Source organism: Veillonella rogosae JCM 15642, from assembly GCF_002959775.1.
Taxonomy (GTDB): domain Bacteria; phylum Bacillota; class Negativicutes; order Veillonellales; family Veillonellaceae; genus Veillonella; species Veillonella rogosae.
In genome coordinates, this window is record NZ_PPCX01000006.1 from 1 (window position 1) to 57,671 (window position 57,671).

General features: G+C 38.9%; 48 protein-coding genes, 1 tRNA gene and 2 rRNA genes (1 of these 51 running past the window's edge). 43 read left to right on the forward strand and 8 right to left on the reverse strand.

Features of this window, described 5'->3' with window-relative positions; genetic code table 11:
* Both VRHSUH09_RS02975 and rrf read left to right on the forward strand, forming a co-directional pair.
* A 23S ribosomal RNA gene (locus tag VRHSUH09_RS02975) occupies nucleotides 1–1,412 on the forward strand; the annotation flags it as partial.
* 74 nt (nucleotides 1,413–1,486) lie between these two features.
* Nucleotides 1,487–1,603, forward strand: a 5S ribosomal RNA gene (gene rrf, locus VRHSUH09_RS02980).
* A 610-nt stretch (nucleotides 1,604–2,213) separates the two neighbouring features.
* On the opposite strand, the gene VRHSUH09_RS02985 is transcribed toward rrf, so the two are convergent.
* Nucleotides 2,214–2,423 carry a TOBE domain-containing protein gene (locus VRHSUH09_RS02985; RefSeq protein WP_054747658.1) on the reverse strand — a complete coding sequence of 70 codons (210 nt, stop codon included), beginning with the start codon at nucleotides 2,421–2,423 and terminating at the stop codon, nucleotides 2,214–2,216.
* Between the two features lie 103 nt (nucleotides 2,424–2,526).
* Nucleotides 2,527–2,600 (reverse strand) — tRNA-Gly (locus tag VRHSUH09_RS02990).
* 191 nt (nucleotides 2,601–2,791) lie between these two features.
* Between VRHSUH09_RS02990 and nhaA (VRHSUH09_RS02995) the strand changes: the two genes are divergently transcribed.
* The 19 genes from nhaA (VRHSUH09_RS02995) (at nucleotide 2,792) to VRHSUH09_RS03085 (ending at nucleotide 25,556) form a co-directional block, all read left to right on the forward strand.
* Entirely contained in the window at nucleotides 2,792–3,949 is a 1,158-nt protein-coding gene (gene nhaA / locus VRHSUH09_RS02995) for a Na+/H+ antiporter NhaA (RefSeq protein ID WP_105081333.1), read from the forward strand.
* A gap of 36 nt (nucleotides 3,950–3,985) precedes the next feature.
* Nucleotides 3,986–5,158, forward strand: coding sequence for a Na+/H+ antiporter NhaA (nhaA, locus tag VRHSUH09_RS03000; RefSeq protein WP_105081334.1), 1,173 nt, complete (start codon nucleotides 3,986–3,988; stop codon nucleotides 5,156–5,158).
* Nucleotides 5,159–5,419: 261 nt separating this feature from the next.
* Nucleotides 5,420–6,028 (forward strand): peptidoglycan-binding protein, encoded by a 609-nt coding sequence (locus VRHSUH09_RS03005; RefSeq protein WP_105081335.1) that lies wholly within the window; start codon nucleotides 5,420–5,422, stop codon nucleotides 6,026–6,028.
* A 220-nt stretch (nucleotides 6,029–6,248) separates the two neighbouring features.
* Entirely contained in the window at nucleotides 6,249–7,067 is an 819-nt protein-coding gene (gene purR / locus VRHSUH09_RS03010) for a pur operon repressor (protein ID WP_105081385.1), read from the forward strand.
* Between the two features lie 131 nt (nucleotides 7,068–7,198).
* Nucleotides 7,199–8,572 (forward strand): bifunctional UDP-N-acetylglucosamine diphosphorylase/glucosamine-1-phosphate N-acetyltransferase GlmU, encoded by a 1,374-nt coding sequence (glmU, locus tag VRHSUH09_RS03015; RefSeq protein ID WP_105081336.1) that lies wholly within the window; start codon nucleotides 7,199–7,201, stop codon nucleotides 8,570–8,572.
* 125 nt (nucleotides 8,573–8,697) lie between these two features.
* Nucleotides 8,698–9,651 (forward strand): ribose-phosphate diphosphokinase, encoded by a 954-nt coding sequence (locus VRHSUH09_RS03020; protein WP_054747662.1) that lies wholly within the window; start codon nucleotides 8,698–8,700, stop codon nucleotides 9,649–9,651.
* 10 nt (nucleotides 9,652–9,661) lie between these two features.
* Nucleotides 9,662–10,240 (forward strand): aminoacyl-tRNA hydrolase, encoded by a 579-nt coding sequence (pth, locus tag VRHSUH09_RS03025; protein WP_105081337.1) that lies wholly within the window; start codon nucleotides 9,662–9,664, stop codon nucleotides 10,238–10,240.
* 57 nt (nucleotides 10,241–10,297) lie between these two features.
* Entirely contained in the window at nucleotides 10,298–11,779 is a 1,482-nt protein-coding gene (locus VRHSUH09_RS03030; protein WP_105081338.1) for an aminotransferase class I/II-fold pyridoxal phosphate-dependent enzyme, read from the forward strand.
* A gap of 2 nt (nucleotides 11,780–11,781) precedes the next feature.
* A complete protein-coding gene (locus tag VRHSUH09_RS03035) occupies nucleotides 11,782–12,468 on the forward strand; it encodes a dTMP kinase (RefSeq protein ID WP_105081339.1) in 687 nt (228 codons plus the stop codon).
* A 75-nt stretch (nucleotides 12,469–12,543) separates the two neighbouring features.
* The gene (locus VRHSUH09_RS03040) at nucleotides 12,544–13,584 is read left to right on the forward strand and encodes a DNA polymerase III subunit (protein WP_105081340.1); all 1,041 of its coding nucleotides are present in this window, start codon (nucleotides 12,544–12,546) and stop codon (nucleotides 13,582–13,584) included.
* A complete protein-coding gene (locus tag VRHSUH09_RS03045) occupies nucleotides 13,585–14,430 on the forward strand; it encodes a PSP1 domain-containing protein (protein ID WP_105081341.1) in 846 nt (281 codons plus the stop codon).
* The gene (locus tag VRHSUH09_RS03050; protein ID WP_105081342.1) at nucleotides 14,423–15,148 is read left to right on the forward strand and encodes a tRNA1(Val) (adenine(37)-N6)-methyltransferase; all 726 of its coding nucleotides are present in this window, start codon (nucleotides 14,423–14,425) and stop codon (nucleotides 15,146–15,148) included. The genes VRHSUH09_RS03045 and VRHSUH09_RS03050 overlap by 8 nt, the downstream gene beginning before the upstream one ends.
* Nucleotides 15,138–15,986 (forward strand): 16S rRNA (cytidine(1402)-2'-O)-methyltransferase, encoded by an 849-nt coding sequence (rsmI, locus tag VRHSUH09_RS03055; RefSeq protein WP_105081343.1) that lies wholly within the window; start codon nucleotides 15,138–15,140, stop codon nucleotides 15,984–15,986. The genes VRHSUH09_RS03050 and rsmI overlap by 11 nt, the downstream gene beginning before the upstream one ends.
* Before the next feature lie 34 nt (nucleotides 15,987–16,020).
* Nucleotides 16,021–17,964 carry a methionine--tRNA ligase gene (gene metG, locus VRHSUH09_RS03060; RefSeq protein WP_105081344.1) on the forward strand — a complete coding sequence of 648 codons (1,944 nt, stop codon included), beginning with the start codon at nucleotides 16,021–16,023 and terminating at the stop codon, nucleotides 17,962–17,964.
* Entirely contained in the window at nucleotides 17,964–18,734 is a 771-nt protein-coding gene (locus tag VRHSUH09_RS03065) for a TatD family hydrolase (protein WP_054747670.1), read from the forward strand. The genes metG and VRHSUH09_RS03065 overlap by 1 nt, the downstream gene beginning before the upstream one ends.
* Before the next feature lie 198 nt (nucleotides 18,735–18,932).
* Nucleotides 18,933–20,480: a Ppx/GppA phosphatase family protein gene (locus VRHSUH09_RS03070; protein WP_105081345.1), complete on the forward strand. Its 1,548-nt coding sequence runs from the start codon at nucleotides 18,933–18,935 to the stop codon at nucleotides 20,478–20,480.
* The gene (locus tag VRHSUH09_RS03075; RefSeq protein WP_105081346.1) at nucleotides 20,480–22,045 is read left to right on the forward strand and encodes a Ppx/GppA phosphatase family protein; all 1,566 of its coding nucleotides are present in this window, start codon (nucleotides 20,480–20,482) and stop codon (nucleotides 22,043–22,045) included. The genes VRHSUH09_RS03070 and VRHSUH09_RS03075 overlap by 1 nt, the downstream gene beginning before the upstream one ends.
* Nucleotides 22,035–24,152 (forward strand): polyphosphate kinase 1, encoded by a 2,118-nt coding sequence (gene ppk1, locus VRHSUH09_RS03080; RefSeq protein WP_105081347.1) that lies wholly within the window; start codon nucleotides 22,035–22,037, stop codon nucleotides 24,150–24,152. Before VRHSUH09_RS03075 ends, ppk1 begins: the two co-directional genes overlap by 11 nt.
* Before the next feature lie 426 nt (nucleotides 24,153–24,578).
* Nucleotides 24,579–25,556 carry a resuscitation-promoting factor gene (locus tag VRHSUH09_RS03085; protein ID WP_009351433.1) on the forward strand — a complete coding sequence of 326 codons (978 nt, stop codon included), beginning with the start codon at nucleotides 24,579–24,581 and terminating at the stop codon, nucleotides 25,554–25,556.
* Nucleotides 25,557–25,713: 157 nt separating this feature from the next.
* Here the strand turns inward: VRHSUH09_RS03085 and msrB are convergent, their stop codons facing one another.
* The 3 genes from msrB to VRHSUH09_RS03100 form a co-directional block, all read right to left on the reverse strand.
* Complete coding sequence (msrB, locus tag VRHSUH09_RS03090) at nucleotides 25,714–26,652, reverse strand: peptide-methionine (R)-S-oxide reductase MsrB (protein ID WP_105081348.1); 939 nt, start codon at nucleotides 26,650–26,652, stop codon at nucleotides 25,714–25,716.
* The gene (locus tag VRHSUH09_RS03095) at nucleotides 26,653–27,774 is read right to left on the reverse strand and encodes a 5-methyltetrahydropteroyltriglutamate--homocysteine S-methyltransferase (protein WP_105081349.1); all 1,122 of its coding nucleotides are present in this window, start codon (nucleotides 27,772–27,774) and stop codon (nucleotides 26,653–26,655) included.
* A gap of 316 nt (nucleotides 27,775–28,090) precedes the next feature.
* On the reverse strand, nucleotides 28,091–29,029 hold the full coding sequence (locus VRHSUH09_RS03100) for a LysR family transcriptional regulator (RefSeq protein WP_009351392.1): 939 nt from the start codon (nucleotides 29,027–29,029) through the stop codon (nucleotides 28,091–28,093).
* A gap of 105 nt (nucleotides 29,030–29,134) precedes the next feature.
* On the opposite strand from VRHSUH09_RS03100, the gene rnmV reads away from it, so the two are divergent.
* Entirely contained in the window at nucleotides 29,135–29,668 is a 534-nt protein-coding gene (rnmV, locus tag VRHSUH09_RS03105) for a ribonuclease M5 (protein WP_054747678.1), read from the forward strand.
* Between the two features lie 8 nt (nucleotides 29,669–29,676).
* Complete coding sequence (gene rsmA, locus VRHSUH09_RS03110) at nucleotides 29,677–30,531, forward strand: 16S rRNA (adenine(1518)-N(6)/adenine(1519)-N(6))-dimethyltransferase RsmA (RefSeq protein ID WP_009351415.1); 855 nt, start codon at nucleotides 29,677–29,679, stop codon at nucleotides 30,529–30,531.
* A gap of 105 nt (nucleotides 30,532–30,636) precedes the next feature.
* On the opposite strand, the gene VRHSUH09_RS03115 is transcribed toward rsmA, so the two are convergent.
* Nucleotides 30,637–31,884, reverse strand: coding sequence for a sodium/glutamate symporter (locus tag VRHSUH09_RS03115; protein ID WP_105081350.1), 1,248 nt, complete (start codon nucleotides 31,882–31,884; stop codon nucleotides 30,637–30,639).
* 539 nt (nucleotides 31,885–32,423) lie between these two features.
* Complete coding sequence (locus VRHSUH09_RS03120) at nucleotides 32,424–34,019, reverse strand: peptide chain release factor 3 (protein WP_105081351.1); 1,596 nt, start codon at nucleotides 34,017–34,019, stop codon at nucleotides 32,424–32,426.
* 178 nt (nucleotides 34,020–34,197) lie between these two features.
* On the opposite strand from VRHSUH09_RS03120, the gene VRHSUH09_RS03125 reads away from it, so the two are divergent.
* Nucleotides 34,198–36,507, forward strand: coding sequence for a DNA topoisomerase 3 (locus VRHSUH09_RS03125; RefSeq protein ID WP_105081352.1), 2,310 nt, complete (start codon nucleotides 34,198–34,200; stop codon nucleotides 36,505–36,507).
* A 162-nt stretch (nucleotides 36,508–36,669) separates the two neighbouring features.
* Here VRHSUH09_RS03125 and VRHSUH09_RS03130 read toward each other — a convergent pair whose 3' ends face one another.
* Nucleotides 36,670–37,968, reverse strand: a complete 1,299-nt coding sequence (locus VRHSUH09_RS03130; protein ID WP_054747680.1) for a DEAD/DEAH box helicase — start codon at nucleotides 37,966–37,968, stop codon at nucleotides 36,670–36,672.
* 561 nt (nucleotides 37,969–38,529) lie between these two features.
* On the opposite strand from VRHSUH09_RS03130, the gene VRHSUH09_RS03135 reads away from it, so the two are divergent.
* The 19 genes from VRHSUH09_RS03135 to VRHSUH09_RS03225 all read left to right on the forward strand — a co-directional run.
* Nucleotides 38,530–38,760 (forward strand): FeoA family protein, encoded by a 231-nt coding sequence (locus VRHSUH09_RS03135; RefSeq protein ID WP_009351422.1) that lies wholly within the window; start codon nucleotides 38,530–38,532, stop codon nucleotides 38,758–38,760.
* Nucleotides 38,761–38,772: 12 nt separating this feature from the next.
* Complete coding sequence (feoB, locus tag VRHSUH09_RS03140) at nucleotides 38,773–41,145, forward strand: ferrous iron transport protein B (RefSeq protein WP_105081353.1); 2,373 nt, start codon at nucleotides 38,773–38,775, stop codon at nucleotides 41,143–41,145.
* A gap of 231 nt (nucleotides 41,146–41,376) precedes the next feature.
* Nucleotides 41,377–41,577: a FeoB-associated Cys-rich membrane protein gene (locus VRHSUH09_RS03145; RefSeq protein ID WP_054747687.1), complete on the forward strand. Its 201-nt coding sequence runs from the start codon at nucleotides 41,377–41,379 to the stop codon at nucleotides 41,575–41,577.
* A gap of 110 nt (nucleotides 41,578–41,687) precedes the next feature.
* Nucleotides 41,688–41,948, forward strand: coding sequence for a DUF6110 family protein (locus tag VRHSUH09_RS03150; protein WP_004697111.1), 261 nt, complete (start codon nucleotides 41,688–41,690; stop codon nucleotides 41,946–41,948).
* Between the two features lie 16 nt (nucleotides 41,949–41,964).
* Entirely contained in the window at nucleotides 41,965–44,103 is a 2,139-nt protein-coding gene (locus tag VRHSUH09_RS03155) for a heavy metal translocating P-type ATPase (RefSeq protein ID WP_105081354.1), read from the forward strand.
* Between the two features lie 115 nt (nucleotides 44,104–44,218).
* Complete coding sequence (locus VRHSUH09_RS03160; RefSeq protein WP_009351406.1) at nucleotides 44,219–44,623, forward strand: hypothetical protein; 405 nt, start codon at nucleotides 44,219–44,221, stop codon at nucleotides 44,621–44,623.
* Nucleotides 44,616–45,458, forward strand: a complete 843-nt coding sequence (locus VRHSUH09_RS03165) for a hypothetical protein (protein ID WP_054747689.1) — start codon at nucleotides 44,616–44,618, stop codon at nucleotides 45,456–45,458. The genes VRHSUH09_RS03160 and VRHSUH09_RS03165 overlap by 8 nt, the downstream gene beginning before the upstream one ends.
* Nucleotides 45,459–45,508: 50 nt before the next feature.
* Nucleotides 45,509–46,303 carry an ECF transporter S component gene (locus VRHSUH09_RS03170; RefSeq protein WP_054747691.1) on the forward strand — a complete coding sequence of 265 codons (795 nt, stop codon included), beginning with the start codon at nucleotides 45,509–45,511 and terminating at the stop codon, nucleotides 46,301–46,303.
* 68 nt (nucleotides 46,304–46,371) lie between these two features.
* Complete coding sequence (gene scfA, locus VRHSUH09_RS03175) at nucleotides 46,372–46,515, forward strand: six-cysteine ranthipeptide SCIFF (RefSeq protein WP_004693318.1); 144 nt, start codon at nucleotides 46,372–46,374, stop codon at nucleotides 46,513–46,515.
* Between the two features lie 166 nt (nucleotides 46,516–46,681).
* Nucleotides 46,682–48,091 (forward strand): thioether cross-link-forming SCIFF peptide maturase, encoded by a 1,410-nt coding sequence (gene scfB, locus VRHSUH09_RS03180; RefSeq protein WP_009351413.1) that lies wholly within the window; start codon nucleotides 46,682–46,684, stop codon nucleotides 48,089–48,091.
* 35 nt (nucleotides 48,092–48,126) lie between these two features.
* A complete protein-coding gene (gene hypF / locus VRHSUH09_RS03185) occupies nucleotides 48,127–50,409 on the forward strand; it encodes a carbamoyltransferase HypF (protein ID WP_105081355.1) in 2,283 nt (760 codons plus the stop codon).
* Between the two features lie 170 nt (nucleotides 50,410–50,579).
* A complete protein-coding gene (locus VRHSUH09_RS03190) occupies nucleotides 50,580–50,831 on the forward strand; it encodes a HypC/HybG/HupF family hydrogenase formation chaperone (protein ID WP_009351428.1) in 252 nt (83 codons plus the stop codon).
* Complete coding sequence (gene hypD / locus VRHSUH09_RS03195; RefSeq protein ID WP_105081356.1) at nucleotides 50,791–51,909, forward strand: hydrogenase formation protein HypD; 1,119 nt, start codon at nucleotides 50,791–50,793, stop codon at nucleotides 51,907–51,909. Before VRHSUH09_RS03190 ends, hypD begins: the two co-directional genes overlap by 41 nt.
* A gap of 1 nt (nucleotide 51,910) precedes the next feature.
* Complete coding sequence (hypE, locus tag VRHSUH09_RS03200; protein ID WP_105081357.1) at nucleotides 51,911–52,918, forward strand: hydrogenase expression/formation protein HypE; 1,008 nt, start codon at nucleotides 51,911–51,913, stop codon at nucleotides 52,916–52,918.
* 261 nt (nucleotides 52,919–53,179) lie between these two features.
* Entirely contained in the window at nucleotides 53,180–53,626 is a 447-nt protein-coding gene (locus VRHSUH09_RS03205) for a hypothetical protein (protein ID WP_054747695.1), read from the forward strand.
* A 108-nt stretch (nucleotides 53,627–53,734) separates the two neighbouring features.
* Nucleotides 53,735–54,847 carry a hypothetical protein gene (locus VRHSUH09_RS03210; RefSeq protein WP_054747696.1) on the forward strand — a complete coding sequence of 371 codons (1,113 nt, stop codon included), beginning with the start codon at nucleotides 53,735–53,737 and terminating at the stop codon, nucleotides 54,845–54,847.
* Nucleotides 54,848–54,884: 37 nt separating this feature from the next.
* Nucleotides 54,885–56,438 (forward strand): LptA/OstA family protein, encoded by a 1,554-nt coding sequence (locus VRHSUH09_RS03215; protein ID WP_105081358.1) that lies wholly within the window; start codon nucleotides 54,885–54,887, stop codon nucleotides 56,436–56,438.
* Nucleotides 56,439–56,451: 13 nt separating this feature from the next.
* Complete coding sequence (gene galU / locus VRHSUH09_RS03220) at nucleotides 56,452–57,315, forward strand: UTP--glucose-1-phosphate uridylyltransferase GalU (protein ID WP_105081359.1); 864 nt, start codon at nucleotides 56,452–56,454, stop codon at nucleotides 57,313–57,315.
* 241 nt (nucleotides 57,316–57,556) lie between these two features.
* Nucleotides 57,557–57,671: the start of a hypothetical protein gene (locus VRHSUH09_RS03225; RefSeq protein ID WP_105081360.1), read on the forward strand. The gene runs 452 nt beyond the window's last position; 115 of the gene's 567 nt are visible here — the first part of the coding sequence; the start codon lies at nucleotides 57,557–57,559; its stop codon lies beyond the right edge, outside the window.

Sequence of the window (57,671 nt, forward strand, 5' to 3'; positions counted from 1 at the left end):
AGGCAAATCCGTAGCTCTAAAAGCTGAGATGTGATGACGAGTTACTAGCAATAGTAACGAAGTGATTGATCCTACACTGTCGAGAAAAGCTTCTAGGTAGAGACACATCGCCCGTACCAAAACCGACACAGGTAGGCGGGGAGAGAATCCTAAGGTGCGCGGGAAAACCCTCGTTAAGGAACTCGGCAAAATGCCTCCGTAACTTCGGGAAAAGGAGGACTCATGTAGTGTGAAGAGCAGCAACGCATGGAGCATGAATGAGTGGCACAAGAGAGGCGCAAGCGACTGTTTACCACAAACACAGGTGCCTGCTAAAGCGAAAGCTGACGTATAGGTGCTGACACCTGCCCGGTGCTGGAAGGTTAAGAGGAGGGGTTAGACTTCGGTCGAAGCTCTGAATTGAAGCCCCAGTAAACGGCGGCCGTAACTATAACGGTCCTAAGGTAGCGAAATTCCTTGTCGGGTAAGTTCCGACCCGCACGAAAGGTGTAACGACTTGCGCACTGTCTCAACGAGGGACCCGGTGAAATTGAAGTACCTGTGAAGATGCAGGTTACCCGCGACTGGACAGAAAGACCCCATGGAGCTTTACTGCAACCTAAGATTGAACTTAGTTAATGAATGTACAGGATAGGTGGGAGACGTAGAATCTAGGACGCCAGTTTTAGAGGAGTCACTGTTGGGATACCACCCTTTCATTAATTGATTTCTAACGGGCCGAGTAACGACCGGCCGGACAGTCTTAGGCGGGCAGTTTGACTGGGGCGGTCGCCTCCTAAAGAGTAACGGAGGCGCCCAAAGGTTCCCTCAGAGCGGACGGAAATCGCTCGAAGAGTGTAAAGGCAGAAGGGAGCTTGACTGCGAGACGGACAGGTCGAGCAGGGACGAAAGTCGGGCTTAGTGATCCGGTGGTGCCGAGTGGAAGGGCCATCGCTCAACGGATAAAAGCTACCCTGGGGATAACAGGCTAATCTCTCCCAAGAGTCCATATCGACGGGGAGGTTTGGCACCTCGATGTCGGCTCATCACATCCTGGGGCTGAAGTAGGTCCCAAGGGTTCGGCTGTTCGCCGATTAAAGTGGTACGTGAGCTGGGTTCAGAACGTCGTGAGACAGTTCGGTCCCTATCCATCGCGGGCGCAAGAAACTTGAAGGGGGCTGCTCCTAGTACGAGAGGACCGGAGTGGACGAACCGCTGGTGTACCAATTATCCTGCCAAGGGTACAGTTGGGTAGCTACGTTCGGGACGGATAAACGCTGAAAGCATCTAAGCGTGAAACCAGCCTTGAGATGAGGTTTCTCATAGCATAAGCTAGTAAGATCCCATGTAGACGACATGGTTGATAGGCCAGGTGTGGAAGAGCCGTGAGGTTTGGAGCTGACTGGTACTAATAGATCGAGGGCTTTACTTAAACAAAACATTAAGCAGAAATGTGCAACAAATATATATACTTCTATGTGGTTTTCAGAGTACAAACTCTGACAGATTCAGTGGCGATGGCTATGAGGATCCACCTGTTCCCATCTCGAACACAGTAGTTAAGCTCATAAACGCCGAAAGTACTTGGCTGGAGACGGCCTGGGAGGATAGGAAGCCGCTGATTAACAAAAAGAAAAAGGTCTACCTAAAGGTAGGCCTTTTTCTTTTTGCTAGTCTTCGACTAGCTTACCCTGCTAGAGCCGTCTCCAGCCAAGGTTGTACAAGTATTATCTATGGATAGTAATCTATGGGACGGCGTGGGAAGGGTAGGGTGTGAGGCCACAGAGGAGTAAAACGACGCATGGGGCCCACACATCACCTTCGACGAAGCCCTATGGTTTATTTTGTACATTGGCATAATGCATTATACATCACCATGGGCGAGTGTGATAGGAAGCCGCGTCTAATGGTAGGAGGTCAACTACATCTAAACGATGCCGCGGTGCGTAGCACCTATGGTATCGAACCGTATAGCAGCTGAGAAATTTAGATTTATGTAAATAAACTAGTTTTAAGTGACAACTTAGTTCGTAGCACCTATGGTATCGCATATAAAAAGAAATTTAGTAAGATCATAAACAGATAAATATATCTTCTATTGTAGTAATTATATAAAATATAAAAGCCCTATAAGCTAGTTAATAACAGCTTATAGGGCTCATTTTTATTCCTATCAATTTAATACAAAATTAATTTATATACAAAAAAGAGCCGCCGAAGCGACTCTAGTTTTATTATTCTACACCAACCATTACGCTAGTGGATTTGATAACAGCTACAACTTCTTTGCCAACTGCTAAGTCTAATTCTTTAACGGATTGAACTGTAATATCAGCTGTAAGAATGTTATCGTTACCTACATTAATCTTTACAATTGCGTTTACAGCACCTTCTTGAACTTCAACGATTGTACCTTTTAATTGGTTTCTTGCGCTTAATTTCATGAAATACTCCTTATAAAAAAATATACAATACAAAGCTTTATTATTTTATCATTATACAAAAAAAATAACCATGATATATATCACATCTCGGAAATTTTATGCATGGAGCGGGCGAAGGGAATCGAACCCTCCTCTCAAGCTTGGGAAGCTCGCATTCTACCGATGAACTACGCCCGCATGATGTACATATTGTATCATATAAAAGTTGATATGAATAGATGATAAACTTCATAATATAATATTTATATAGACTATATTCATGTATACATTAAACTGCATTGATTATTTTCGAAATATTGTGTTATCATTAATATATAAAGATTATACGTACTTTTCGTATATTAAATAATAGAATAGAGGGGTGCTTAATGAACTATATAAAAGCATTTTTCCAATCAGAGTCTGCAGGTGGGATATCGCTCCTGTCCGCGGCTATTTTAGGTGTGCTCGTTGCTAATTCACCAATGGCTGATCAGTACTTTGCTACTATGCAAATACATCTTGGTCCTATGACTATATTAGAATGGGTAAATGACGCATTAATGGCGTTATTTTTCCTATATGTTGGTATAGAGATTAAGAAGGAAATGATTTCTGGCGAGCTAGATACTAAGCATAAACGAGTACTTCCTGTATTAGCTGCATTTGCAGGTGTTTTTACTCCAGCTATAGTATATTACTTTGCCGCTGGGTATATGCCAGAGTTTAGACATGGTTGGGGGATTCCAACTGCTACAGATATCGCATTTGCTATAGGCGTTATTACAATGCTTGGTAATATGGTATCTCCAGCGATGAAAGCTTTCTTAGCTGCTTTAGCTGTTATTGATGATTTAATTGCTATAGTAGTTATTGCTCTCTTTTATGGAGCTGGCGTCAATTTTATGGATTTAATAGCTGCAGCTGCGGTAACAGGTTTACTGGTATATACTAATAAACAAGGCTATTTACGACCATTACCGTATTGTGTACTTGGTTTAGTTCTTTGGTATCTTGTTTTAAAATCTGGTGTTCATGCTACTATTGCTGGTGTTGTACTAGCCATGACGATTCCATTTAAAGGTGAAGTTTTGGATAAAGTAGTATATCCAATGGAGGAATGGGCTCATGCCTTAAAAAATTGGGTAAACTTCTTTATTATTCCACTATTTAGTTTCTTGAATGCTGGTGTATCTTTTGCTGATTTCTCTATGGAAAACTTATTCCATCCAGTGATTATAGGTGTTTCATTAGGTTTAATTTTAGGTAAACAATTAGGCATATTCTCTGCCGTGTATATTTTGGTTCAATCTAAAGCGATTAAAATGCCAACTAATACGACATGGCCTGAGATTTATGGCACAGCTATTTTATGTGGTATCGGCTTTACTATGAGTCTTTTTGTTGCGACATTGGCTTTCCCACCGGGTATAACTCAAGAAATGGCTAAGGTAGGTATCTTTATAGGTTCTATTGTAGCTGGTTTACTAGGTGCAGTTGTTCTAACTTTAGCTTACCAAATACGCAAGATGCGTGGTAAAATTTAATAAGGTAATCTTTTTGAAAGTATAGAAAGGATTCAAATGGAACGCATATTTGTACTCTTACGTTCTCCAGGTGCAGCTACGTCTGTATTATTAGGAGCAACAGTACTCGCTTTAATTTTAGCGAACTCTCCATCATCTGAACAATACTTCCAGATTGTTAATCACCATATCGGTAATTTAACAATTCTTGAATGGGTTAATGATGCTTTGATGGCCATATTCTTCTTATTTGTAGGACTCGAAGTTAAGCGTGAGTTTGTAGCCGGTGAGCTTAATACGAATGCCAAGCGCGTAATGCCTGGTATTGCTGCTTTGTTCGGTGTTCTTACACCAGCTTTTATTTATTACTTAATCGCAGGTTTTGATCCCGAATATATTCATGGGTGGGCTATACCGACGGCTACAGATATTGCATTCTCTATCGGTATCATCTCTGCATTAGGTTCTCGAGTGCCGAACTCTATGAAGGTATTTTTAACAGCTCTTGCTGTTATTGATGATTTAATAGCTATTATTGTAATTGCCATTTTCTATGCTGCAAGTATACAAACATTTTATTTAGTAGCTGCAGCGGTAGTTGTAGGTGCGTTAATTTACTGTAACAAACAAGGCTATGTAAGACCATTACCATATATCATTTTAGGTTTTATACTTTGGTATTGTGTATTAAAATCTGGTCTACATGCTACCATGGCGGGTGTAATCTTAGCCATGACAATTCCTGAAAAAGGTAAATGTGGACATAAATACGTTCGTCCAATGCAACATTGGGAACATCTACTATCTAACTGGGTTAGTTTCCTAATCGTACCAATCTTTGCCTTCTTTAATGCAGGTGTAGATTTACGTAATGTAACTATTAATGACTTATCGCATCCGGTAGTACTTGGTGTAGCATTAGGTCTTATCCTTGGTAAACAACTTGGTATCTTCGGAGCCGTATTTGCTATGGTAAAATGTGGTCTTGTGCCAATGCCAACAGAAGCAAATTGGAAACATGTATATGGTACTGCTATTGTATGTGGTATCGGTTTCACAATGAGTATCTTCGTATCTATTTTGGCATTTGCTCCAGGACATGCTCAAGAGATGGCTAAAGGTGGCGTAATTTTAGGCTCCTTAATCTCTGCCGTACTTGGCTATGTATTCTTACGAATTGTTGGTGCAAATCGTAAGGAATGCCATATCGGTGTATATCATAACTGCTAAAATTAAATAAATGTATTAAATCTCCATTGTAGTCTGAACAGTATTTCAAATTTAGAAGAATAATTCTAAATGAAAATTTTATCAGTATGCAGTGGAGATTTTTCATTGTTACCCTATATTCTTATGATATATATGTGATACACCTTTGAGATCTTTATTAATAGCTTAATATATATGAATTTTTGATATTGGTAAAGAATCTATGGTTTATAAATTATTTAAAACTATATAGTATACTACTTGTTGTAAGGTGAGGTGTATATGGTAAAGAAAATAATTATTGCATGTACGCTTGTTTGTATGACTACAATGGTATCTTCTGTATCATTGGCGAAAACGATTGATAAGGGACAACGGGGGCACCATGTAAGTAAGGTCCAAACAATGTTAAAACATCAAGGGTTTTTGCATGATTCTGTAGATGGCATTTATGGTCATAACACAGAACAGGCCGTACGAAAATTTCAAAAGTCTAAGGGGCTTGCCGTAGATGGGCGAGTTGGTCCTGCAACAATGAATGCTTTAGAAAAGATGGAGACTCGATATGGTGGTCATGGTACAGCATTAAGTCATGATGGTGTGCCGAATAAATACTCTCGAGTATTAACTATGCAGGCTAGTGCTTACTCTTCTCAAGATCCTGGCAATGGAAATTATACGGCTACGGGCAGTCGCTTGAAAAAAGGGATTGTATCTGTGGATCCTAGATTGATTCCATTGGGCACAAGGCTATACGTTGAGGGCTATGGCTATGCTGTAGCTGATGATGTAGGTGGTGCTATTAAAGGTCATCGCATTGACTTGGCATATGATTCTCGCTCTGAAGCATTGCAGTTTGGTCGTCAAACTGTAAAGGTATACGTCTTATAATCAAAGCTCTCTAGTATATTATTCTAAGATAGGTTCAATCGACTTATCTCAAGATATATGTACTAGAGAGTTTTTTCTTTTACCGAATTATGATGTTATCGAAAACTCGAATATTCGGAGATTATGGTATAATAAATAATAGATATATGGGAGGATAACTCATCATTTTTAATAAATGGGTGTATTCAATAGTTATATGATAAATGGTAAAGGAAAGTCTATGGATAAAGTACGGCGCGTGGAACGAATGGTGGCAATGACCAAATTGTTAGTTGATTCACCGCAAAAATTGATTCCTTTGAATTATTTTTGTGACTTCTTTGGCATGGCGAAATCTACAGTTAGTGAAGATTTAACCTGTGTAAGACAGTCTATGGAACACTTTCAACTGGGAACATTAGAAACGGTAGCCGGTGTAGCTGGTGGGGTGCGATTTATTCCTCATCGTAAAGGCTCTCAAGCAAATGATATTTTACGAGATGTACAAGCTCGTTTAAAGGAGACGGATCGTATTATTCCTGGCGGTTTTATTTATATGTCTGATATTCTCTACGACTGGCATGTGATGACTCGCCTTGGGGAAATTATTATGACTCGCTTTATGGACCGCAATCCAGATTATATTTTGACTGTAGAAACGAAGGGGATTCCGTTAGCTGTTATGGTAGCTAGAGCGTTTAATAAACCTCTCGTTATTGCTCGTCGTGATAGTAAGGTTACTGAAGGGTCTGCTATTAGTATTAACTATGTAACTGGCTCCTCTGGGCGTATTCAAACTATGACGCTTACTAAACGTGCTATTCCACCGAATGCTAGGGTTTTGATTATCGATGACTTTATGAAAGCTGGAGGTACAGCAAAAGGTCTTAAAGAACTTGTACTTGAAATGAGTGGTATTGTAGTTGGTACGGGTGTTCTTGTAGCAACGGCAGAGCCAAATCCAAAGTTAATCGATGATTATGAATCACTATTTACCTTCTATGGTATCGATGAAAATACAAAGAAAATAAGTATTGAACCAGTATTTGATGAAGAGTAAAGATAAATATTAATATTAAGCACATTATAGGCTAGTATAATATTTTTATATTGACTATTGGTTAATAGGTTAAAAAATGTAATTAATATTAAAATGTCAGACATATAAGAGATAATAGATAGGAGATTACTATGAATATTGCAAGCCTTATTTTAGCTGCTGGTAAGGGTACGCGCATGAAGTCTAAATTGCCAAAGGTATTGCACAAGGTTGGCGGCAAAGCTATGGTAGAGCGCGTTCTTGAAACAGTTCAGTCAATCGGTACAAACCGCGATGTGGTTATCGTAGGTTTTGGTGGTGATGCGGTACAAAATTATTTAGGTGATCGCGCTGAATTCGTTCGCCAAGAAGAGCAAAATGGCACAGGGCATGCCGTAAAAATGGCTCAGCCAGTGCTTGGTGATTATGATGGTACAATCTTATTATTGTGTGGTGATACTCCACTCGTTACAAAGGAAAGCTTAGAAGCTCTTTTAGAGGAGCATAAAAACTCTGGTGCAGCTGCTACGATTTTAACAGCACATATGCCTGACCCAACTGGTTATGGTCGCATTATTCGTAATGAAGTAGGTTCCGTAGTTCGCATTGTAGAACAAAAAGATGGTAAACCAGAGGAATTAGCCGTTCAAGAAGTAAATACTGGTATGTACGCTTTTGATAGCAAAAAATTATGGCCTTGCTTAGATCAACTATCTGACGATAATGCGCAAGGTGAATTGTATATCACAGATGTAGTAGGTATTCTCGTAAATGGTGGCGATACTGTAAGCGCTTATATGACTAAAGACTTTGAAGAGTCTCTAGGCGTAAACTCTCGCTTGCAATTAGCTGAAGCTGAGTCTATTTTAAAACACCGTAAAAATGTTGAATTAATGACAGCCGGTGTAACAATTATTGATCCAGCAAATACTTACGTAGCTCCAGAGGTAACAGTAGGGGCGGATACAATCTTGCATCCTGGTACAATCCTTGAAGGAGATACTGTCATTGGTGAGCGTTGTGAAATTGGTCCACATACTCGTTTGACAAATGTGAAAGTTGGTAACGATACGATTATTCACTTTACCTATGGTCATGACTGTGAAGTAAAAGATGGTGTAGATGTAGGTCCATATGTTCACTTGCGTCCGAATACAGTACTGGGTAATAAGGTTCATGTAGGCAACTTTGTAGAGGTTAAAAACTCCAACGTCGGTGAAGGAACTAAGTTCCCACATCTTTCCTATATCGGCGATAGCGATGTAGGCTCTGGAGTTAACATCGGATGTGGTACGATTACTGTAAACTACGATGGTAAAGTTAAACACCGTACCACAATTGGCAATGGTGCTTTTGTAGGCTGTAATAGTAACTTAGTAGCTCCTGTAACAGTAGGTAATTATAGTTATGTTGGTGCAGGCTCTACTATTACTAAAGACGTGCCAGATAAGGCTTTGGCAGTGGGCCGCAGCAAGCAAATTGTGAAAGAAAATTGGGTAACAGAGGATACTTTCAAAAAGAAATAAAAAATTTTCGTATTTTTTAACACAATTAGAGCAAAATAGTATACAATAAAAAGGCAATAGTGTGTATCTGTAATGGATGATTATGGATAAGTAACCAGTATAGGAACAAATGAAAGGGTATCAAAATGGCATTTGAAGACGGCAAAAAACTTAAGATTTTCACAGGTAATGCAAATCCAGCATTGGCAAAAGAAATTTGTGATTATTTAGGTTTGCCTTTAGGTGAAGCATTTGTAGGTCGCTTCAACAATGGCGAAGTACAAATTATGATTGATGAAAGCGTACGTGGCAAAGATGTATTTATCATTCAACCAACTAGCTATCCTGTAAACGATAATTTAATGGAATTAATGGTTATGGCTGATGCGTTAAAACGTGCTTCTGCACGCCATATTACTGCTGTAGTTCCTTACTACGGTTATGCTCGCCAAGACCGCAAAACTCGTGGTCGTGAGCCTATTACAGCTAAATTAGTAGCTAATTTGATGCAAACATCCGGTATTACACGTCTTGTAACAATTGACTTACATGCAGGTCAAATTCAAGGCTTCTTTGATGTGCCTGTAGATCATTTATATGGTGCATCCATATTGGCTAAATATATTAATGAAAAAAATCTTGAAGATGTTATCGTTGTTTCACCAGACCTTGGTGGCGTAACACGTGCTCGTGACTTGGCTGACCGTATTGGTGCACCAATCGCAATTATCGAGAAAAAACGTCCTGAACCAGGCGTTGCTAAAGTTATGAACCTCATTGGCGACGTAAAAGGTAAAAACTGTATTATCGTTGATGATATCGTAGATACAGCTGGTTCCCTTGTAGAGGGTGCGAAAGCTTTGGAAGAGTTTGGTGCTAAATCTGTAACAGCGGCTGTTACTCATGCCGTATTAACAGATCCTGCTAGCGAACGCATTGCGAACTCTAACATTAAAGAGCTTATCGTTACAAATACAATACCATTACCAGAAAATTGTAAATTGGAAAATGTTACACAATTGTCTGTTGCTCCATTGTTGGGCGAAGCAATTATGCGTATCTTCCATGAAGTATCTGTAAGTAATTTGTTCGACAAATAATAGGTGATTCTTGAAATTAGTAGTAGGCCTTGGTAATCCAGGCAAGCAATATGAAAAGACAAAACATAATATTGGATTTATGGTTGTCGATGCCATCGCGGATAGTGTTCCTCACACTCCTTGGAGAGAGGAACAACGGGCAGAGGTGTGCAGCATTACCGTAAATGGTGAAAAAGTATTGCTTGTAAAGCCTCAAACTTTTATGAATGCAAGTGGTGACTCTGTAGGACCGTTGATGCGGTATTATAAGATTGATCCATCTGATGTGTATTGCATTTATGATGATATGGATTTACCAGTAGGTAAATTGCGTATTCGACCAAATGGAAGTTCTGGCGGTCACAATGGTATTAAGTCTTTAATATCTCATTTGGGAACAGAGAATTTCCCGCGCTTCCGCGTAGGCATAGGTCGTCCGTTACCACAGTGGACTGTCATAGATCATGTGTTAGCACCATTTAGTGAAGAGTCACAAGAGAAGGTACAAAAGGGTATTAAGGATACAGTAAAAGCTGTATTAGGTACCTTAGAAGTGGGTATCGATAAGGGGATGAACCAATTCAATCCTAAACGTCGTCCACATCGATAAATACATGCATAAGGGCATGAGTCTCATAGAGATTCATGCCTTTTTTACGAGGTATATATGAGTAAGCAAGAAAAAATGCCTTTTGTAGAGGCCTTAGAAGCATATAAAGAACAACATTTTGTGCCCTTTCATACACCAGGTCATAAAATTGGTGTTGAAGCGCCTCAACGACTAAAAAATTGGATGGGACCTGCTTTGCCATATGATTTAGGTGTTATGTATGCCTTAGATGACTTACATGAACCAGAAGGGGCATTAAAGGAAGCACAAGACTTAACAGCTGAGTTATATGGTGCTGATCACTGTTGGTTTTCCATCAATGGCACTACGGCCTTGATCGAAGCTATGATTATGGGGACTGTAGGTCCCGATGAAACGATTATCATTCCTCGAGAAGCACATCGTTCCGTTATTAGTGGATTAGTGTTATCTGGTGCGAAGCCTGTCTATATGGATTGCCAATTTGATGATCGGTGGGGTATCCCTCTAGGTGTATCAGTGGAGGATGCTGTTAAAACGATGGATGCTCATCCAGAGGCTAAGGCGATTCTCTTAGTGTATCCAAACTATTATGGTGTAGGTGTAGATATTGTAAAGATTGTAAAAGAAGCGCATAAACGAGAGATGATTGTTCTTGTTGATGAAGCGCACGGACCTCATTTACCATTTTCAGAAAATTTACCTGTTGAAGCCATTGCAGCAGGTGCAGACTTAGTGGCACAAAGTACGCATAAATCGGTAGGTTCTTTGACGCAAACCTCTTGGCTATTAGGCCAAGGCGAAAGAATTAATAAACGTCGTATTACACAAATGCATCAAATGCTACAAAGTACGAGTCCCAATTATATTTTCCTTGCCTCCTTAGATATGGCGCGTTATCAATTAGCCACCGAAGGTAAGGCGCTAATAAGTCGAACCGTAGAATTGAGCCTATATTTACGGAATGAGTTGCATAAGATTTCTGGTGTCACAACTATGGAATATAGGGATATTCAAGAGCGAGTGGCTAACTATGATTGTACTAAGGTCCTTATCGATGTAAAAGGATTAGGTCTTACCGGTGTTGTTTTTGAACGAATGTTGAGAAAACAACGTATTGAGGTAGAACTAGTGCAAGCTCATCATGTACTAGTACTCATTACAATTGGCGATACTAAGGCATCTGTAGATGCTTTAATTAAGGCTGTAAAAACTGTAAGTGATGAAGTACTAAATGGTTCATATACAACTGACCATAGCTTAGACGGTAATTTTAATGTGCTTAGTAAAGATTCAGCTCTATTACCTGAGCCAGTCGTTCGTGTAACACCTCGCAATGCTATGTATGCTCATCGTGAGCAGGTTCCGTTACGTGAAGCATTACATCGTATTGCTGGGGAGACAATAGCTTATTATCCCCCAGGGATTCCTTGTGTAGCCGTAGGTGAAGTGATTAGTGAGTCTGTGTTACAATATATAGAGAATCGAAAGGCTCTAGGTTACGTGCCGAATGGAGCCGATGATATGACATTAGAAACAATCTGGGTGTTACAGGAGTAATTATGGGGACTTTAATCATATTAGAAGGCGGAGATGGTAGTGGCAAAGCTACGCAAACTAAACTATTAGTAGAACGCTTAATCAAGGAAGGACATGCAGTTAAATCTGTAAGCTTCCCAAACTATGATAGCGGCGCTGCTATGCCTATTAAAATGTATTTAGCCGGTGAATTTGGTAAAGATGTACATGATGTAAACCCTTATGTGGCAAGTTCCATGTATGCCATAGATCGCTTTGCATCCTTTAGAACTGATTGGGAAGAGTTCTATAAAAATGGGGGCATTATTATTGCAGATCGCTATACGACGTCTAATATGGTGCACCAAATGGTAAAATACGATGATCAGAAGGAACGTACTGCATTTTTGAATTGGCTTGAAGACTTTGAATTTAAAAAGTTTGGATTGCCTACACCTGATGCGGTATGTCTGTTAGATATGCCTCTTGAAGTGAGTGAAGCCCTTATGGCGGAGCGTACTGGCAAAACGGGAGGCAGTACAGGTGATATTCACGAAGGAAATCATCAATACTTAGTAGCTGTTCACGATGCCTATGAAGAGTTAGTAGAACGCTACCAATGGCACCGCATCCCTTGTGCTAGTAAAGATGAATTTAGTCAGTATACGTTGCGCACCATTGAAGAAATTCATAACGATGTATATCAAGCAGTAGTAAATCTACTGCCTTAGGATAGGGCGGCTCTTTTAAAAGTCGCCTTTTTCTTATATAATATTAATATTGAGCATGTATTGATAGGAGGGGCTATGACATATTTTGATTCTATAATTGGTCAAGATTCGATCAAGGCACACCTATCGGAACTTGTAAATCGCAATGCATTACCACATAGCCTTTTATTTTATGGTGAAGCAGGTCTTGGCAAGCTAGATATGGCCATAGGTCTTGCGTCTCTATTATTGGGGCGCCAAGTATTTTCTCAACCTAAGGGGACAGCTTATTTAGAGGCTGTTAAAGAAGCACGTCTTGCCAATGGTGAGACCGAAAAACGCATCGAAGCAGAAGGTTTGCCTATCTATATGGATAAGGGTGATGCCTTTTGGATTCGTCCTATGAAGACGACCTTAAGGGTGGAACAGTGGTATTCATTATTGCAAGATCATCTGTCAGTAGCAGGTAATGGTAACCGCGTTGTCATTGTGGAGGACTTTCATACGGCAAATGCAGTTATGGCAAATGCCATGCTTAAAACCATTGAAGAGCCGCCTGAACAGGTGTATTTCATCATAATTACGAACAAGATTAACACTGTGTTACCAACTATCATTTCTAGATGTATGGGCGTTGGCTTTAATAGTGTTGATGTAGATACGATTCGAAAGGCTCTTGTAGCTCGTGGAATCACTGGTGATATGGAGCAGGCTTTGTTAGCAGGTCATGGTAATCCACAGTTAGTGGAGAAACTAGCTACTCAAGGTCGCATTGAAATGCTAGAGTTAGCAGTTAAAGTGATGGATATCCTCGCCTTTGAAACGAGATGGTTTTCTATGATTTCGCTAGCTTGTGAAAGCTTACCTCGTGAAAGTCTAACCGAGTTAATGCACTGGCTACGTCTTGTAAGTAGAGATATGATGGCTCTTAAAATGGGGGCCCAAGACGCACAATTACAAGTACCAATGTACAAAACTCAATTATTACGATTATTACCGCGCTGGTCTATGCAAGCACTGTCAGAGGTTATTACCGAAACATTGCAAGCAGAACGGGCTTTGCGCTTACACATAAAAACCGCTCTCGTGGTGGACGGTCTCAGTATCGCCCTTCATGATGCTCGGGAGGAGGATTAAATGCTAACCATAGTTGGCGTACGCTTTAAAAAGGCAGGTAAGATTTATTATTTTCTGCCTGAACAATTAGAATTATCTGTTGGAGATGGGGTTATCGTTGAAACGGCACGTGGCGTTGAATACGGTACGGTTGTGATTGGACCAAAAGAGGTCTTTGAAGATGCTGTTGTAGCCCCTGTTAAGCCTGTTATTAGAAAGGCAACTCCAAAGGATTTGAAACAAATCGAGAAAAATAAAGAGCGCGAAGAAAAAGCCTTTGAAATTTGTCTCGAAAAAATTGGAAAACGTAAGTTACCGATGAAGCTCATCAATGTGGAATACACATTCGATATGAATAAAATTATATTTTTCTTTACTGCGGAGGGTCGTATCGACTTCCGTGAGCTAGTTAAGGATTTAGCAACAGTATTTAGAACTCGCATCGAGTTGCGTCAAGTAGGCGTCCGTGATGAGGCTAAGGTTTTAAATGGTATTGGCGCTTGTGGTCGACCTTTATGTTGCTCTAACTTCTTAGGTGACTTCACACCTGTATCGATTCGAATGGCTAAGGACCAAAATTTGAGTCTGAATCCTACAAAAATTTCAGGTGTATGCGGTCGTTTAATGTGCTGTCTTAACTACGAAGATGACTTATATAAAAAAGGTGGCGACCTATATGTGAAGAAGGAACGCCCTCAAGCTCCTCAAGAGGTTGCACCTCCAGGGATTGGTAAAGAGGTTGTAACTGATGAAGGTATTGGTAAGGTCTTAAAGGTAAATCACCATAAACATACGGTGAAGGTACAGCTAGAAGCTGGCCGTACTATTGATTTGAAATGGTCCGAGGTGGCATTGCCTGATGAATGATCAAGAACGACTTGATGATTTAATTATAGATGGCTTACAGATTTATCAACGTTCTGATATGTTTCGCTTTTCCTTTGATGCTATAGCACTCATTCACTTTTGTCGTTTTAATAGTCGTCATGCTTATGTTGATTTTGGAACGGGAACAGGTGTTATGCCGCTCATAGGGACGTCTTTAGGGGCGAGGCATATAACGGGCATAGATATCAACGAAACTCTTATTGAGTTAGCTCAGCGCAGTGTTGAGCACAATAGTAAACAAGATGTAGTAAAGATGTTGTGCGGCGATTATCGCCATATGTCTTACCGAGATATACAAGATAAGCCCTTTGATGGTGTTATTGTAAATCCCCCTTTTTATGATTCTGAAAGTGGTGCAAAGCCTACGTCTGAAGAGCGGGCTTTGGCACTTCATGATGGACATACAACATTGGATGAGGTTTTGAAAGCTGTACAGTCCTTTATTAAGTGTAAAGGGCGCTTGTGGATGATTTATAGTGCTAGTCGCTTACAATATGTGCTACATGAATTAGAAGTAGCCAACTTTCAAGCTAAGCGAATTCGATTTATTCACGGTATGATAGATAAACCAGCGAAACTTGTGCTAATCGAAGCTATCTATCAAGGTCGGGCTGGACTTGTATTAGAGCCGCCACTTATTGTTTACGAGAATCCTAATGTGTACACGAAGGAGGTGTCCTCTTGGTATGAGCGATAACGAATGGGGCACCTTATATTTGGTGCCTACACCGATAGGTAATTTAGAAGATATGACGTATCGTGCAGTTCGCATCCTAGGTGAAGTCGATGCTATCGCCGCAGAGGATACGCGCCATACAGGCATATTATTAAAACACTTTGATATTAAGAAACCTTTGATTTCTTATCATGAACATAATAAGGAAGAAAAGGGTTCTTATATTATTGAGCTTTTATTAGAGGGACAGTCTATTGCTTGTGTTAGTGATGCGGGTATGCCAGCTATATCTGATCCAGGGGCTGATCTAGTAACAAAAGCGATTGAAGAAGGCATAACGGTAGTGCCATTACCCGGTGCAAATGCGGCGTTAACAGCGCTAATTGCATCCGGATTAGATACGAAATCCTTTACCTTTGCAGGATTTTTACCTAAACGGGGTAAACATCGGATTGAAGAGTTACAACGACTTTCACAGGCGACGGGAACCTTGATGTTTTACGAAGCCCCCCATCGATTGCAGGAGGTCTTACAAGATATGTATGAAGCCTTTGGCAATCGTTCTATTACGGTGGCAAGGGAGTTGACTAAGAAGTTTGAAACCTTTGTGCGCACCGATTTGGAAAGTCTTGTAAATGATTTAGAACAGCTCACCTATAAAGGGGAATTCGTCCTCATCGTAGGTGGTGCTGATACAGTGGAATCTGACGGTAATGAAGTATCAGATGAACCAGTATCTTATGTAGATGCTGTACAAGCCCTTGTAGAAACAGGGGTACCTAAAAAAGAAGCAATTCGCCAGGTGGCAAAGCGATTTAACGTTTCCCGCCGGGATGTATATAATATTGTAGAACGTTAAACCTTCCCATTCGAAGGTTAGAAGGAGACTCATCATGGGAGACACAAAAAAAACGTATTATATTACGACACCTATTTATTATCCAAGTGCTAAGTTGCACATTGGACATACGTACTGTACATCTGTAGCTGATACAATCGCTCGATTCAAGCGTTTGGCTGGTTATGATGTCCGTTTCTTGACTGGTTCTGATGAACATGGTCAAAAAATTCAACGTGCTGCAGAAGCGCAAGGTATTACACCTCTTGAATACACTACGAATATCGTAAATGGCTTTAAAACATTGTGGGAGAAGATGCATATCTCTAACGATGACTTCATTCGTACTACTGATGAACGCCATGAAAAGGTAGTGCAAGAGCTCTTTACAAAAGCTTATGAAAAAGGCGATATTTACAAGGCTGAATATGAAGGTTGGTACTGTACACCATGCGAAACATTCTGGACTGAGCAAAAACTTGGTGAAAACCACACATGCCCAGATTGCGGTCGCCCTGTAGAAAAAGTAAAAGAAGAGAGCTATTTCTTTAAACTCGCTAAATATGCAGATCAATGGTTGAAATTTATCGAAGAAAATCCTGATTTTATCCAACCTGAATCCCGTCGTAACGAGATGATTCAATTCGTAAAACAAGGTTTAGAAGATTTGGCTGTATCTCGTACATCCTTTGACTGGGGTATCAAAGTGCCATTCGACCCTAAACATGTTGTGTATGTTTGGTTCGATGCATTGGTTAACTATATTAGTGCCCTTGCTCCATTTGATGGGGATGGCGAATTATACAAAAAATATTGGCCTGCAGATCTTCATTTAGTAGGTAAGGAAATCGTTCGCTTCCATACTATTATTTGGCCTATGATGCTCATGAGCCTTGAGTTGCCATTACCTAAAAAGGTATTTGGTCACGGCTGGATGATCGTTGATGGTACAAAGATGAGTAAATCTTTGGGCAATGTTATTGACCCAATCCCATTGATTGATACCTACGGTGCAGATTCTTTACGTTATTACTTATTAAGTGAAATCACGCTTGGCAATGATGGTAACTTCACATTGCCTAATTTCGTTACAAAGATCAACGCAGACTTATCTAATGATTTAGGTAACTTATTGAACCGCACTATTGCTATGATTGAAAAATACCATGGTGGTGTAATTACTAAATGCGATGATATGGACGATTTAGATCGCGACGTATCTGCATTAGCAGTTCAAACTGTGAAAGATTTTGAAGCATCTATGGAAAACATGGAACTTAACAAGGGAATTAAAGCTGTATGGGCTCTCATCGGTCGCATGAATAAATACATCGATGAAACAATGCCTTGGGTATTAGCTAAATCTGAAGATGCTAACGATAAAGCTCGTCTTCAATCTGCTATGTATCACTTAGCAGAGGCATTGCGCATCATTGCTATCTTAGTAAGCCCTGTTATCCCTGTAGGTGCTCCAAAAATCTGGGATCAATTAGGTCTTGTAGGTTTTGCTGAGGCTACATTAGAAGACGCTAAAACGTGGGGTGCATTGCCAACAGGTACAAAAGTTGTGAAAGGTGAACCTATTTACCCACGTTTTGAAATCCCTGAAATGATAGAAGCTACTCCAGCAGAAGCTGAAGAGACTGTAGATACATCTAATATTCCACCATTAAAAGAAAATATTACGTACGATGACTTCGAGAAACTCGATCTTCGAGTAGCAAAAGTGGTTAGCTGTGAAAAAGTGCCTAAATCCAAAAAGCTATTGAAATTTGTATTGGATATCGGTATTGAAGAACGCACAGTACTAAGTGGTATTTCACAATATTACGAGCCTGAAGCTATGGTTGGTAAAAAGGTAATTTATTTATCTAACTTGGCTCCTAAGAAGATGATGGGCATCGAGTCTTATGGCATGATTTTGTCCGCATCTGATTGGGAAGAACATTTAGAGGTAACAAATATCGAATCTTTACCAGCAGGAAGTGTGGTTAAATAATGAAACTCTTTGATACACATGCTCATGTGAATGACGGCCGTTTTGATAATGACCGTGATGAGATGTTACAAGCTTGCTTTGATGCTGGCGTAGAATACATTATGATTCCAGGAGTAGATAGAGGTACTGTTGAATCAGGACTAGCTTTAGCAAAACAGTATGATCGTTTATATGCTGCTGTAGGCACACATCCTCATGAGTCTAATGATTTTACAGAAGAAGATTACGAGTTCTATAAGGAGCAAGCACTCAATAACGATAAGGTTCGCGCTATCGGTGAAATTGGTTTAGATTATTACTATGATTTCTCTGATCGTGAAACACAAAGACGCGTATTCATTCGTCAGTTGGAGTTAGCTCGTGAAGTAGAGTTGCCAATTATTATTCATGATCGCGATGCGCATGGTGATATTATGAATATCTTGCGCAATGAAGGGAAGGATAATTGGGGCATTTTCCACTGTTACTCCGGTAGCTGGGAAATGGCTAAGGAAGCTATTAAATTAGGCTTCTATATTTCCTTTGCCGGCCCTGTAGTATTCCCTAAGTCTACTAATATTAAGGAAGTAGCTCGCCAAGTATCCTTAGATAGAATACTTATTGAAACAGATTCACCATATTTGACGCCACCTCCATTTAGAGGACGTCGCAACGATCCTAGCAAAACTCAATTTGTGGCAGAGGAAATTGCACGTTTAAAAGGTATCGATGTAGATGAGTTCTGTGAAATTACTTTCAATAATGGTAAACGAGTGTTTGGCATCGAGTAGCTATAGACTAGTAGACAATATTTCTAACGCACTACATATAAGCTAAATTCTCACGGTCGTAGCTTTGGAATAGAGATTAAAACTATATAGAAATATAAATTATAAAACGCGATTCTCCCTTTGCGGTGAGAATCGCGTTTTTCTATGGTATACTAAAGTATATTCATACTGAACACGTAGTAGGATGAGGGTAGTAGGATGAAACGTATTGCATTTATAGATTTAGGTTCTAACTCTGTTCGATTTGTCATTTATGAGATTTCAAAAACAGGTAGCTATAGACTGATATATCAAGAAAAAAATAGTGTGCGCCTCAGTGAAAATATGTGGGGCACACAGAAACTAACAAATGAGGCAATGGAACGTTCCTTGCGTTCTTTGAAAGCCTTTGTTCATATGGCGGAAGCTATGGATGTTGATACGATTAAAGCTGTTGCTACGGCTGCCGTACGCCTTGCTAAAAATGGCGATATATTTATAAAGACTGTAAAAGAACAAACAGGCCTAGATTTAGAATGCATTGCAGGTGAAGAAGAGGCTCGATTAGGCTTTCTTGGTGTCATCAATACCATTGGACTCAAAGACTTTATTATCTTTGACTTAGGTGGGGCAAGTACGGAGGTAACCCTAGTACGAGATCGTCATATTGCAGAGGTTATAAGTTTGCCAATTGGTGCACTTACCTTGACAGGCACGTATCAAAAGGGGGAGGAGTATACCCCTAAAGAGCTTGAAAAAATGACCAAAGCAGTGAGGAAAGTAATTAAAGAACATACTTGGCTTCGCAATGTAAAATTACCACTCCTTGGCATTGGTGGTACAGCACGTAATATAGCTAAAATGGATCAACGAAAGTTATCGTATCCTATTACAAAACTCCATAACTATGAAATACCATATCATCGATTCCACGAAATTTTCGAAGATGTAAAAGGTAAATCTTTAGAGGAGCGTAAAAAGATAAGTGGCTTGTCTTCAGATCGTGCAGATATCATTATCGCAGGCCTTACCATTGTGGAAGAATTATTTAACTACGTAAATACTAAAACTCTCGTTGTTGGTGGTTGTGGTTTACGTGAAGGTTTATTCTATGACTACTATGGAACACATTATTTAGGTGGAAATCCTATTATCGATGATATATTAGTTCATTCTGCTGAAAATGTACTGTTAGGCATGACTAAACATGAGCTAGTACACGCCAAATATATTACTGGTTTAGCTACAACCTTATTTGATGAATTAGAGTCACTTCATAAAGCAGATAAGAACGCAAGAAGATGCTTAATTACGGCTGGCCTACTTCATGATATAGGTAAACGGGTTAATTACTATAGCCACGCACGTCATGGTTGTTACATGCTCGTAAATAGTAATTTATATGGCATTTCTCACGTAGAACAAGCTTTTAGTGCTTTCTTAGTTATGAACTCCCATGGATTGACACCTAAAGAGTATAAAAACTTCTTATATGGTAAATTATTAGATCAAGATCAACGCTCATTAGGTCAAAAATTATCTATTATCTTAGCCTTGGCTGAGGCTCTCGATGAAAGTCATGAACAATTTATTCGACGATTAGAGATAGCTATTAAATATACTAGTGTGGCCTTAAAGGTACACTATTTAGAAGGCCACGATGTGAGCGTTACGAAAGCGGCTGTTGAAAAATTAGCAAAATCTTTCAAAAAAGAATTCAAAAAAGAGTTAGAAATAGAGTGGATGGAGGCTCGTAAGGAGGCATAATGGCATTACCAAAAGCATTACGATATGCAGTATTACATGTGGGCTCCAGTAGTATGAGCATTACTATTGTAGAATATAGGGACATCGATGATGTACGTATTATCGATCATGCGGCGCGAGAAGTAACCTTTGGAGAGGAATTATTTCAAACGTCTCGCTTAAGCTTTAAAACGATAGAAGAAATCTGTCATATTTTAAAAGGTTACAAGCAATTAATGGCAGATTATGGTGTAACTCGTTCTAGATTATATGGGACAACCGTAATTCGTGAGGCTGCTAATCGTCGTAGTATTCTAGATCAAATCTACATCCAAACAGGTATGCGTGTTGACGTTATCGACATGCCAAAAGAGGTATATTACAAATATGCCCTGTTATACTATAAGATGACGAATCAGTATCGATTGACAGATCCTACCAAGGCGACATTATTCCTTGATATTACATCTGGTGGTGTAGGTTTAACAGTATGGCGTGGTGAAAGTTTATTATTCCAACGCAATATGCATAGTGGTTCCTTGCGCGTTATGGAATCTTTTAACCGTAACCAACGTTCTTCTACGTCGTTTCCTATGGCGATTACCGAATACTTGCATCGCATGATTGGCCCATTGCGTGAGGAACTTCAAACTTTCAATATTAATAGTGTCATTTTATCTGGTGATGAAGCTCAATATATGGCACGTCTCATGGGGGATGAAAGTAATAAGGACGATATTATTACTATTGAACCTGAACGATTTAAAGGCCTCATTAACTCCTTTGATGGTGTAACGGCTACCAAGTTGATAAACCGCTATAAATTGCCTGAGTATAAGGCTAATATTTTGATGCCTACCATGATTTTGTTTAATGAAATCATAACTGCTATAGAGCCAAAATCGTTAATTTTTAGTAGTTTTTCTTTCTCTCAAGGGATTAGTTGGTTCTACGGAGTTGAAGCGGAAAATAACCCATTTATGTATCAACTGCGAGAGCAAAACGCTCAATTAGCTCGCGCTGTTGCAGAGAGATATCATACCGATAGCATTCACGATGCTGAGGTAGAACGATTTAGTTCATTATTCTGTAAAACATTACGGCATAAAGGTTTACCAGAGCGGTGGGGCTATTTATGTCGTATAGCCGCTATCCTTTGCTCTGTAGGTAAATTTGTAAATTTGCGGAATCATGGGGAGCATGCCTATCATATCGTGATGGGTACAGATATTTTTGGACTTTCAGAAGAAGAAAAACAAGTAGTGGCCAATGTTGTATATTATCACTACAAAGGCACACCATCTGATGACGATGCTTACTTTAATGCACTAACTGAATTGCAAAAGATTCAAGTGACAAAGTTAGTAGCTGTCATTCGCGTAGCTTGTGCCCTTGATGCGGGCAGTAATCAAAAGATTTCAGATGTTACCTTAGAGGAGCGGGATAATGTATTATATGTATTCTGCCGGACTAATGAAGATATCTCTTTAGAATGGTGGACATTTATAGGTGACTCTGAATATTTTACAGAAGTCTTTGGTATGGAAATAAAGTTAGTAAGAGGAGGTGACCGCCATGTTCAGTAATGCAAAATACTATTTTAACCGTGAACTATCTTGGTTAAAGTTTAATCAGCGTGTACTATTAGAATCGATAGATAGCAATACGCCTTTATTAGAACGGTTACGCTTTATTGCTATCGCTAGCTCAAATTTAGACGAGTTCTTTATGATTCGAGTGGCTGGTCTACGACATCAAGTGGTGAATGGCATCATTAAATATGATGCTGCGCATATGGATGCAAAGGCACAATTAAAGGCCATTGATGAGTCTGTACAACGACTCGTTTCTATGCAAAGTACATATTTAAACAATGTGCTCACTGAACTTGAAAACCACGGTTTCTTCTTTACTAAACCGGATCAGCTCGATGTAAAATCAAAAGTTTGGTTACGTCATTACTTTGAGGAACATATCTATCCTGTTGTAACGCCATTAGCCGTTGACTCTGGACATCCGTTTCCGTTTTTAACAAATCATACTATCAATGCTATTGTGCGTATCTTTCAAATACTACCGGATGGAACAAAGGATTATAAGATTGCTATCTTGCCTATTCCATCTGTACTAGATCGTATTATTGAAATCCCAAGTAGAGGTAATAAAGAACATCGGTTTGTTTACTTAGAGGATGTTATTACCTACTATGCAAACCAATTCTTCCAAGGTTACGGCATTGAAGATTATATGGTATTCCGTATCACTCGTGATGCGGACTTAGAAATCGATGAAGAAGAGGCAACGGATTTACTATCGGAGGTAGAGGAATCCTTGCGTCGTCGTCGTCGTGGTGATGCGGTGCGCTTAGAAGTATGTGGGGATGTGAAAGACCACTTGCTTGACTTTGTCCTTACAAGTGTTGAGCTTGAACAAAAGGATGTATATCGTATTGATGGTCACTTGGACTGTCGTATGTACTTTGATTTTTGCAACTATCCTGGATTAGATGAACTGCGGTACGAGCCTTTTGACTCCAAGATTCCTAGTGAATTAGTTGATCATGAAGGTGAAAGTCTGTTCTCTATAATTGGTAAACAAGATCTTTTTGTTCATCATCCTTTTGAATCTTTTACTGTAGTTGAACAGTTTATTGCTCAAGCTGCAGTTGATCCTGATGTGCTTGCCATTAAACAAACCTTGTATCGCGTAAGTGGTGATTCTCCAATTATTGCATCCTTAATTAAGGCTGCAGATAATGGAAAACAAGTTACCGTTCTTATGGAGGTTAAGGCTCGTTTTGATGAAGAAAATAACATTCAAATGGCCCGTCGCCTTGAAAAAGCCGGCTGTCATGTAATTTATGGGTTGAAAGGTCTTAAAACACACTCTAAAATCACTATGGTGGTCCGTAGAGAAAATGATGGCATAAGGCGTTATGTTCATCTTGCTACAGGTAACTATAATGGCAAAACTGCTCGTGTCTATACGGACTGTGGTATATTTACGTGTAATGATGAATATGGTGACGATGCATCTCGCTTCTTCAATTTGATTTCTGGCTATTCTGATCCACCAATTTGGAATAAATTTATCGTAGCGCCCTTAAATTTACGGGAAAAAATTATAGAATTGATTGATCGTGAAATTGAATTGGCTAAAAAAGGGGAGGATGCTTATATCATCGCTAAGATGAACTCCTTACTTGATAAAAACGTTATTGCCAAGCTATATGAAGCGTCTACTGCAGGTGTTCGTATCGAGCTCATCGTTCGTGGTATTTGTACACTTCGTCCTGGTATTGCCGGTGTAAGTGATAATATTACGGTTCGCTCCATAGTAGGTCGTTTCTTAGAACATCATCGTTTATTTTATTTCCGTAATGGTGGTAATGAAAGTCTGTATTTATCTAGCGCAGACTGGATGCCTCGTAATTTAAATGAACGTGTAGAGCTCATGGTTCCGATTGAAGATAAGCGTCATAAAGAACGTGTGAAGGGCATATTGGATCTTTATTTGGAAGATACCTTAAAAGCTCATATTATGAGAGCTGATGGTTCCTATCGCAAGATTAATGATCGAGAGTATCCAATTTCTGCTCAAGAAGAGCTTATGAAAGCAGCTATTGAGAATGAACGTAAGGAGTCGATGACCGTCATCGAACGTCTACAACCAATGCTGAAAATGAATAAGTAATGAAATTTGACTTATAGATGGTATTATGAATTTTAATACAACTATGTAGTACGAAAAAAGCCTGTTTATACAGGCTTTTTTCTATGTATATCTATTTGAAAATGAGATAAAAATGAAGTTTTAGAAAATGTTGAAAATCTTGGTAACAATTTAAAAACACATAAAAATACAATTTTGGTAATAAAAAAACTGTGTATACTATATATGGTATGAGTGTCGTATATATGTACACAATTCGGAATATATTGTATGGTACTTAAAAATATCGATATGTTCGCATGTAGTGGACTTTTTGTGTAAAACCCCAAAAAATATAATATGAAAATTCAGTAATTATATATGTTTAAGCTCTATTGTTAACCTAATGCGTTTGACAGGTTATATCTATCTGTAGTAGAATAATACCATTACAGGAGGGATTACAACATGAGAATTCATAAGACACACAAACGATATATTTCGTCTGTTGTTGCCGGATTGATTGTAACAGCTGTAACTATGACAGGTTTTTCTTATAATGATAAAACCGTTACCGTTATGGTAGATGGTGCAGCACACACTGTTAGAACGCATTTAAATTCTAATGAAGGCATCGTACGCGACGCTGGGGTTAAATTAAATCCAAATGATAAAGTTATTTCCAGCTCTACATCAGTTCAAAATGGTACAACACTAACTGTTGTTCGCGCTATTCCAGTTTATGTAACTGTGAATGGTAGAACAAGAGCTGTTTTCACTACAGAAACAACGGCTCAAGGCGTTGCTAATGAGCTCGGCTTTAAAACACCTAACTATGTAGTTGTAGGTGATGCAAATGGTTCTGTATTAAGTGGTACACATATTACAATTGCTCAAGTAACAAGTCGTTCTTTATCTACAGTAGATCAAGAAGTTGCTATTGAGGTTATCCGTCAAAAAGATGATACAATGGCTAAAGGCGAAGAAGAGGTTGTTCAAGTTGGTCAACCTGGGTTAGAACGAGTACAACGTGAAACATTATATAGCAATGGTACAGTTATTAAAACAAATGACGTATCTAAAGTAACACAACGCGCAATGGTTCCTACCATTATTAAAGAAGGTACCCGTGAAGTGACTACTTCTCGTAATGTAGCGGGTCGTGCATCTCGGGCTATCGTAATGGAAGCATCTGCTTACCTAGCAGGCGATGGAGATGGTTTGGGTATTACGGCTACAGGTGTTCCTGCAGTTCGTGGTATTGCTGCTGTTGACCCTGATGTTATTCCATTAGGTACACGCTTGTTTATTCCAGGCTACGGTGAAGCTATTGCAGCTGATACAGGTGGTGCTATTATAGGCAATAAAATTGACCTTGTAATGGACTCCTACGGCGAGGCTATGGAATTTGGGCGTCAAGACGTAACAGTGTACGTTTTAGACTAAATAAAACGATTTGAGGATATATCAATAGATATATCCTCTTTTTTATTGGCGATCATATTTTATTTATAGCTATATTATATAACTATTTTATACATTCTGAATGTTACGAAAAAAATGCTAAAAAAACGACTTACATTTGTAAGTCGTCTTTTGTTATTTAATCTTCGATATACGGTAAAAGATATTCGTATTTTGTACCTTTTAACTCTTCTTTAGGAATAAAGGTTAAGGCAGATCCATTGATGCAGTAGCGAAGGGAGCCATTAGGCCCATCTTCGAATACATGGCCTAAGTGAGCATTACCGATGCGGCTTCGCACTTCAATACGATTCATACCATGAGAGTCGTCTTGATAGTATTTAATAACATCCTTAGCGATTGGCTTTGTAAAGCTTGGCCAACCGCAATGGGAATTAAATTTATGTGATGATACGAAGAGGGGCTCTCCAGTAGTAATATCTACGTAGAGACCTGCTTTAAATTCATCTGTTAATTCGTGACTAAAAGGAGCATCAGTAGCAGAATTTTGGGTAACTTCATACTCTTGTGGTGATAGTGCATCTAAAGATTCTTTAGATGGTTTATTATACGCATTATCATCGATAAGTGGCTCATCGGATAGGTCTAATGGAATATGACAATAACCGTTAGGGTTTTTATCTAAGTAATCTTGATGATACTCCTCCGCAGAGTAGTAGTTCTCTAAAGGTAACACCTCGATAGCAAAGGGTTTGCCTTCAAAGGCTTGCGCACGAGCTAAGGTGCTTTCAATAATAGATTTATCTGCTGTATCCGTATAGTAAATACCAGTACGGTATTGAATACCTACGTCACCGCCTTGTTTATTAACACTAAATGGATCGATAGCACGTAGGAAATATTGAATCAAATGGTCCAAGGAAAGTGTGTCTGCATCGTAGGTCACCTTGAGGGCTTCAACGTGGCCACTATTGTGACATACATCTTCATAGCTTGGATTTTCAGTAGGGCCATTGGCATAGCCTACTTCAGTCGAAAGGACACCTTCGATTTTTTTGATGTATCCTTGCAGGCCCCAGAAACAACCGCCTCCTAAATATATAGTATGTTCATTCATTTAATCACCCCATACTTCTTGAGCTATTTCTTTAACTAATGCTAGTTTAGCCCATTGTTCCTCTTCGGTCAATTGGTTACCAATCTCACAAGACGCAAAGCCGCATTGAGGAGATAAGCAAAGTCTTTCGAGAGGAATATATTGTGTAGCCTCTTGAATGCGTTTTTTAATAACTTCTTTGTCTTCTAATTCTGGACGTTTAGATGTAATTAGACCTAATACGACCTTCTTGTTAGGAGATACTTCGCGCAATGGCTCAAAGCCACCGGAACGATCATCGTCAAATTCTAGGTAATAAGCATCTACATTTTCTTTGGCAAATAGAATAGGGGCAATTGGTTCATAACCGCCGCTAGCAGCCCAAGTAGAGTTGTAATTACCACGACATACATGGGTAGTGAAGGCTAAATCTTGAGGGCGACCTTCTAGGGCCAAATTGTTTAAGCGCAAATATTTAGCTGTTTCGCCCTCAATGGTTACGCTTTTGTCTTTTTGACGACCTGTCCAGTAAGCGTGGTCACAGCACATACCCCAAGTACAATCATCAAACTGGATGTTGCGGCAACCAGCGTCATACAAATCTTTGATAACTTGACGATACGCAGCGGCAATGTCTTGAATGAGTTCTTCTAAATCAGGGTAGAAGGAGCGTGTGGTAATGCCGTTATCCTCACGGAATAATTCCGCTAAGAATTGAGATGGGGCTGGGATTGTTTGACGTGCCGTAGTATTTTCGTCTTCAAATTGTTTTACAAATTTGAAATGTTCAACGAATGGGTGGTTTGTCCCCGTAATTTTGCCAGTAAGGGCGAGGGAACCTGGCGCTGTTTCTTGACCGACGAATTTGTAACCGTGTTCCAGTTCAATTTCTTTTACGCCGTTAAATCCCCACATGAAATCTAGATGCCAATAGGCACGACGAAACTCGCCATCTGTAATAACTGGTAGGCCAGCAGCCTTTTGTTTTTGAATGAGGTCTGTAATGAGACGATCTTCAACGGCTGTTAATTCTTCTCTAGAAATATTTCCATTATTGAAAGCTTCGCGAGCTTCTTTTAATTCTTCAGGACGTAGGAAAGAACCTACAATATCAAAGTGGAATGGTGCTAATTGTTTGGACATAATAGTAATCCTCCTTATATAAACGGTAAAACCGATAATTTCGATAGGTTTATTATAACGAAGTATGAGTATATGTAAAAATATCTATATCTTAGAGTTGGGTATAACCTAAAGCTATATAGGCGTATAAATTTGTTTATTAAGTTATATCTAGGTATAAAAAAGCACTCTCCTGAAATGAGCTGAATCTCAAAATTGTGTCCAATTTTGGGGCAGTTCATAAAAGAGAGTGCTTTCAATATACTATTTAATACAATTATTTAATTCGCCTAGAGTTATTAAAATGTACAACTCTATTAATACTATAATTTTGTAATTATTTTTTATCGTCTGGTAGTTGAATATGTCTGCCATAGTTGCCAACGTATTGTTCTAAGGCTTGAATATATTCTTGGCCTAAACGACTGCGTTGCATTTTGTTGTTAGTAATATAGCCAATGTGCATCAAGCCTTCTTCTGCGAGCGGCACAGAGATGATATTTTCACCATTAACCTCTTTGTCGATTACACCACTAGATACAGTGTACCCATCCAGTCCAAGTAAAAGACTAAATAAAGATGCTCTATCGCGAACGCGGATGTGTTTTGGACGTACAACGGTACTGAAAATTTCTTCAGAGAAATAGAAGGAGTTATGATCCCCTTGTTCAAAAGAGATATATGGATATTCTTCTAATTCATCCATAGAAACTACATCTTTATTGGCTAACGGATGTGTTTTACCGATAAAGATATGAGGGTGAGCCGTAAATAATTCTGTAAAAGTTAATTCGTTGGTATGAATTAATTTTTCCAATACAGGACGATTGAAATCATTATAATAGAGCAAACCGATTTCACTCTTCATATGGGCTACGTCGTCGATGATTTCATAGGTTTGTGTTTCGCGCAAGGATACATCGTATTGATCGATACCTGCACCTTTTAAAAGCTCTACAAAGGCATTAACTGCAAAGGAGTAATGTTGAGTAGAAACGGAAAATTGTTTTTTCCCGCCACTTTGGCTCTTGTATTGCTCCTCTAAAAGGGCCGCTTGCTCAAGGACTTGGCGTGCATAGCCGAGGAAACGTTCTCCTTCTTTAGAAACAGTAATACCTTTATTGGTGCGATCGAAAATGGTAATGCCCATTTCCTTTTCTAATTCTTTAATGGCCTTTGTAAGGCTAGGTTGAGATACAAATAATCTCTTGGCAGCTTCACTAATACTACCTATATTGGCAATTGTTGTGACATACTTTAATTGTTGTAAGGTCATAATTGGCCTCCTTTTATATATTACACTACTTATACTACTCGATTATAAGTATTTAAGCAATGTTATATATGTGTTACAATGTACTAATAGAATAAAGGAGGAACTATGCTTAAACAAGTCATCGTCGTAGAAGGAAAATCTGATATCCAACGTATTGCCCAAGCTGTAGAGGCTGACTGCATAGCAACTGAAGGTTTTACCCTTCGAAAAGGCGTTATTGATATGATTCGCGTAGCCTATGAAAAGCGTGGCATCATTATATTAACTGATCCAGATACGGCAGGGGAGCGAATTCGTCGAGTATTGACGAAAAAATTCCCTAATGCACAACATGCCTTTGTCCCTCGTGACGAAGCTTTTGCAAATGATGATATTGGCATAGAACAAGCATCTCCTGAATCCATTAGAAAGGCTTTATCTACATTACATGTAGAGTCTTTAGAATCATCCAATGAATTTTCCATGGTGGATTTAGTGCGGTATGGACTTTCCGGTATGCCAGATAGTGTAGCTCGTCGAGCTGTTATCGGTGCAAAATTAGGGATTGGCTACGGAAATGGTAAGCAGTTTTTATATCGGTTAAATCATTACGGTATAACGCGAGATGCTTATGAAGAGGCAGTAAATAGTTTGAAATAGGAGTTAAGATGTTAGAATCAGTAATTGCAAGCCCTGAGGTAGTACATTATATATGTAAACGCTTCGACATTAAAATGAGCAAAAAGCTAGGGCAAAACTTTCTTATTAAACGAGGTATCGTAGATGAAATCGTTCATGCTGCGGAGTTGACGCCTGGTGAACCTGTATTAGAGGTTGGTCCTGGTATTGGTACCTTAACACAAGGTTTAGCACAAAGCGGTGCAGATGTAACGGCTATTGAGCTTGATCGTCGTCTATTAGAAGTATTAGATACAACATTAGCATCTTATGACAATGTACGCATCGTTCATGGTGATGTATTGAAACTAGATGTACCGACTATCATGAACCATAAACCGTTTAAGGTGGTTGCTAATTTGCCGTACTATATTACAACGCCAATTATCATGTCACTATTGGAAAGTAAATTACCAATTGAGCGCCTCGTTGTAATGGTACAAAAGGAAGTTGCTTTGCGCATGGTAGCAAAGCCTGGTACAAAGGACTATGGTGCTTTATCTGTAGCGGTTCAGTATTATACAGAGCCAGATATTGTTCTTGATGTACCGCCTAAATCCTTCTTACCAGCTCCTGCGGTAACAAGTTCTGTCATTCGCTGCGTATTGCGTGACAAACCACCAGTAGATGTCATTGATGAGAAACTATTCTTCCGCGTTGTGAAAGCTGGTTTTGCGCAACGTCGTAAAACATTTTCCAATACCATGAAAACAACGGGCTTATCCAAAGATAGAATCGAAGAGCTATTAGCAAAAGCAAATATCGACGGTCAACGGAGAGGAGAGACCTTTACTCTTCAAGAATTTGCCGACGTAGCTAATGCATGGGCTTCTTTAATTAAATAGTATAATGCAAAAAGAGCTTATTAGATTGAGAGTGTATCAATCTAATAAGCTCTTTTATGCTAATAAATTTTTTCATAAAAAAAGGACCCAAATGGGTCCTTTTTATTAGTACAAGAAGCCTGCCATTGATGTAATGAGGAAGGCATTTGCAAAGTCGATTAAGAATGCACCTACCAAGGAAACTACGAGCCATGCACGAGGGGATGGACCGTGTTTGCCTGCTAAGGATAACATGTTAACCAACGCATTTGGTGTAGCACCTAGACCGAAGCCGATGGCACCAGCGCCAAGCATAACGGCGTCGTAGTTGCGACCAAAGATGAAGTAGATAAGGTATGCAAATATACAGATAAGTACCATTTGCGCTACTAAGATTGTAATAAGTGGTAATGCAAGATCGATTAATTGAACTAGTTTCAAGCTATTGATAGCCATTGTTACGAATAAGGACAATGCTACGTTAGATACTGCATCAAGTGCAGAATCGTTGATTTTGTAAGCTTTAGTGTAGTCACCAACGTTACGAATTACAGCTGCACAAATCATAGCGCCGATGTATGCAGGTAGTGGAGTAAGAACAGATAAACCAGCACTTACGATAGTACCGATACCTAATGCAAGACCAATCCACATACAAATAGTTAAAAGATCTTGAGAGTTGAATTGTTTGCCGCCGATTTCAACGTGAGCCTCGCTCATGTCGATACCGTCATCTTCAAATAATTCAGGATTTTGGTAAGGTGTTTTTACTTTGTGCATTTTAATAATGCGTTCACCTACAGGAGCACCTAAGACTGTACCAGCAACCATACCGAATGTTGCGGCTGCAACTGCAGCAGATGCTGTACCAGGGATTCCTAACATTTGTTCGTAATATGGACCGAAGGCACCAGCCGTACCTAGACCGCCGATCATAGATACGGAGCCAGCCATAATACCGATGATTGGTTCAATGCCTAAAGCTTTAGCAATCATAATACCTGCAGTATTTTGAACAACAATCCACACTGCACAAGCTAGGAAGAAGAAGATAATGAAAATGCCGCCTTTTTTGAGGACTTTCAAGGAAGCCATCAAACCGATAGTGGTAAAGAAAGCGAGCATTAAGAATGTTTGTAGAGAGCCTTCAAATGTAATGTTTAAAATCTTGTAATAAGAAAGAATAGCAGTTAAAAATGCAAATGGAAGGGCCCCTACAGCAGGTGCAGGCATACACATTCTTTGTAAGAACTGTGAATGTTTGTTAATCCATGTACCTATGAACAAGGTAATAACAGCGAGACCTACGGTTTGGATCATGGACAGTTTTAATGTCCATACATTGTTGACTAAGGCTAAGTCAATTAGTGGCATAAAATCACTCCTTTAAAAAAATAAACCTATATTTTATGGTATCATGAATGGTTGAAAAATACTATAGAATATACACTGTATAAAAATCTTATATATTTTCTTTACAACACTCACAACAACATTAAAACCTATACTTATATGTATATAATATGTATATAACTATTTATAATTATATACATAGCATACTTGATATGTCAAAAAGTAATATCATAAATTACTTACCTACATAATCATATTATATGTATTCGACTTAAATCTGTGATTTTCCTCCTACATATAAAAAAATAAACTGGAATATATTTCTTAAATTCATAATTCTATGAAATATATTCCAGTTTTAAATTTTAAAATTCTTATATAGTCTTATTTTGCTTAGCTTCTTGAATTCATATGGGGCAAATTTAACCCGTATATACATATAAGGGTATAACTAAAATGTATATTCTGATACATAAAATAATTAGAAGTTATAGCGGTTATAGCTGTTATAGATTGTATTAGCATTGTAGAAAATATATGTATTATAGTTAGTTTAAGCGTTATAGCTCATGATGTAGTTTAGGCGTAGTTAGGAAGGTAACATCTGGATTACGTTCTAGAACCCAACCCATTTGCCATTCGTTGGAAATGAGAACTACCGTGCGATCGCGATTATCTTTTACAATCATCGCATTATCAACACCTTTCAAGGATGCAATATCTACTTCCCCGTCAATCCAGCGAGCAACACTATATGGCAATGTATGATTTAGTAAATCTACACCATATTCGTTTTTGAGGCGATATTCTAATACTTCAAATTGAAGCATACCAACGGCGCCAACTACGAAGGAGTCAAGGGCGCCTGGTTGTTCAAAGATTTGAACAGCACCTTCTTGAGCCAATTGAGTCATACCCTTTTGGAATTGTTTACGCTTCATCGTATCTTTTGGAGATACGCGAGCAAAGAATTCCGGTGGGAATACAGGGAAGTCACCGAAGGTTACTTTGTGCTTTGGTGCGCATAATGTGTCGCCTACGCCCATTGTACCAGCATCGAAGACACCGATAATATCGCCAGGGTATGCATCCTCTACGATAGTACGTTCTGTAGCTAAGAATTGTTGAGGTTGAGATAGGCGAATCGTTTTGTTGGATTGTCGATGTAATACGGACATGCCTTTTTCGAATTTACCAGAGCAGATACGCATGAATACGATGCGATCGTGGTGGTTAGGGTCCATATTAGCTTGGATTTTAAATACTAAGGCGGAGAAGTCTTCGCTAGTAGGTTGTACTATTTCTTCTACAGCTTGACGTGGAGCAGGGGATGGCGCCAATTCTAAGAATTTTTCTAAGAATGGTTTTACCCCAAAGTTTGTCATAGCAGAGCCAAAGAACATTGGCGTCAATTCTCCGGCACGAACCTTATCAAAGTCAAACGGATCGCCTGCAACGTCAAGCAATTCAATATCATCAAGCAAAGCTTGATATACATCATCGCCTAATAACTCTTTCATGCGAGGATCAGTTAAAGCGCCTTTTTCAGAGGCTAGTTTTTCTTGACCATGTGTTTCATCTTTTGCAAAGAGCTCGATAGTTTCATGTTCTCTATCGTATACACCTTTGTACTCGCCATTGATACCAATAGGCCAGTTCATAGGGCATGTACGAATGCCAAGAACATTTTCGATTTCTTCCATCAAGTCGAATGGACTACGACCGAAATGGTCAATTTTGTTTACAAACGTAAAGATAGGAATGCCGCGCTCTTTAGATACGGCAAATAGTTTTTTCGTCTGTGCTTCCACGCCTTTTGCTACATCGATAAGCATGACAGCGCTATCAGCAGCCATCAATGTACGGTACGTATCTTCGGAGAAGTCCTGGTGACCAGGCGTGTCGAGGATGTTTACGCGACAACCGTCATAGTCAAATTGCAACACGGAACTCGTTACGGAAATACCACGTTGTTTTTCGATTTCCATCCAGTCAGATACAGCGTGTTTTGCAGTTTTACGAGACTTTACGGAACCCGCCAAGTGGATGGCACCACCGTATAGTAGTAATTTTTCTGTTAATGTTGTTTTACCCGCATCCGGGTGAGATATGATAGCAAACGTACGACGACGTTGTACTTCTTCTAAAAATGTCATGGTTCACCTCTATTAGTATGTTTGTATAAGTAGATATATATTACAGTTCTACTTTTACAGTCTATATCGTAAAAATTATACATGATTTTTCTAGTTATGACCACTAAATTGTAGTATAATGAGATTTCATAGAACGGCTTGGGGATTAGCCGTTATCTTCATGTTAAGGAGGGGGATCATGCGGTTATTTATTGCGGAAAAGCCATCCATGGCTCGCGAAATTAGTAAATGCTTGCCAGAAAATAAAAATATCCAAAAGCGGAATGGCTATTTTATCCAAGGTGATGATGTAGTGACTTGGGTGGTTGGTCACGTGTTACATCAAGCAGAACCAGGCGATTACGACGATAAATATATTCGTTGGCGCCCTCAAGATCTGCCGATTGTGCCAGACGAGTGGAAACTACTCGTTACAGATAGCAGTCGCCAACAGTTTGAGACGGTAAAAGACCTGATTGGTAAAGCGGATATTATCGTAAATGCAGGTGACCCGGACAGGGAAGGGCAACTTTTAGTTGATGAAGTATTGTACTATGTCGGTAATACAAAGCCAGTACAGCGAATTTTACTAAATGCGCTCGATGAAAAATCTATTCGTTCTGCTCTTAATGATTTACGAGATAATAAGGACTTTCATAATTTATATCAATCGGCATTGGCAAGAGCTCGTGCAGATTGGCTTATCGGTATGAATTTATCTCGCGCTTATACTTTAGCTGAACGTTATAAGGGCAATAAGGTGACATTGCCTATAGGGCGAGTTAAGACCCCTACCTTGGCGCTTGTGGTACGTAGAGAACGAGAGTTAGCTGCATTTAAGCCAGTAGACTATTTTACTGTGAAAGTTTTGTATAACCATCCTAATGGTGTATTCTGGGCTACATGGCAACCTACAGATGAGCAAAAAGGCTTAGATCCTGATGGTCGTCTCATTAATAAGGCTATAGCTGATGCATTAGTTGAACAGTTGAAAGATGGTCCAGATGGCATTATTAAGGCTGTTACTAAATCCAAGAAGAAAGATGCACAGCGGCTACCATTATCCTTGTCGTCCTTACAGGTATTGGCCGGTAAAGCCTTTTCCTATGATCCTCAAACTGTACTTGATACGGCACAGAAATTATACGAAAAGAAATTGACCACCTATCCTCGTTCTGATTGTGAATATTTACCACCAAATCAATATGGTGATCGTAATGCGATTCTCAACAATTTACAGAATGCAGGTGATGAGCGGTTAGCACAGTGGGCTAGTGATGCTGACCGCTCTATTAAGAGCCGCGCTTGGAATGAAAAGAAAATTACGGCCCATCATGCTATTATTCCCACTACGGTTGCTTGTAATATAAATAGCTTGACTCGTGAGGAACGAAATATTTACTTCCTTATCAGCCAAGCTTATATTGCTCAGTTTTATGGAGAGCATGTTTATGAGCAAACTAAAATTGTAGTAGAGCAGTGTAAAGAAGAGTTTGTTGCTAATGGTCGTGTGGTTATTGAAGAAGGCTGGAAGATCCTATATAAACGACAAAAGTCTAAGTCTACAACAGATAATGAGGAGCCGGATTTAACCGATGAACGTGGGGCCGAATCAGATCCTAAAAAAGAGGTTCCTGAAGAGGCAGATCACTTGCCGGCCGTTAAAAAGAACGACACTGTTTTATTTACGGACTCCTCTGTAGAGGCGAAGCAAACAAAGCCACCATCTCGCTTTACGCCGTCTACTTTGTTACAAGCAATGAAGGAAATTCACAAGTTTGTAAAAAACGAAGATTTGAAAAAGCAATTAAAAGCGGTGTCTGGTATTGGTACGGAGGCGACTCGTGCTAATATTATTGACGAGCTCATCAGTCGTGGATTTATGAAAACATCGGGAAAGAAGCAAGTTCTATCACCAACTGAAACGGGCTATCTCTTAGTTGATGCATTGCCTGATGAACTGTTATATCCTGATGAAACGGCTGTATGGGAGGAACGATTGGCGCTCATGAGTGAAGGTGAGGATACATTAGATTCTTTCTTGTCTGATCAGATTAAGTTTTTGAAACATTTGATTGATAAACTGGGCTTTGATAAACAAGGTAGTCCTGGTCAGATGATGCCAAATGTGGTTCGCACGATAACGAATCAAAATCGGAAACGCCCTATGGATAATACTGACGTTGATGTATCTTCCTTGCCTGTTTGTCCGAAGTGTAATAAGGGCCATTTGCAACAGCGAAATGGCAAATTTGGCGCCTTTTTAGGCTGTACCAATTATCCTGCATGTAAGCATACGCAACCTGTTGAAGGTGTGAATCCTAATGGTGAAAGTAATATTGAAATATCTGATGACGATAAACAATATAAATGTCCGCGATGTAAACAAGGTTATTTTGTAAAGCAAGAGGTGAGAGGTCGAGTAAACTGGATTTGTAGTAATCGATCTCAATGTAAAACTCAGTGCTCCGATGTAGATGGAGTACCAAGTATTTACGTGAATAAGTAAATATTAATCTATTATAGTTAAATATATACTAATATAGAAACTACTAATGTAGTTTGATAATTAAAAGACGCGTACAGCTATGCTGTGCGCGTCTTTTGGTTGATATATTCTTTGAAGAGAAATAATATCTTCATTTACTAAACAATCAATATATATGCTGTATTATCTACGTTTGCCACGACGTCCTGTTTGAGACGTAGCTGTGCGGCGTTGGCGTGTGTTGGAACCCTTATGACCACGTGCTTTGTGGGCCTTAGCCTTAGTAGCTTGGTAAGAGCTACTTACTTTAGGTTTACTTGTTGCTTTTGAACGTTTTGGTGCAGCACTTGCGTTACCCTTAGTTTTGATTTGACCATCTTTAGTGTATTTTGTAAGCGTTGCTTGAATGGCACGCTCGATGCGTCGCAACCAAGATTCATCTTGTGGTGTTGCAAAGGTTACGGCCACACCAGAATTACCAGCGCGACCAGTACGGCCAATACGATGGATGTAGTAATCTACATCGCGAGGTACATCGTAGTTATATACATGAGTAATACCTTCAATATCGATACCACGAGCTGCAATATCTGTAGCAACTAAGATTTGTGTTTTCGCTTTAGCAAAGTCTCGCAAAATTTGTGTACGACGGCCTTGTGTTAAGTCGCCGTGCATTTCTGCTATGTTAAGACCAGCTGCAGTCAATTCATAGGATAAACGAACGGCACCTTCTCGTTTATTACAGAAAACGATGGCTAAGAATGGATTATCTTCTTCGATCATTTTGATGAGACGTTCTGTTTTCTCTTCAGGGTTCATCATATACACTCGTTGATCAATCGATTCAAGGGTAACATGTTTACCTTCAGCTGTAACAGAAACTGGCTTAGACATATATGCCTTTGCAAGGTTACGAATTTTGTCTGGAATCGTTGCAGAGAATAGTAATAGTTGTCTATTCGCATCTGTTTGACTGATGAGACTTTCAATATCAGGCAAGAAACCCATATGAAGCATTTGGTCTGCTTCGTCTAGTACAACACGGCGAATACAATCTAAATGTAAAGAACCTCGTTTCGCGTGATCTAGTAGGCGACCTGGTGTACCTAAAATCACTTGTGGACGACGACCTAGTTGTTGTAATTGGGCTTCAATTGTTTTACCGCCGATAAGAGGTAGGATATCTACGTTTAGAATAGCTCCAATTTCTTTCGCCTCATCTGCGATTTGTTTTATAAGTTCACGTGTAGGTGCAATGATAAGCACTTGTTCTTGATGTACATCTGTATGTACACGCTGAAGAATAGGCAATAAGAAGGCAAGAGTCTTGCCTGTGCCTGTTTGAGCTTTTGCTATAACATCATTCCCTTTAAATACCACAGGAATGGATTGTTCTTGGATTGGCGTGGGCTCCTTGATACCTTGTTTTTGTAGGGCTTGGATAAGCTCATCGCAAACGCCTAAAGTTTTAAAAGATTTCATGGATAGTCCTTTCTATAATACATATTATATTAATTATACCTTATGCACATAGCAGGGGCAAATAAATTGAATTGTTATCCTTGGTAGTATTATTAGCGGGAAATCATAGATGAATTTTAAATAAAATAGGTGTGAAATTATATTAAAATCACAACTAATTGATAATAAATCGAAAAACAACGATTTAATGAATATTTATGAGAATGAAAAACATTAAAATATAAATATTAAAATAGAGTTTAAAGGGATAAATGAGAATGATTAAGTTATCAGTAATGATAATCTTAGTAATTTTTCTTATTTTATATTTCTACTATGAATTAAGTGTAGAGAGGTAAATACTATATCCAATGGGGGTTATCTTGAATCATAATAAAATAATATTCATAGTTAATATGAGAAAAAAGTATATATATAAGATAGAAAATAACAATAAAATTGATAATAATTGTTGAAATTAATGCTTGATTTGGTATAATAGTTTAAGATATTAATACGCATTCTTATTTGGTGTGGTTAATATGAGGTTGTTAGGTACAAAAAATAAATAGGAGGTGTAATATGGCTATCAAAAAATTGAAAGACATGAAGCCAGGTGAGTCTGGTCTTATTGTTGCTCTACATGGCAGTGGCAATGTTAAACATCGTCTGATTGACATGGGCCTTGTTAAAGGTACAAAAATTCATGTTATGAAGTTTGCCCCTTTGGGTGATCCAGTAGAAGTTAAAGTTAAAAACTTTGAATTAGCACTTCGTACAAGTGAAGCTGGCATGATTGATGTAGAGGTATAATAGGAGGTCTATATGGCAGAAAATAGGCAAATTCGTATTGCCTTAGCAGGTAACCCTAACTGTGGTAAAACTACAATGTTTAACAATATCACAGGGGCGAAGCAACACGTTGGTAACTATGCCGGCGTTACGGTAGAAAAGAAAGAAGGCCATGCTAATTTTAATGGTCGTGATTTATTATTTATTGACTTACCAGGTACGTATAGTTTAACAGCACGTTCATTGGATGAGTTAGTAGCTCGAAATGTAATCGTAAACGATAATCCAGATGTAATCGTAAACGTTCTTGATGCATCTAACTTAGAACGTAACTTGTATTTAGCGGCACAACTGTTGGAACTTGAAAAGCCAATGGTTATTGCTCTAAACATGTCTGACGTTGCTGAAGAAATGGGCATCAAATACGACTTTAAAAAAATGGCTGAATTAACAGGCGCTACAATCGTTAGTACAGTAGGTCGTACAAACATTGGTACAAAAGAGTTGTTAGAAGCAACAATTAGCGTAGCTGCTTCTCAAAAAGCGCCTGGTGTAACAGTTAATTATGGTGATTTATTAGAAGGCAAAATTGCTGAACTAGTAGCAGCACTTGAAGAAGCTGGTACAGTAACGTATCCACTACGTTGGATCGCTATTAAATTATTAGAAAACGATCCAGATGTGGTGGAAAAAGTTAAAGGCTTTGCGAATACAGAGGCAGTTTTACAAAAGGCAGCTGCTATCCGTGAAGAAATCAAAGATCAAGTTGATCTTGATATAGTATTCCAAGAATATCGTCATCGTTATGCTGTTGAAGTATATAACCAATCTTTAACACAAGCTCCAAAAGAAATAGAAACACGCTCCGATCGTTATGATAAAATCTTAACACACCGTATTTGGGGCTTACCAATCTTCATGATTGTTATGTACCTATTGTTTGCGTTCGTAAACATCGTAGGTGGTATTCCTCAAGGTTGGATTGAAGATGGCTTTGCTGCATTACAAGCTTATGCAGTTCAAAATATTCCAGAAGGTCAATTACAGTCCCTTGTATCTGACGGTATTATCGCCGGTGTAGGTGCCGTACTTTCCTTCTTACCATTGATTCTATTGCTATTCCTTGGTATTTCCTTCTTGGAAGATACTGGTTATATGGCCCGTGCAGCCTTCGTTATCGACCGCGTAATGCGCGCTTGTGGTTTGCATGGTAAATCCTTTATTCCTTTATTATTAGGCTTTGGCTGTTCCGTACCATCCGTAATGGGCGCTCGCATCCTTGATAACTATAAGGATCGAATGGTTACAATTTTGATTACACCATTCATGAGCTGTTCTGCTCGTTTACCTGTATACATCTTATTTGCTAATGCGTTCTTCCCAAATGGATGGGATAGTACATTAGTTGTATTCTCTGTATACTTCTTAGGTATTATCTTTGGTGTTATCTTTGCGAAAATCTTCCGTAAATTCATTTTCTCTGGTGAGGCTGAACCATTTGTAATGGAATTACCTCCTTACCACTTGCCTACATTGAAAGCAACTTGGTTACATATGTATGAACGTGCTAAGTTGTATATCATCAAAGCTGGTACATTCATCATGGCCGCATCCATCTTGATTTGGGTCATCACTGCGTACCCAATGGATGTAGAATACTCCAAAGATTACGATGCAATGAAAGAACAAGTTGCTCAAGAGTACGAAGTAAAAGATACAGCTACATTAGCTCAATTCGGTATCACTACAGATGACCAAAAGGATGCAGTTGATAAAATTGTAGAAGACATGAAAGCTACTGTACAAGATGCTACTGATGCTGCTAAGAACGCAGGAGAAGATGAACCTGAAGTAGCTGTAGAAGCTGATTCTGCAGCACCTGAATTATTCAATGATATTAAAGATAAAAATAAAGACTTGTTCCCAGCAGCATGGGCAATGTATAAAAACAGTGCTAACTTAGATGCTGAAAATGACAAACTTGGTAAAGAACAAGCTGCGGAAAAAATTGAACAATCCTATGCAGCATCCTTTGGTAAAGCTATCAACCCAGTGCTAGAACCATTGGGGTTTGATTGGAAAATGGGCCTATCATTAGTAGCTGGTTTAGCGGCTAAAGAGGTTGTTATCTCTACATTAGGTACTGTTTACGCTGTTGGTGGAGATGATCAAAATCCAGCACCGTTGACTGATTACTTACAAAATGACCCTCATTTCACACCGTTAATCGGTTTAACAATGATGCTGTTCATCTTAATCTATCCTCCATGTTTGGCAACATTAGCAGTTATCAAACGTGAAACTGGCTCTTGGAAATGGGTTGCGTTCATGTTCTTCTATGAAAACACATTTGCTTGGATTGCATGTTTCATCTTCTACAATGTAGGCCTTGCATTAGGTTTCTAATTCGTGAGTCATTAAATACAGTATTTTAGCCACTTTATAGGTAGTTGAAAGAACTGCATTGAATAATTGCGATTTAGTTATAGTTAATTTGAAAATAATACTTGCTAATTATCAATATTCGTGGTTAAATGATAATGAGAAAAGGGAAATATCCTTTTGATATTGCTTTTATCTTATTTATCACTAAGACAGATATTGTGATTTAGTTGATATTGAGAAAGAGGCATAATAATGGATAATCTTGTTATAGGACTCATAGTTGTTCTAGCATTAGCTTATATTGGTTTTAAAATGTTTAAACAAGTTGGCGGTAAAGGTGGCTGCGGCTGTGGCGGCGGTGGATCTGACTCCGGCAAATCATCTAGTTGTGGTGGAAGCTGCAGTTGTGATGGTTCCAATAAAGCGTTAGGCATTAAACGAGCTGATAAGTAATCAGAACAACACTCAAGTTATTGGAAGAGAAGCGGAGTCTCTATAATGGCTCCTCTTTTCAAATATAGTAATTAAATTTTTTATCATATTTAGTAGAAAGGAATATTATCATGTTCAACATCGATCAAAAAAATCTTAAAAACGCTAACTTATTCGCAGCAGGTCTTGCATTGGGTACTGTAGGTCTTAAAGTGTTAACTTCTAAAGACGCTAAAAAAGTATATGCTGGTATCGTAGCAGCTGGCCTTCGCGCTAAAGAAACTGTATTAGAAACAGCTGAAAAAGTACAAGCATCCGCATCTGATGTATTGGCAGAAGCTCAAGAAATCAACGAAGCACGCAACGAAGAAATCTTTGAAGAAAACAAATAATTAGAGGATTGCACATATGTTACAATTTTCTGTAGTAAAAAAACTCAGAAATCGCTTGCATGTTAAGGTAACTGGTCATCACTTTACAGAGGCTGAAGCAGCTTATGTAGAGGATACATTACTCCTTAATGATGCAATTGTAGATGTAACCTTCTACACTCGTAGCAGTCAAATCGCCATTAAACATACTGGCGATGTTGATGCTGTGCGTGAAGCAGTGCTAGGTCTACGCGATTTAGATTTGTCTGAAGCTCCTGCTTTGAACGAATATTCTCCTCGCTTGGTAAATAAAAAATACCGTGAAATGATGATCAACCGCACTGCACTTTACTTAGGTAAAAAAGCAGTGCTTCCTGCACCGATCGCGGCTGCATGGGCTTGGTTTGACGGTATTAAATTTATCGGTAAAGCGATTAAAACATTGTGGCAACGTAAGTTAACCGTAGAAGTACTTGATGGCGTAGCTATTGGTGCTGCTTTACTTCAAAAAGACTACCCTACAGCTGGTGCTGTTATGTACCTATTGGGTATTGGTGATATCTTAGAAGAATGGACTCACCGTAAGTCCGTATTGAATCTTGCTCAAAGCATGTCTTTGAATGTAGATAAAGTATGGGTATTAGTTGACGATATCGAAGTGAGCAAACCTGTTAACGAGGTTGTGGCTGGCGATCAAATTATCATTCGTCAAGGCGAAGTGATTCCATTGGATGGCGTCGTTATCGATGGTGTTGTCCTTGTTAATGAAAGCTCTATGACTGGTGAACCAGAAGCAGTTCGTCGCGATAAAGACAGTTCTGTATATGCAGGTACTGTTGTTGAAGACGGTAAAGCTATTGTAGAAGTACGCAGTACATCTAAAACATCTCGTTACGAAAAGATCGTTAACCTTATTGAAGAGTCTGAACAAATGAAATCTGGTATGGAACAACAAGCATACCGCATGGCAGATAAATTAGTTCCAATTAGCTTTATTGGTGCTGGTTTAACATATTTGTTGACTCGAAATGTAATGAAAGCATTGTCTTTCGTTATGGTTGACTTCTCTTGTGCTCTAAAATTATCCATTCCATTGGCAGTACTTTCCGCTATGCAAGAAGCATCTAAACGCGGTATCACTGTTAAAGGTGGTAAGTTCTTAGAACAAATTGCACAAGCAGATATGATTGTGTTCGATAAAACTGGTACTCTTACAAAAGCAGAACCTGAGTTTGAACAAATCATCCCGTTCAACGGTCATGATGCAGATGAAATGTTGAAATTAGCTGCATGTATTGAGGAACATTTCCCTCACTCCATGGCAAAAGCGATTGTACGCGCTGCTAAGGATCATGACTTGCCTCACAAGGAAATGCATTCCGATGTAGAATACGTTGTAGCTCATGGTATTGCATCTAAAGTCGGTCGCTACCGTGTACGCATTGGTAGTGCTCACTACATCTTTGATGATGAAAAGACAAAAATTCCTGCAGATGAACAAGAAAAATTCAACAATTTACCAAATTCATCTTCTCATATTTACCTCGCTATTGGGGGTACATTAGCAGCGGTTATTTGTATTAAAGACCCTGTTCGAGAGGAAGCAAAACAAGTTATAGCTGATTTACACACTTTGGGTATTAAAAAGATTGTCATGATGACTGGTGACTCCAAACGTAATGCACAACGTGTAGCTGACGAACTCGGTATTGATGAATTACATGCTGAAGTATTGCCAGAAGATAAAGCAGCTTATGTAAAGCAAGCTAAAGCTGAAGGCTATACAGTAATGATGGTAGGGGATGGCATCAATGACTCCCCAGCTATTTCTGAAGCTCATGTAGGTATTGCGATGAATGAAGGCGCTCCAATCGCTCAAAAGATTGCGAACGTTACTATTTCTTCCGATAACTTACAAGCTCTTGTAGATTTACGCCGCATTTCTATGGCATTGATGAAACGCATCAAAGTAAATTACAATGGTATCGTTGGTTTCAATGGTGCTCTTGTAGGTGGTGGTGTACTCGGTATTATGCCGCCAAGTCAAACAGCATGGTTGCATAATCTATTCACATTGGGTATCGGCTTAGAAAGCATGACTCCATTGTTGAAGAAAGAAGAACAACAGGAAACTGTTCCTACAATTGATGTAACAGCTGATTCTGTAGTAGCTTAATTAAAGACCTCCATACTTGGTAAGTATTTACCTGTGTGGAGGTTTTTCTTTTTTGATGACATTTATCCTTGATTATTGTAAAATACAAAGAGATTACATATCATAGGAGATCTATATGAACATTTTGATAGATATTTGTAAACGATCTTTTTATTTGAATCTATTTATCGTGGTAATTCCGATTATTGCGTATATGATTCATAATGGATCGAGTGCGACAGTAGCATTAGTATGGTATTTGTTGTTATCCCTATTTATGCCTTGGGCGTATTTATCGTTTAAAGACAGTACCTTTGGTGATGGTAAATCTATAAGCCGTATTGCTTACATAGTGAGTTGGATTGCCATTCATGGCATTGCATACAAAGGCATTTTCCTAGGTGTAGATTTATCTATGTTGTGGGGCTGGCCAACTGTAGGCAGAGATGTGGCTTTTTTAGTGTCTATGTATATTGGTGTCACAATTAGTCTAATTGTTGCTTACGGTTTAACTCGATTAGTGGGAGGCCGTAATGAATAAAAGTTTTTGGCAATTTACCTTTGTTTGCGCGCTCTTTGTTAGTGCCGTTACGACAGTACTTTCATTAAGTGGTGCCTTATCATTGCCAGTATTAGTATTTCCCGTATTATCGCTGGTGATACCCTTTATGGTGCGCCGACTAAAGAATGCTAAATTTAATGATGACTTGCCGTTGCATATGGGCTATCATACATACAGCTGGGCGTGGTGGACTGTATTTTCTTTTCTTCACACGCCGTTTAGCTTTAATGTAGACAATGGTATAACTAAAGCATTACTATTATTTGTAGTGTACTTTATTGTTCAAGTTCTTATTGAACTATGCGGTTTACTAGGAACAAAGTTTTTCAATCGTACCCACCGTTTGGGCATGATCGATGAAGCCCTCGATATAATTGGTTATATTATACCGATTCCGTTCTTGTATATCGGTTCCATTCTACATATTGATTTGCAAGATCCCATGGTATATTTTATGTATGCATCATCAATGAATGTAAATATATTATTTGCTGAGCTTGTTTTGTTGCTAGTATCTTTATTGGTATTTGTATTTTACTTATATCCTCGTGATTTAGCATATAAAGGTGTGCGTTTATTGCGCATTGTTATTACTGCAGCTATGTGGCTTGCTATGAATGCTCATATATTATATGGTGGCTACATTCCTGAATTTATTTTATCTTTAGTTCCCACCGTTTTCCCAACGTACCAAGGTAATCCGCTTATATTTATAACGCCAGCTCTTTTAGAGGCTGGTATGATAGGTGTGGCTGTAATTATTGGTGCATTGGTAGAGCGTGGTATTATTTCACAACGCCGTGAAAGTATTTAATTTCTAGTTTCGACTTATATCCAGAATGGAATGAGAGCGAAGGAGGATTTATGAACAACAATGAACGTCTAGTGGATGATAACTCAACTGTATCAATCCAAGATAATGAAAAGAGAAATCCTATGGAGAGCCCAAAAGCTGAAAAACAAAAGAAAAGTAGTATTACTATTCGTGAACTTACCATTATCGGTTTATTGGCCGGTATTACGATTGCTTTAGGTTTATCTGGCTATGGTATCATCCCATTGGGACCACTCAATGTCACAACACTACATGTACCAACATTGATTGGTGCCATTGTAGAGGGTCCTAAGGTAGGTGGCTTTGTAGGCTTTATTTTTGGTTGCTATAGCTTGTGGCAAAATATTACAGCGCCTAATATCTTATCTCCACTATTTATCAATCCCATAATTTCTGTGTTGCCTCGTGTATTGTTCCCAATCTTAGCATATTTAGTATATCTAGTATTGTGGAAAGTGCCTCAAGGCCCACGTATTATCGTTACCGCATTTATGGGCACAATCTTCCATACAATCATGGTTATGGGCTTAATCTTCTTGCTTTACGCAGATATGTTTGCTCTTAAAATGAACCTTAGCCCAGATCAAGTGTTAGGATCTATTCTTTTCTTATCTGCTACACATGGTATTCCAGAGGCTGTTTTTGCGGCTGTTATCGTTACACCAGTTGCCATGGCATTGCGTAAAGTATTGCGTAAGGATAAGCCTAAGAAAACTAAAGGTGAAGATGTAACTGTAACAGAAGCTAAAGAACCTGAATTAGCTGGAACTACTGTAGTAGAAACTAAAGAAGCTAACGCCGGAGAAGAAAACTTAACGAAATAAGTATTTTACAGGCTTTTTATAAATATGATAAAATAAATATCATTCGATAAGTATTGAGGAGGATAACCATGGCTAAACGCATTCGTACTATCAACACTGAATCCTTACAAAAAACTGCTAAAACTGGCGGTTGTGGGGAATGTCAAACATCTTGCCAATCCGCTTGCAAAACAAGCTGCACAGTTGGTAACCAAGTTTGCAAACAAAAATAATAAAGAGGCTCGCTTAGCGGGCCTTTTTTATTTATGTTTATAATACATACCTTGTATGGTATATCTTTATGACTCTTTTCATAACCTTTACGTTAGAAATGTGGTACAATTATCTAGAAAGTTCTATATACTAGAACTTTTACCATACATATCAATTGGAGGTACCATGTTAGAATTAAAACCAATGATCCATAAGTTTCGGATGAAGGATAACTACTACTGCTTAGATGTAAATAGCGGTATTATTCACGTTATCGACGAACTCATCGATAGAGTTCTTGACATATATGATGGCACCAATCGCGATGCTGTACATGCTGCGTTAGATGCTAAAGAAGATGCAGTAGAACTCGATGAGATTATGGACGAGTTAGATGAGCTCATTAAAGCAGAACAATTATTTGCTCCAATGAGTACAGAATTTAAACTTGTAGTAGGTGAAAAGCCTATCGTTAAGGCTTTATGTCTTAATATTGCTCATGATTGTAACTTAGCATGTAAATATTGCTTTGCTAGTCAAGGTGATTACGGCGGTGTAAAACGTGAGTTAATGAGTTTTGATGTAGCAAAACGGGCGGTAGATTTTCTCATTAAAATGAGTGGTCCTCGTCAACATTGTGAAATAGACTTCTTTGGTGGTGAACCGCTATTGAACTGGGATGTTGTTAAACAAACCGTTGAATACATTGAGTCCATTCAAGAACAGCACAATAAAATCTTTAAGCTTACATTAACTACGAACGGCATGCTTTTAACACAAGATAAAATTGACTATGTAAACGAGCATAAGTTGAGTCTTGTATTATCCTTGGACGGTCGTGAATCCGTGCATAATGCAATGCGACCAGTAGCAGGTAGTGGTGCCGAGTCTTATAAATATATTGCTAAAAACCTTATCAATGCCGTAAAACAACGTCATGGTTTAGAATACTATGTGCGTGGTACATATACGCATAAAAACTTAGACTTTACTAAAGATGTTATGGCTATGTCTGATCTTGGTTTTGAACATTTGTCCATGGAGCCTGTTGTAGGCGAAGAAGGGGACTATGTTCTTCGTGAAGAAGATTGGCCAGCACTTGAAAAAGAATATGAAAAATTGGCAGATATCTATTTGGAACGTCAATTAGAAGGTTGGGGTGAGAAGTTTAACTTCTTCCACTTCCGTATGGATTTGTACCGCGGTCCATGTATGGCAAAACGTCTTCGTGGTTGTGGTGCTGGTCATGAATATATGGCAATTGTTCCAAATGGTGATATTTACCCATGTCATCAATTTGTTGGTAAAGACGGTTTCGTAATTGGTAATGTGTATGAGGGCTTGCAAAATACAGAAATCCCTAAAGATTTCCGTAACACCCATGTATTCTCAAAACCAACATGTGCTGAATGTTGGGCTAAATTCTTCTGTTCTGGTGGTTGTCATGCTAACAATATTACATTAGGTGGCGACTTAGAAACACCGTATGAATTTGGTTGTCGTCTACAAAAGAAACGTATTGAATGTGCCATCATGATCCAAGCTGAGTTGGAACAAGCGGGTATCGATGGTAGTATTCCTGTCGCTTTAGGTTAATTATCAATTATTCTCCGAGTATAGTAGGAGTTCATATGAAAGAAAATAGTAATCAAACTATAGAACGCTGGGGAATTCGCTATACCGGTATAGTTCAAGGGGTCGGATTCCGGCCCCTTGTTTCTATGTGTGCCCATTCTCTAGGATTAACTGGTATTGTATATAATGATAGTCACGGTGTATATGTTGAAATACAAGGTCCTCTAGGAGCATTACAACTATTTTTAGATGCTATTCAAGAAGAGCAACCTCGTTTATGCCGTATCACTAGTCAAACAGTGCAGCCGCTTACTATAAAAGATGAGGAAACTACATTTTCCGTTGAACCATCTCCATTAGGAGAAGATGTTAGTACGTTTATCAGTGCAGACACGGCGCCTTGTGAAGATTGCCTTAAAGAGTTACAACATGATAAGCGAAGACAGGAATATTCTTTTGTCAATTGCACAAATTGTGGACCACGATATACGATAATCAAATCGTTGCCCTATGACCGGGAACGAACGACGATGAACGAGTTTCCCATGTGTGAAGCTTGTCTAGCTGAGTATGAAGATATAGAGGGGCGTCGGTATAGAGCTGAACCAAATGCATGCTCTCATTGTGGTCCTCGTTATACTTTATACAAGCCAAATCGCACGGCTGTAGATACGGTAAATGTATGGAATACAACGCGTGAATTGATCAATGAAGGTAGCATTATCGCTATAAAAGGGGTAGGTGGCTATCATCTTGTATGCGATGCACGAAATGACGCGGTTGTACAACGCTTACGGAAGCGTAAGAATAGGCCTCATAAGCCATTAGCTATTATGGTTGGTTCATTAGATACAGCTATAGAGTTAGTTCAAATTAGCGATGTAGAACTAGATGTATTGACGGGGATGGAACGTCCTATTGTGCTATTAGAAAGAAATCATAATAGCTCTGTCCGTTTAAGTTCTCACGTAGCACCTGATAATCATATGCTAGGCGTAATGTTGCCGTATACACCGATGCACGAGGTCTTATTACCCTCTGATGCAGCCTGGGTTATGACTAGTGGTAACAGAAGCGGTGATCCCGTATTATATAACGATGACCAAGCGTTTAATGAGCTAGGTGAGGTAGCAGATTATTTTCTCGTTCATAATCGTGAAATCTACGCACCTCTTGATGATTCTGTAGTGATGGTTATCAATAATAAACCACGCTTTATTCGTCGCAGTCGTGGCTACGTACCTGAGCCGATTCATTGTGAAAGTATAGAGGCGACACCGATACTGGCTATGGGCAGTGATTTAAAAAACGCTTTTGCCCTCAATAAAGGGAATGAAATTTTAATAGGGCCTCATATTGGTGACCTAGAAAATGCATCTACCCATGAAACGCTAGAGTGGACGATTAATCGCTATGAAAATTTATTTTCCATAAAGCCTAACAGAATCATTGTAGATAGTCATCCCCAATTTTTCTCCTCTCATTTAGGGGAACATATTGGTGAAAGCTCACAAATACCAGTTGTGACTATTCAGCATCATCATGCACATATAGCCTCTGTTATGGCTGAACACAATTTGATAGGCCCTGTACTAGGCATTGCTATGGATGGTACTGGTTATAGTCCCGATGGAACCATATGGGGAGGAGAGTTTCTTCTCTGTAAAGGCAATCAATATCAACGATTAGCTCATATTCATGAGGCGCCTTTACCAGGTGGGGAAAAAGCTGTCTCTGAACCTTGGCGTCAAGCCTTATGGTACATACGTAATTATTATGGAAATGATATTCCTTATGCTTACCAAACATGGATGGAAAATCTTCCGAAAGGTTGGGAAATTCTAGATAAAGCATTACAGTCTACAATGCCCATGATACAAGCAACTAGTTGTGGTCGTTTATTTGATGCTGTAGGATCTCTCTTAGGGCTAGGTATGATACATACATATGATGCACAAATTACCATTGCCTTAGAAGCCTTATGCGGCGAAGAAAAAGGTTCTTTACTTGACTATAATTATGATGGGAAAGTTCTAGACTTTACACCTACTGTACAAGCCATTATGGATGGCGTTGTACAAGGTAAATCGCGTGCTCATCTAGCTGCATCTTTCCATAAAACAATTGCTATTGCAGTTTGTGAAACTGCAGCCGATTTAATGGAACGTTATAAAATTAGTGATGCTGCTATATCAGGTGGCGTATTCCAGAACCGTAAATTAGTAGAATTGATCTATCGTACATGGCATGTAGGCAATTTATATATGAATGAAGCTGTACCAGCTAATGATGGAGGACTTGCTTTAGGCCAATTATGGCTTGGGAGTCAAATCCGATAGTTAGGCTGAGCTATTTGTAGCGGCTATCACTAAATAATGTTTGCAATTGTGATACAATCATATTAGATATATTTATATATTCTGAGGAAGATTTTTTGAAAAACTTCTGATTAAAGTGATTTTTTTACTATATAAACGAGTGTTATTAGAAATAAAGATAAGGAGATCGTATGTGCTTAGCTGTACCAGCCCGATTAATTGCTGTGAATGATGCTATTGGCACTGTTGAATTGACGGGTGCTACACGGGATTGTAGCTTGCTCCTCGTACCAGAAGCAAAGGTAGGGGACTGGCTATTAGTTCATGCAGGTTTTGCAGTACAAATTGTTGATGAAGAAGAGGCTCAAAAAACATTAGAGGCCTTTAAGGAGTTAGAAGAACTTGAAGAAGCTTACTTTGCAGGAAAAGCAGAACACAGCTGATACATTGTTAAAACGTATCAATGCACTTCATGAACCCGGCGAAACTGTGCGGCTTATGGAGGTGTGTGGCACACATACAGTGTCGATTTTTCGAGAAGGTCTTCGTCAACTCTTGCCAAGTGGCATTGAACTTGTTAGTGGACCAGGATGTCCTGTATGTGTAACGGATCAAACATATATGGATAAGGCATTAGCCTATGCCGAACGTGAGGATACTATTATTGCTACCTTTGGGGACATGTTAAAGGTTCCTGGTAGTTATAGCAGCCTCAGTGAAGCTCAAACTAAGGGGGCTCATATCCATGTAATCTATACACCTTTAGAGGTGATAGAATTAAGCAAAAAACATCCAGAAAAGAAAATAGTCTTTTTAGCTATTGGCTTTGAAACGACTATAGCAGTCATTTGTGCTACTGTGAAAGCTGTTCACGAGGCAGGACTAAAGAATGTTTTCTTCCTCGTATCTCATAAATTAGTACCACCTGCTTTGCGGGCTTTACTAGATAGACAAGAAGGCCATATTGACGGCTTTATCTTGCCGGGCCATGTGAGTGTTATTATTGGCGAAGAACCATATGGTTTCTTACCTGAAGAATATGGTATTCCCTCTTGTATCGCTGGCTTTGACGGCTTAGAAATTCTGTCTGCTATTGCTAATATTTTAGAGCAACGAAAAACTGGTAATATTGTTGTGGGTAATACGTACCATTCTGTAGTTATGCAGAAGGGGAATCCTGTGGCTCAAGCTATGATGAAGGAAGTTTACGACATATGTGATGATGCATGGCGTGGTATTGGTATTATTCCAAACTCTGGCTTGGCTTTAAAAGATAAGTATGCCGCTTATGATGCTGAGCGTGCGCTACCCATTGAGCTAGAGAAACCATCCCTTGATCCAAAAGGGTGTCAATGTGGACGAGTTTTGCAAGGCCTTATTAAACCAAGTGAATGTCCATTATTTGGTAAAAGTTGTACTGCGGATCATCCCGTAGGGGCTTGTATGGTCTCTGTAGAAGGTAGTTGTGCTGCTTGGTACAAATATGGATATTCCAGTGGTGGATCGACGTGGGAGGATTAATATGGAACGAGTTCGCTTAGTCCATGGTAATGGCGGTCGATTCAGTCATGAATTGACAGAGCGTTTTATTTTGAAATATTTTACTAATGATTTATTGGCCCCTTTACACGATGGGGCTCAATTTCCTGTTACAGCAGGGCGCATGGCATTCTCTACGGACTCATATGTAGTACAACCAGCATTTTTCCCTGGTGGAAATATTGGTAAACTCGCAGTATGTGGTACCGTTAATGACCTTGCCATGAATGGGGCAGTTCCACAATATTTAAGCTGTGGCCTCATTTTGGAGGAAGGCCTTGCCTTTGAGGAATTAGATGAAATTCTTCGTACCATGGCAGAGATGGCCAAGGCTGCAAATATACAAATCGTTACTGGTGACACAAAGGTTGTAAAAAAAGGTGAAGTCGATAAAATCTATATTAATACTGCTGGTATTGGTATGATTCCAGACGGGATAGATATTGGACCGCATCGCGTAAAAGCGGGCATGGATATTATCTTATCTGGAGCTATTGGAGATCACTCCATTGCCGTTATGGGACAGCGATTTGGTTTAGATTTATCTGATTCTTTAAAAACAGATTGCGCGCCTTTAAATAAGATGGTTCATGCGGTGCTTGATAAAGTAGGATCTCAAGTTGCCTTGTTGAGAGATCCTACAAGAGGTGGCTTAGGCACTGTGTTAAAAGAAATTGCAGATCAAAGTCAAGTAGGGATTAAGGTTGAAGAAACGGCGATTCCCGTTCACGATGAAGTACAGTCTGTTTGTGATATTCTAGGCTATGACCCACTATATTTAGCGAATGAAGGTAAAGTCGTTTTAGTAGTTGAACCAGAGATTACCGACCAAGTTCTTCAAGTTTTACATGGTTTTGAAGAAGGAAAAGAAGCAGTTCTCATTGGTAAAACCTTAGATAAAAATATTGGTAAAGTAGGATTGCAAACAGCTATTGGCGGTGTTCGTCTAGTCGATTTATTAGGTGAGGATCAAGTGCCACGTATTTGTTAGCTCTATAACTAGAAATAATAATTTAATTAATATATATAATTTCTTTCTTTTTTGTGATATTTGATGCTTTTTAAGTTTAGTTCTATTAGATATTGACAGTATCGCGCTGTGATGATAGCATTAAATTAAGTTGTATAAAATTCACTACTCGTTCATCGTGTTTTTATACAATATTGGTATCTTTATGTGTAAGTTCTTATACTTTCACTAGAATCTATGTATAGAATTTGTTAAAATATAAGTATCTATAGGAGGCTTATTATGAAAAAGAAAATTATTACAGCTGTTCTAGGGATTTGTTTAACTACAACTGCATTTGGTGGCATTTTGACTACTCAAGCTGGCGGCTTAAGCAGTATTCTTGGCGGTGCAGCTAAAATTGGCGGCATCGGTATTGTTATTAACAAATTCGGTCCTCAAATTGACACTTTCTTAAATAAATTATTGAAACAAAATAACTTAAGCACAGAATATACAACCAAAGTAGTACCTATTATTAGTATCGGTACAAAAGGTTATATTGGTGCTGCTCAAGTTACTGGTCCTGCATCTAGCATTGAAGAAGTTAAAGCGGTTGCTCAAGTAGAAGGTAGCTTTAACGGCATGGTTCGTGTTAAAGGTTTAGTTCCTGTTGATAGCACAAACCCAGTTGGTGCATCTCGTGTGCAAGGCGTAGGTGTATCTGCGATTATTGATTTGAAAATTTAATGGCCACTGAGCATATAAAATAGTAGACTCAGGGAATAAGCACGGTCTTAGGCCCGTGCTTATTCTGTTGTATAACAGTTATACATTAGATACGTTGTGGAGGAATTTATGAAGAAGCAAGTACTTACACTTTTAATGGCATCCCTAATTTCAGGCACTGCATTTGCTGCTCCTGGTACAGTAACAGAGAAAACACATGTTTTGGAAACTACTGTATATGGTTCTGTACAAGATGGTGCCGTAGTGGACCGCATTAATCAACTTGACGAAACCGTGTATGGTACTGGTTTCAATGGAAACTCTGCGACATTGAGTAAACGTGTTGATACACTCTATAACTCCGTAGAAGGTAGTGGTACAAATATTTCTTTGCGTGAAGAAATGGACGCATTAGAATATACGTATCAAAATAGCATTAACGCAGGCTCTCTTGTTGATCGTGTAGAGAAAATGGAACGTAGCGTAAATGGTCGTATCGGTAGTGGCTCTTTACAAAAGCGTATTGTTTCTTTAAAAACTAAAGTATATGGTAGCAATGTAACTCTTACTAACCAAGTAGGCACATTGGCAGGTGACCAAGTATTTAAAGTAACTTTAAATGATGCTGTTTCTTCTAAAACAAGTCATGAAGGCGATACTATATCCTTCACTGTGGCTGAAAATGTAATGGATGGCAATGTATTGTTAGTTCCTGCTGGTACTGTAGGATCTGGTACGATTACGTCCTTGAAAAAGGCACGTTCCTTTGGTCGTAATGGTGCCTTAGATATTACATTTGATACTATTCCTGCTATCGATGGCACAGAATTCACTGCTGTACAAGGTAAAGAAGCTAAAGACAAAACTCGTAGTGAAGTAAAAGCGGCTGGCGCTTCCGTAGCTGGTGCAGTTTTACTTGGACCTGTTGGTCTTGTTGGCGGTGCATTCGTTAAGGGGAAAAATATAGAGTATCCAGCTGGTTCTACAATCTATGTACAACCACAAGACTCTGTAACTATTCAAGGTCTTGTTATCGGTGGTGACGGTTTAGCGCATAGCGATGATGAATTAGCTGATGCAGTAACTGTGCCAAATGCAACTGGTGAAACTGAGGAATATGTTGAAAACAATGGTACTGAAGAAAATGAAGCTGTAGTTGAAGAAACTACTGAAGTTGAAGAACCAGAAGAAGTAGTAGAAAATGTCTCTCAACCTATCGTTGTTGTAAAACGCAATCAATAATTAACAAATTCTTAAAGCAAGAGGAGTTCTAGTAACCATGAGGAAACGTAAAGTACAATGGCTAGCAGCGGCATGTGTGTTTTGTTTAGCACAACCTGTATGGGCCGCTACGGAGTCAACCACGGTATATCAAGATCAATTGGATAGCGTAGGCCAATCTTATGCTGGGGAAATCTCTAAAGCATCTACACCTGAACATAGCAATATCCGTGTTGTACGTCGTGGTGAAAAGGCAAAATCTGCTGAGCCTACAGAGCAGTTACCTACTCGTATTGATGCAGACAAAATGTCTTATAATGGTTCCACAGGTAATGTATATGCACAGGGTGATGTAGTAGTTACTCAAGGTAATCAAACTTTGATGGCACCTCGTATTGAAGGTAATACGAAAACTACAGAGTACCGTACAGTTGGTGGCTATCACTACTTAGAAGATGGCGGTAAAACAAAGGATATTACAGGTCAAAATATGACATATCGCACTAGCGACCGTCATTTCACAGCTGACCAAGCGATGGGGTGGAACGATCCATATTATGTAAAGGGACAAAATGCAACCTTTGATGGTCAAACTGGACATATGGAAAAAGGCATGGTTACCACAAAACATGCGATGGCATTTAAACATACCCCGGACTACCGTGTAGAAGGGCAAGACATTAAAGTATATCCTGGCGATAAAGTCGTTATCAAAAAACCTTCCTTCTATATCAAAAACTTTAAAATTTTATCCTTGCCATCCTATACCGCTTCTTTACGTCATGATAAAAAGAATAAATTTAGTATTTTCTCTTTAATACCAAAACCTACGTATAATAGCGATAATGGTATTGGTTTACATGGCAGTACTGAATATCCAATTGGTAAGAGAGGTGAAGCTTATCTTGATTACCGCTGGTATTCTAAAGCCGGCTTTAAACCACAGGTTGGGTATCGTCATTACTTACCTTGGGGGACTGCTTCTATTGGTTACAGCAAGGAATCCAATGAGTATAATGATAAAACTGTATGGATTGAAAAGATTGGTGAAGTTCGTTTAGATACACATACGTACCATGTAGCACAATCTCCAATTACTGTACGTGGTGGAGTTAATGTCGGTTATTGGAAAGAGGATTCTGTAAAAGGTTCTCATAAAGAATACTATGCTGAGGTATCTCACGATCCGATTAAACTTGGTAAAAACGCAGATTTGCGCTTCTTAGGCGGTTACCAACGCGACTACTACGGTTATGATGGTTCTATTCGTAGCATGCCTTATTGGGGGGCTAGATTCCAATCTAAAGTTGGCAATCGTGCAAATGTCTGGGTTAGCTATGATCAAAGAAATATTTCTTACAATAACTCTCCATATCGATTCGATACGACAGAGCTTCCTAAGGAGCTCATTTATGGTGGCTCTTATAAATTAACTCGTCTAGATGATATTTCTGTAAGTGTTAAAAATAATATGATGAGTGGGGATATTGATTCTATCTACTACACATGGCATCGTGATTTACACTCCTTCGATATGTACTTAACATATAAGGATGGTCATAAAAACAGAGATAATCAATGGAAGATTAAATTTGTAGGTAAAGACTTTTAGTTAGGAGACTATTATGCAACGCATTAGAAAAGCCGTAATTCCAGCAGCTGGTTTTGGCACACGTTTCTTACCAGCTACTAAAGCACAACCAAAGGAAATGCTTCCTATTGTGGATACTCCTGCTATCCAGTATATTGTGAAAGAAGCCTTGGATTCTGGTATTGAAGAGATCCTAATCATCACAGGTCGTAATAAACGCGCCATTGAGGACCATTTCGATAGTAGTGTTGAATTAGAATTATTGTTACAAAGCCAAGGTAAAAACAAACAATTGGCCATGATTAAGGATTTAGCGGATATTAAGGTTCACTTTATTCGTCAAAAAGCACCTCGCGGTCTTGGTGATGCTGTATTGTGTGCTAAAGCATTTATTGGTGATGAACCATTTGCAGTATTACTTGGTGATGATATTGTTTATAACCCAGAAAATCCATGTTTAAAGCAATTAATTGATTGCTATAATGAGCATCCTGGTATTATCTTAGGGGCTCAATTTGTCCCTGAAGATAAAGTTAGCTCATATGGTATCGTATCTGGTGAGGCTTTAGCTGATAACCTATATCGCGTTGATAACTTGGTGGAAAAACCTAAGCAAGAAGATGCTCCATCTCAACTTGCTGTATTAGGTCGTTATATCTTGACACCAGATATCTTTAACATCTTGGAAAACACTAAACCTGGCGTAGGTAATGAAGTTCAATTAACGGATGCCTTAGCAGCTTCTAAGACTGACACCTATGCATTGGCCTATGAAGGCATTCGCTATGATACAGGTGATAAATTAGGTTATTTGAAAGCTACTGTTGAGTATGCATTGCGCAACGAAGAGTTAGGTGAAAACTTCAAGGCATATTTAAAAGAGCTAGATTTTAAATAATAAATCTATAAGATTTAACATTATAAAAGAACCTATGATATATCATGAACTGCACCTCCAAAAATTGTGTCCAATTTTGGAGGTGCGGTTCAATCATGGGTTCTTTTTGTTCTTCTAGTATATTTAGCTAATAAAGATATATTATTTTATATTTGTTAACAAATGGATAATGACTTTTGTTGACGAATGAAATGATGTTGATTATAATCAATTTATTGAATGAATAAAGGACTGTGATTATATGAGAACATTATTTAAAGCATTATGTAATAATGACTTAGATCTACCAGGTCATAGCGTTATTAAGCATATGCATTATGATTCTTCCGGTAGTGATGAAACTATATGTAAGATAG

Coding starts and splice junctions, on each gene's coding strand:
- VRHSUH09_RS02985 (WP_054747658.1), bottom strand. CDS start 2,423: ATGAAATTAAGCGCAAGAAACCAATTAAAAGGTACAATCGTTGAAGTT.
- nhaA (WP_105081333.1), top strand. CDS start 2,792: ATGAACTATATAAAAGCATTTTTCCAATCAGAGTCTGCAGGTGGGATA.
- nhaA (WP_105081334.1), top strand. CDS start 3,986: ATGGAACGCATATTTGTACTCTTACGTTCTCCAGGTGCAGCTACGTCT.
- VRHSUH09_RS03005 (WP_105081335.1), top strand. CDS start 5,420: ATGGTAAAGAAAATAATTATTGCATGTACGCTTGTTTGTATGACTACA.
- purR (WP_105081385.1), top strand. CDS start 6,249: ATGGATAAAGTACGGCGCGTGGAACGAATGGTGGCAATGACCAAATTG.
- glmU (WP_105081336.1), top strand. CDS start 7,199: ATGAATATTGCAAGCCTTATTTTAGCTGCTGGTAAGGGTACGCGCATG.
- VRHSUH09_RS03020 (WP_054747662.1), top strand. CDS start 8,698: ATGGCATTTGAAGACGGCAAAAAACTTAAGATTTTCACAGGTAATGCA.
- VRHSUH09_RS03030 (WP_105081338.1), top strand. CDS start 10,298: ATGAGTAAGCAAGAAAAAATGCCTTTTGTAGAGGCCTTAGAAGCATAT.
- VRHSUH09_RS03035 (WP_105081339.1), top strand. CDS start 11,782: ATGGGGACTTTAATCATATTAGAAGGCGGAGATGGTAGTGGCAAAGCT.
- VRHSUH09_RS03040 (WP_105081340.1), top strand. CDS start 12,544: ATGACATATTTTGATTCTATAATTGGTCAAGATTCGATCAAGGCACAC.
- VRHSUH09_RS03045 (WP_105081341.1), top strand. CDS start 13,585: ATGCTAACCATAGTTGGCGTACGCTTTAAAAAGGCAGGTAAGATTTAT.
- VRHSUH09_RS03050 (WP_105081342.1), top strand. CDS start 14,423: ATGAATGATCAAGAACGACTTGATGATTTAATTATAGATGGCTTACAG.
- rsmI (WP_105081343.1), top strand. CDS start 15,138: ATGAGCGATAACGAATGGGGCACCTTATATTTGGTGCCTACACCGATA.
- metG (WP_105081344.1), top strand. CDS start 16,021: ATGGGAGACACAAAAAAAACGTATTATATTACGACACCTATTTATTAT.
- VRHSUH09_RS03065 (WP_054747670.1), top strand. CDS start 17,964: ATGAAACTCTTTGATACACATGCTCATGTGAATGACGGCCGTTTTGAT.
- VRHSUH09_RS03070 (WP_105081345.1), top strand. CDS start 18,933: ATGAAACGTATTGCATTTATAGATTTAGGTTCTAACTCTGTTCGATTT.
- VRHSUH09_RS03075 (WP_105081346.1), top strand. CDS start 20,480: ATGGCATTACCAAAAGCATTACGATATGCAGTATTACATGTGGGCTCC.
- ppk1 (WP_105081347.1), top strand. CDS start 22,035: ATGTTCAGTAATGCAAAATACTATTTTAACCGTGAACTATCTTGGTTA.
- VRHSUH09_RS03085 (WP_009351433.1), top strand. CDS start 24,579: ATGAGAATTCATAAGACACACAAACGATATATTTCGTCTGTTGTTGCC.
- msrB (WP_105081348.1), bottom strand. CDS start 26,652: ATGAATGAACATACTATATATTTAGGAGGCGGTTGTTTCTGGGGCCTG.
- VRHSUH09_RS03095 (WP_105081349.1), bottom strand. CDS start 27,774: ATGTCCAAACAATTAGCACCATTCCACTTTGATATTGTAGGTTCTTTC.
- VRHSUH09_RS03100 (WP_009351392.1), bottom strand. CDS start 29,029: ATGACCTTACAACAATTAAAGTATGTCACAACAATTGCCAATATAGGT.
- rnmV (WP_054747678.1), top strand. CDS start 29,135: ATGCTTAAACAAGTCATCGTCGTAGAAGGAAAATCTGATATCCAACGT.
- rsmA (WP_009351415.1), top strand. CDS start 29,677: ATGTTAGAATCAGTAATTGCAAGCCCTGAGGTAGTACATTATATATGT.
- VRHSUH09_RS03115 (WP_105081350.1), bottom strand. CDS start 31,884: ATGCCACTAATTGACTTAGCCTTAGTCAACAATGTATGGACATTAAAA.
- VRHSUH09_RS03120 (WP_105081351.1), bottom strand. CDS start 34,019: ATGACATTTTTAGAAGAAGTACAACGTCGTCGTACGTTTGCTATCATA.
- VRHSUH09_RS03125 (WP_105081352.1), top strand. CDS start 34,198: ATGCGGTTATTTATTGCGGAAAAGCCATCCATGGCTCGCGAAATTAGT.
- VRHSUH09_RS03130 (WP_054747680.1), bottom strand. CDS start 37,968: ATGAAATCTTTTAAAACTTTAGGCGTTTGCGATGAGCTTATCCAAGCC.
- VRHSUH09_RS03135 (WP_009351422.1), top strand. CDS start 38,530: ATGGCTATCAAAAAATTGAAAGACATGAAGCCAGGTGAGTCTGGTCTT.
- feoB (WP_105081353.1), top strand. CDS start 38,773: ATGGCAGAAAATAGGCAAATTCGTATTGCCTTAGCAGGTAACCCTAAC.
- VRHSUH09_RS03145 (WP_054747687.1), top strand. CDS start 41,377: ATGGATAATCTTGTTATAGGACTCATAGTTGTTCTAGCATTAGCTTAT.
- VRHSUH09_RS03150 (WP_004697111.1), top strand. CDS start 41,688: ATGTTCAACATCGATCAAAAAAATCTTAAAAACGCTAACTTATTCGCA.
- VRHSUH09_RS03155 (WP_105081354.1), top strand. CDS start 41,965: ATGTTACAATTTTCTGTAGTAAAAAAACTCAGAAATCGCTTGCATGTT.
- VRHSUH09_RS03160 (WP_009351406.1), top strand. CDS start 44,219: ATGAACATTTTGATAGATATTTGTAAACGATCTTTTTATTTGAATCTA.
- VRHSUH09_RS03165 (WP_054747689.1), top strand. CDS start 44,616: ATGAATAAAAGTTTTTGGCAATTTACCTTTGTTTGCGCGCTCTTTGTT.
- VRHSUH09_RS03170 (WP_054747691.1), top strand. CDS start 45,509: ATGAACAACAATGAACGTCTAGTGGATGATAACTCAACTGTATCAATC.
- scfA (WP_004693318.1), top strand. CDS start 46,372: ATGGCTAAACGCATTCGTACTATCAACACTGAATCCTTACAAAAAACT.
- scfB (WP_009351413.1), top strand. CDS start 46,682: ATGTTAGAATTAAAACCAATGATCCATAAGTTTCGGATGAAGGATAAC.
- hypF (WP_105081355.1), top strand. CDS start 48,127: ATGAAAGAAAATAGTAATCAAACTATAGAACGCTGGGGAATTCGCTAT.
- VRHSUH09_RS03190 (WP_009351428.1), top strand. CDS start 50,580: ATGTGCTTAGCTGTACCAGCCCGATTAATTGCTGTGAATGATGCTATT.
- hypE (WP_105081357.1), top strand. CDS start 51,911: ATGGAACGAGTTCGCTTAGTCCATGGTAATGGCGGTCGATTCAGTCAT.
- VRHSUH09_RS03205 (WP_054747695.1), top strand. CDS start 53,180: ATGAAAAAGAAAATTATTACAGCTGTTCTAGGGATTTGTTTAACTACA.
- VRHSUH09_RS03210 (WP_054747696.1), top strand. CDS start 53,735: ATGAAGAAGCAAGTACTTACACTTTTAATGGCATCCCTAATTTCAGGC.
- VRHSUH09_RS03215 (WP_105081358.1), top strand. CDS start 54,885: ATGAGGAAACGTAAAGTACAATGGCTAGCAGCGGCATGTGTGTTTTGT.
- galU (WP_105081359.1), top strand. CDS start 56,452: ATGCAACGCATTAGAAAAGCCGTAATTCCAGCAGCTGGTTTTGGCACA.